The sequence below is a fragment of the Streptomyces sp. NPDC046939 genome, from assembly GCF_040644575.1.
Taxonomy (GTDB): domain Bacteria; phylum Actinomycetota; class Actinomycetes; order Streptomycetales; family Streptomycetaceae; genus Streptomyces.
Map to the genome: position 1 here is coordinate 1 of NZ_JBEYWV010000009.1, position 56,072 is coordinate 56,072.

51 protein-coding genes (1 of these 51 running past the window's edge) are annotated in these 56,072 nt (G+C 72.0%); 18 read left to right on the forward strand and 33 right to left on the reverse strand.

All coding sequences use genetic code 11. From position 1 onward, the window contains the following. Positions 1-397: 397 nt before the first annotated feature. From proC to ABZ877_RS12045, 6 genes are all read right to left on the reverse strand, one after another. Positions 398-1,240, reverse strand: coding sequence for a pyrroline-5-carboxylate reductase (gene proC / locus ABZ877_RS12020; protein ID WP_361068398.1), 843 nt, complete (start codon positions 1,238-1,240; stop codon positions 398-400). A gap of 127 nt (positions 1,241-1,367) precedes the next feature. After that, positions 1,368-2,105, reverse strand: a complete 738-nt coding sequence (locus tag ABZ877_RS12025; protein ID WP_361068401.1) for an ABC transporter permease — start codon at positions 2,103-2,105, stop codon at positions 1,368-1,370. A gap of 41 nt (positions 2,106-2,146) precedes the next feature. Continuing rightward, complete coding sequence (locus ABZ877_RS12030) at positions 2,147-2,956, reverse strand: ABC transporter ATP-binding protein (protein ID WP_361068404.1); 810 nt, start codon at positions 2,954-2,956, stop codon at positions 2,147-2,149. Positions 2,957-3,002: 46 nt separating this feature from the next. Beyond that, the gene (locus tag ABZ877_RS12035; protein ID WP_361068407.1) at positions 3,003-3,926 is read right to left on the reverse strand and encodes a methyltransferase domain-containing protein; all 924 of its coding nucleotides are present in this window, start codon (positions 3,924-3,926) and stop codon (positions 3,003-3,005) included. A 47-nt stretch (positions 3,927-3,973) separates the two neighbouring features. Further along, complete coding sequence (locus ABZ877_RS12040; protein WP_361068410.1) at positions 3,974-4,483, reverse strand: EamA/RhaT family transporter; 510 nt, start codon at positions 4,481-4,483, stop codon at positions 3,974-3,976. 30 nt (positions 4,484-4,513) lie between these two features. Beyond that, positions 4,514-4,843 carry an SH3 domain-containing protein gene (locus ABZ877_RS12045; protein WP_361068413.1) on the reverse strand — a complete coding sequence of 110 codons (330 nt, stop codon included), beginning with the start codon at positions 4,841-4,843 and terminating at the stop codon, positions 4,514-4,516. A gap of 207 nt (positions 4,844-5,050) precedes the next feature. On the opposite strand from ABZ877_RS12045, the gene ABZ877_RS12050 reads away from it, so the two are divergent. After that, positions 5,051-7,210 carry a serine/threonine-protein kinase gene (locus tag ABZ877_RS12050; protein WP_361068416.1) on the forward strand — a complete coding sequence of 720 codons (2,160 nt, stop codon included), beginning with the start codon at positions 5,051-5,053 and terminating at the stop codon, positions 7,208-7,210. A gap of 6 nt (positions 7,211-7,216) precedes the next feature. Here the strand turns inward: ABZ877_RS12050 and ilvD are convergent, their stop codons facing one another. From ilvD to ABZ877_RS12070, 4 genes are all read right to left on the reverse strand, one after another. Next, positions 7,217-9,070: a dihydroxy-acid dehydratase gene (ilvD, locus tag ABZ877_RS12055; protein WP_361068419.1), complete on the reverse strand. Its 1,854-nt coding sequence runs from the start codon at positions 9,068-9,070 to the stop codon at positions 7,217-7,219. 94 nt (positions 9,071-9,164) lie between these two features. Further along, positions 9,165-9,797, reverse strand: a complete 633-nt coding sequence (locus ABZ877_RS12060; RefSeq protein WP_361068422.1) for a TetR family transcriptional regulator — start codon at positions 9,795-9,797, stop codon at positions 9,165-9,167. Then, positions 9,794-10,618, reverse strand: coding sequence for a sugar phosphate isomerase/epimerase (locus tag ABZ877_RS12065; RefSeq protein ID WP_361068425.1), 825 nt, complete (start codon positions 10,616-10,618; stop codon positions 9,794-9,796). Before ABZ877_RS12065 ends, ABZ877_RS12060 begins: the two co-directional genes overlap by 4 nt. Positions 10,619-11,016: 398 nt before the next feature. After that, positions 11,017-11,946, reverse strand: coding sequence for a Ppx/GppA phosphatase family protein (locus ABZ877_RS12070; protein WP_361068428.1), 930 nt, complete (start codon positions 11,944-11,946; stop codon positions 11,017-11,019). An 83-nt stretch (positions 11,947-12,029) separates the two neighbouring features. Between ABZ877_RS12070 and ABZ877_RS12075 the strand changes: the two genes are divergently transcribed. After that, a complete protein-coding gene (locus tag ABZ877_RS12075) occupies positions 12,030-12,944 on the forward strand; it encodes a hypothetical protein (protein WP_361068431.1) in 915 nt (304 codons plus the stop codon). Between the two features lie 18 nt (positions 12,945-12,962). Here the strand turns inward: ABZ877_RS12075 and ABZ877_RS12080 are convergent, their stop codons facing one another. Further along, on the reverse strand, positions 12,963-14,906 hold the full coding sequence (locus ABZ877_RS12080; RefSeq protein ID WP_361068434.1) for a hypothetical protein: 1,944 nt from the start codon (positions 14,904-14,906) through the stop codon (positions 12,963-12,965). A 221-nt stretch (positions 14,907-15,127) separates the two neighbouring features. Here ABZ877_RS12080 and radA point away from each other — a divergent pair, with 221 nt between their 5' ends. Both radA and disA read left to right on the forward strand, forming a co-directional pair. Beyond that, entirely contained in the window at positions 15,128-16,537 is a 1,410-nt protein-coding gene (radA, locus tag ABZ877_RS12085) for a DNA repair protein RadA (protein WP_361068437.1), read from the forward strand. A 99-nt stretch (positions 16,538-16,636) separates the two neighbouring features. After that, positions 16,637-17,761, forward strand: a complete 1,125-nt coding sequence (disA, locus tag ABZ877_RS12090; protein WP_361068440.1) for a DNA integrity scanning diadenylate cyclase DisA — start codon at positions 16,637-16,639, stop codon at positions 17,759-17,761. A 108-nt stretch (positions 17,762-17,869) separates the two neighbouring features. On the opposite strand, the gene ABZ877_RS12095 is transcribed toward disA, so the two are convergent. Further along, positions 17,870-18,727 carry a hypothetical protein gene (locus ABZ877_RS12095; protein ID WP_361068443.1) on the reverse strand — a complete coding sequence of 286 codons (858 nt, stop codon included), beginning with the start codon at positions 18,725-18,727 and terminating at the stop codon, positions 17,870-17,872. 137 nt (positions 18,728-18,864) lie between these two features. Here ABZ877_RS12095 and ABZ877_RS12100 point away from each other — a divergent pair, with 137 nt between their 5' ends. The 6 genes from ABZ877_RS12100 to cseC all read left to right on the forward strand — a co-directional run bounded on the left by ABZ877_RS12100 (position 18,865) and on the right by cseC (position 24,921). Beyond that, a complete protein-coding gene (locus tag ABZ877_RS12100; RefSeq protein WP_361068446.1) occupies positions 18,865-19,521 on the forward strand; it encodes a phosphatase PAP2 family protein in 657 nt (218 codons plus the stop codon). An 848-nt stretch (positions 19,522-20,369) separates the two neighbouring features. Then, positions 20,370-21,281, forward strand: a complete 912-nt coding sequence (locus ABZ877_RS12105; RefSeq protein WP_361068449.1) for an A/G-specific adenine glycosylase — start codon at positions 20,370-20,372, stop codon at positions 21,279-21,281. A gap of 190 nt (positions 21,282-21,471) precedes the next feature. After that, entirely contained in the window at positions 21,472-22,014 is a 543-nt protein-coding gene (locus ABZ877_RS12110; protein WP_361068452.1) for a SigE family RNA polymerase sigma factor, read from the forward strand. Positions 22,015-22,052: 38 nt separating this feature from the next. Next, positions 22,053-22,691 (forward strand): hypothetical protein, encoded by a 639-nt coding sequence (locus tag ABZ877_RS12115; RefSeq protein ID WP_361068455.1) that lies wholly within the window; start codon positions 22,053-22,055, stop codon positions 22,689-22,691. Positions 22,692-22,748: 57 nt separating this feature from the next. Continuing rightward, complete coding sequence (cseB, locus tag ABZ877_RS12120; protein ID WP_361068917.1) at positions 22,749-23,477, forward strand: two-component system response regulator CseB; 729 nt, start codon at positions 22,749-22,751, stop codon at positions 23,475-23,477. Between the two features lie 58 nt (positions 23,478-23,535). Continuing rightward, positions 23,536-24,921: a two-component system sensor histidine kinase CseC gene (gene cseC, locus ABZ877_RS12125; protein WP_361068457.1), complete on the forward strand. Its 1,386-nt coding sequence runs from the start codon at positions 23,536-23,538 to the stop codon at positions 24,919-24,921. A 521-nt stretch (positions 24,922-25,442) separates the two neighbouring features. On the opposite strand, the gene ABZ877_RS12130 is transcribed toward cseC, so the two are convergent. Continuing rightward, a complete protein-coding gene (locus ABZ877_RS12130) occupies positions 25,443-27,107 on the reverse strand; it encodes an MDR family MFS transporter (RefSeq protein ID WP_361068460.1) in 1,665 nt (554 codons plus the stop codon). A 143-nt stretch (positions 27,108-27,250) separates the two neighbouring features. Here ABZ877_RS12130 and ABZ877_RS12135 point away from each other — a divergent pair, with 143 nt between their 5' ends. Next, a complete protein-coding gene (locus tag ABZ877_RS12135) occupies positions 27,251-27,835 on the forward strand; it encodes a TetR/AcrR family transcriptional regulator (protein WP_361068463.1) in 585 nt (194 codons plus the stop codon). Between the two features lie 16 nt (positions 27,836-27,851). Here the strand turns inward: ABZ877_RS12135 and ABZ877_RS12140 are convergent, their stop codons facing one another. After that, positions 27,852-28,547, reverse strand: coding sequence for a M23 family metallopeptidase (locus ABZ877_RS12140; RefSeq protein ID WP_361068466.1), 696 nt, complete (start codon positions 28,545-28,547; stop codon positions 27,852-27,854). 486 nt (positions 28,548-29,033) lie between these two features. Between ABZ877_RS12140 and ABZ877_RS12145 the strand changes: the two genes are divergently transcribed. Next, the gene (locus tag ABZ877_RS12145; protein WP_361068469.1) at positions 29,034-32,042 is read left to right on the forward strand and encodes an NACHT domain-containing protein; all 3,009 of its coding nucleotides are present in this window, start codon (positions 29,034-29,036) and stop codon (positions 32,040-32,042) included. Positions 32,043-32,112: 70 nt separating this feature from the next. On the opposite strand, the gene ABZ877_RS12150 is transcribed toward ABZ877_RS12145, so the two are convergent. Further along, positions 32,113-34,644 carry an ATP-dependent Clp protease ATP-binding subunit gene (locus ABZ877_RS12150; RefSeq protein WP_361068472.1) on the reverse strand — a complete coding sequence of 844 codons (2,532 nt, stop codon included), beginning with the start codon at positions 34,642-34,644 and terminating at the stop codon, positions 32,113-32,115. A gap of 441 nt (positions 34,645-35,085) precedes the next feature. Between ABZ877_RS12150 and ABZ877_RS12155 the strand changes: the two genes are divergently transcribed. Beyond that, entirely contained in the window at positions 35,086-35,736 is a 651-nt protein-coding gene (locus ABZ877_RS12155; protein WP_361068475.1) for an SCO3374 family protein, read from the forward strand. Here the strand turns inward: ABZ877_RS12155 and ABZ877_RS12160 are convergent. From ABZ877_RS12160 to ABZ877_RS12205, 10 genes are all read right to left on the reverse strand, one after another. Continuing rightward, a complete protein-coding gene (locus tag ABZ877_RS12160) occupies positions 35,715-36,050 on the reverse strand; it encodes an Lsr2 family protein (protein WP_361068478.1) in 336 nt (111 codons plus the stop codon). The two genes, ABZ877_RS12155 and ABZ877_RS12160, sit on opposite strands and share 22 nt — an antisense overlap. Before the next feature lie 256 nt (positions 36,051-36,306). After that, positions 36,307-36,867: an amino-acid N-acetyltransferase gene (locus tag ABZ877_RS12165; RefSeq protein WP_361068481.1), complete on the reverse strand. Its 561-nt coding sequence runs from the start codon at positions 36,865-36,867 to the stop codon at positions 36,307-36,309. 9 nt (positions 36,868-36,876) lie between these two features. Further along, positions 36,877-37,317 (reverse strand): BlaI/MecI/CopY family transcriptional regulator, encoded by a 441-nt coding sequence (locus ABZ877_RS12170; protein ID WP_361068920.1) that lies wholly within the window; start codon positions 37,315-37,317, stop codon positions 36,877-36,879. Between the two features lie 128 nt (positions 37,318-37,445). Then, entirely contained in the window at positions 37,446-37,631 is a 186-nt protein-coding gene (locus ABZ877_RS12175; RefSeq protein WP_361068483.1) for a hypothetical protein, read from the reverse strand. 13 nt (positions 37,632-37,644) lie between these two features. Then, positions 37,645-38,238: a hypothetical protein gene (locus tag ABZ877_RS12180; protein ID WP_361068486.1), complete on the reverse strand. Its 594-nt coding sequence runs from the start codon at positions 38,236-38,238 to the stop codon at positions 37,645-37,647. A 107-nt stretch (positions 38,239-38,345) separates the two neighbouring features. Continuing rightward, entirely contained in the window at positions 38,346-39,143 is a 798-nt protein-coding gene (locus tag ABZ877_RS12185) for a type III pantothenate kinase (RefSeq protein ID WP_361068489.1), read from the reverse strand. Continuing rightward, the gene (nadC, locus tag ABZ877_RS12190; protein WP_361068492.1) at positions 39,143-40,150 is read right to left on the reverse strand and encodes a carboxylating nicotinate-nucleotide diphosphorylase; all 1,008 of its coding nucleotides are present in this window, start codon (positions 40,148-40,150) and stop codon (positions 39,143-39,145) included. The genes ABZ877_RS12185 and nadC overlap by 1 nt, the downstream gene beginning before the upstream one ends. Continuing rightward, positions 40,147-41,865: an L-aspartate oxidase gene (locus tag ABZ877_RS12195; RefSeq protein ID WP_361068495.1), complete on the reverse strand. Its 1,719-nt coding sequence runs from the start codon at positions 41,863-41,865 to the stop codon at positions 40,147-40,149. Before ABZ877_RS12195 ends, nadC begins: the two co-directional genes overlap by 4 nt. Beyond that, on the reverse strand, positions 41,862-42,848 hold the full coding sequence (panC, locus tag ABZ877_RS12200; protein WP_361068498.1) for a pantoate--beta-alanine ligase: 987 nt from the start codon (positions 42,846-42,848) through the stop codon (positions 41,862-41,864). The genes ABZ877_RS12195 and panC overlap by 4 nt, the downstream gene beginning before the upstream one ends. Further along, on the reverse strand, positions 42,845-43,780 hold the full coding sequence (locus ABZ877_RS12205) for a DUF2520 domain-containing protein (protein ID WP_361068501.1): 936 nt from the start codon (positions 43,778-43,780) through the stop codon (positions 42,845-42,847). Before ABZ877_RS12205 ends, panC begins: the two co-directional genes overlap by 4 nt. Positions 43,781-43,914: 134 nt before the next feature. Between ABZ877_RS12205 and ABZ877_RS12210 the strand changes: the two genes are divergently transcribed. Continuing rightward, positions 43,915-45,087, forward strand: a complete 1,173-nt coding sequence (locus ABZ877_RS12210) for a beta-eliminating lyase-related protein (protein WP_361068504.1) — start codon at positions 43,915-43,917, stop codon at positions 45,085-45,087. Positions 45,088-45,094: 7 nt separating this feature from the next. On the opposite strand, the gene ABZ877_RS12215 is transcribed toward ABZ877_RS12210, so the two are convergent. Further along, complete coding sequence (locus tag ABZ877_RS12215) at positions 45,095-45,319, reverse strand: hypothetical protein (RefSeq protein ID WP_361068507.1); 225 nt, start codon at positions 45,317-45,319, stop codon at positions 45,095-45,097. Between the two features lie 190 nt (positions 45,320-45,509). On the opposite strand from ABZ877_RS12215, the gene ABZ877_RS12220 reads away from it, so the two are divergent. Continuing rightward, positions 45,510-46,616: a DUF5937 family protein gene (locus ABZ877_RS12220; RefSeq protein WP_361068510.1), complete on the forward strand. Its 1,107-nt coding sequence runs from the start codon at positions 45,510-45,512 to the stop codon at positions 46,614-46,616. Between the two features lie 10 nt (positions 46,617-46,626). On the opposite strand, the gene ABZ877_RS12225 is transcribed toward ABZ877_RS12220, so the two are convergent. Both ABZ877_RS12225 and ABZ877_RS12230 read right to left on the reverse strand, forming a co-directional pair. Then, a complete protein-coding gene (locus tag ABZ877_RS12225) occupies positions 46,627-47,295 on the reverse strand; it encodes a response regulator transcription factor (RefSeq protein WP_361068512.1) in 669 nt (222 codons plus the stop codon). Between the two features lie 55 nt (positions 47,296-47,350). Next, entirely contained in the window at positions 47,351-48,553 is a 1,203-nt protein-coding gene (locus ABZ877_RS12230; RefSeq protein WP_361068515.1) for a sensor histidine kinase, read from the reverse strand. 163 nt (positions 48,554-48,716) lie between these two features. Here ABZ877_RS12230 and ABZ877_RS12235 point away from each other — a divergent pair, with 163 nt between their 5' ends. Next, entirely contained in the window at positions 48,717-49,703 is a 987-nt protein-coding gene (locus tag ABZ877_RS12235; RefSeq protein ID WP_361068923.1) for an SAM-dependent methyltransferase, read from the forward strand. On the opposite strand, the gene ABZ877_RS12240 is transcribed toward ABZ877_RS12235, so the two are convergent. Beyond that, on the reverse strand, positions 49,668-50,819 hold the full coding sequence (locus ABZ877_RS12240) for an NADH-quinone oxidoreductase subunit D (protein WP_361068518.1): 1,152 nt from the start codon (positions 50,817-50,819) through the stop codon (positions 49,668-49,670). The two genes, ABZ877_RS12235 and ABZ877_RS12240, sit on opposite strands and share 36 nt — an antisense overlap. A gap of 31 nt (positions 50,820-50,850) precedes the next feature. Between ABZ877_RS12240 and ABZ877_RS12245 the strand changes: the two genes are divergently transcribed. Then, entirely contained in the window at positions 50,851-51,393 is a 543-nt protein-coding gene (locus tag ABZ877_RS12245) for a PH domain-containing protein (RefSeq protein WP_361068521.1), read from the forward strand. Between the two features lie 23 nt (positions 51,394-51,416). Next, positions 51,417-52,739: a PH domain-containing protein gene (locus ABZ877_RS12250; protein WP_361068524.1), complete on the forward strand. Its 1,323-nt coding sequence runs from the start codon at positions 51,417-51,419 to the stop codon at positions 52,737-52,739. Positions 52,740-52,785: 46 nt separating this feature from the next. Here ABZ877_RS12250 and ABZ877_RS12255 read toward each other — a convergent pair whose 3' ends face one another. From ABZ877_RS12255 to ABZ877_RS12270, 4 genes are all read right to left on the reverse strand, one after another. Continuing rightward, positions 52,786-53,781 (reverse strand): hypothetical protein, encoded by a 996-nt coding sequence (locus tag ABZ877_RS12255; RefSeq protein WP_361068527.1) that lies wholly within the window; start codon positions 53,779-53,781, stop codon positions 52,786-52,788. Between the two features lie 131 nt (positions 53,782-53,912). Then, positions 53,913-54,878 carry an ABC transporter substrate-binding protein gene (locus tag ABZ877_RS12260; protein ID WP_361068530.1) on the reverse strand — a complete coding sequence of 322 codons (966 nt, stop codon included), beginning with the start codon at positions 54,876-54,878 and terminating at the stop codon, positions 53,913-53,915. A 17-nt stretch (positions 54,879-54,895) separates the two neighbouring features. Further along, positions 54,896-55,564, reverse strand: a complete 669-nt coding sequence (locus tag ABZ877_RS12265; RefSeq protein ID WP_361068533.1) for an ABC transporter permease — start codon at positions 55,562-55,564, stop codon at positions 54,896-54,898. After that, positions 55,561-56,072, reverse strand: the 3' portion of a protein-coding gene (locus ABZ877_RS12270) for an ABC transporter permease (RefSeq protein WP_361068536.1). The gene runs 244 nt beyond the window's last position; only the last 512 of its 756 coding nucleotides appear in the window; its start codon lies off the right edge, out of view — the gene reads right to left on this strand; its stop codon occupies positions 55,561-55,563. Before ABZ877_RS12270 ends, ABZ877_RS12265 begins: the two co-directional genes overlap by 4 nt.

Consider the following 56,072-nt stretch of genomic DNA (forward strand, 5'->3'; position numbering starts at 1 on the left):
TCAGATCTTTTCGATCCGATTTCCTCGGGGTCTTGCTCGGTACTTCTTTCGCTTTCCGGCCTTTCGGCCTTCCTGCGGTGTTGACTCTATCAGATGCTTTCGGGCCTGATTCCCTGTCAACCGGGTTTGCCTTCCCGGCCCTTCGGCCGTTCCGACTCGTGAGACTTTAGCGGAATCCCGGTCCCCGACCTAATCGGGGTCCCGCTCTTTCGAACGCGGATTCCTCATTACGCGAAGGCGTGCGCAAACGGCGCGACAAAGAGCGTCGCGCGTTTGAGTAGGTCTTGCGGAATGGTCGTCCGGGGCCGACCAGAGGCGGCGCTCACGTCGGACAACTCGGAGCACAATACGTACCGGGCCGGGGCGTGTCAACTTGCCGCCCCGGCCCGTCGGGCGGTCAGCCGTTGTTGCCGGAGGCCAGGGCGCGGCTGCGGTCGCGGGCCGCTTCGAGCGCGGCGATGAGGGCCGCGCGTACGCCGTGGTTCTCCAGCTCGCGGATGGCGTTGATGGTCGTACCGGCGGGGGACGTGACGTTCTCGCGGAGCTTCACCGGGTGCTCGCCGCTGTCGCGGAGCATCGTGGCGGCGCCGATGGCGGACTGGACGATGAGGTCGTGGGCCTTGTCGCGGGGCAGGCCGAGCAGGATGCCGGCGTCCGTCATCGCTTCGACCAGGTAGAAGAAGTAGGCGGGGCCGGAGCCGGAGAGGGCGGTGCAGGCATCCTGCTGGGACTCCGGGACGCGGAGCGTCTTGCCGACCGAGCCGAAGATTTCCTCGGCATGGGTGAGGTGGGCGGCGGTCGCGTGCGTACCGGCGGAGATGACGGACATGGCCTCGTCGACCAGGGCCGGGGTGTTGGTCATGACGCGGACGACCGGGGTGCCGGATTCCAGGCGCTCTTCGAAGAACGTCGTCGGGATGCCGGCCGCGCCGCTGATGACCAGGCGGTCGGCGGGGAGGTGCGGGGCGAGTTCGGTGAGCAGGGTGCCCATGTCCTGGGGCTTGACCGTGAGGATCAGGGTGTCGGCCCGCTTGGCGGCTTCCTGGTTGGTGACCGGGGTGACGCCGTAGCGGGTGCGGAGTTCCTCGGCGCGTTCGGGGCGGCGGGCCGTGACCATGAGGTCCTCGGGGTTCCAGCCGCCGCGGATCATTCCGCTGAGCAGGGCTTCGCCGATCTTGCCGGTGCCGAGTACGGCGAGCTTGTGGCGCGGGTTCGGGCTCGTCTGGGGCGTCTGGCTCATGTCGGCTCGGGCCTTCCGTGTGCGCGTGTGCGGCTGCGTCGTCCGGTCGCATCCTCGCATCGGGCGGGGCGGGTGGTCGGGGCTTGTCCGGTGGACGGACGGGGCGCCCGGTACACGTAGGTGCGGGTCAGGCCGTGCGGCGGCGGAGGGTTGCCGCGCCCAGCGCCAGGACGAGGACGGCGCAGCCCGCGACGATCAGGGTGTCCCGGACGTAGAGGGCGGTGAGGTCGGTGTGGCGCAGGACCTCGTTCATGCCGTCGACCGCGTAGGACATCGGAAGGACGTTCGAGAGGGCTTCCAGGACCGGCTGCATCTTGTCGCGTGCGGTGAACAGGCCGCACAGGAGGAGCTGGGGGAAGATCACCGCCGGCATGAACTGGACCGCCTGGAACTCCGAGGCCGCGAACGCCGAGACGAACAGGCCGAGCGCCGTGCCGAGCAGGGCGTCGAGGAGGGCCACCAGGAGGAGGAGCCAGGCTGAGCCCGTGACGTGCAGGTCGAGGGCCCAGAGGGCGAGGCCGGTGGCCAGCGCCGACTGGACGATGGCGAGGGCGCCGAACGCGAGCGCGTAACCGGCGATGAGGTCGGCCTTGCCAAGTGGCATGGCGAGCAGGCGTTCGAGGGTGCCGCTGGTGCGTTCGCGGAGGGTGGCGATGGAGGTCACCAGGAACATAGTGATCAGCGGGAAGATGCCGAGGAGCGAGGCGCCGATGGAGTCGAAGGTGCGCGGGCTGCCGTCGAACACGTAGCGGAGGAGGAACAGCATCACGCACGGGACCAGCAGCATCAGCGCGATGGAGCGGGGGTCGTGGCGGAGCTGGCGCAGGACGCGGGCGGCGGTGGCGGTGGTGCGGTACGTGTTCATGGCGGGTCCGTCCCGGGGTGAGCGCGGAGGGGTGTGCGGGGTCAGTGGGTGGTGGCGTTCGCCACGTCGACCAGGTGCAGGAACGCCTCTTCGACCGTGGGTGAGACCGTGCTCGTCCGCAGGGCTTCGGGGGTGTCGTCGGCGAGGAGTTCGCCGTCGCGCATGAGGAGGAGGCGGTGGCAGCGTTCGGCCTCGTCCATGACGTGGGAGGAGACCAGGATCGTCGTGCCGCGGGTGGTGGCCAGGTCGTGGAAGAGGTTCCAGAGGTCGCGGCGCAGGACGGGGTCGAGGCCGACCGTCGGTTCGTCGAGGACGAGGAGTTCGGGGGCGCCGAGGAGGGCGACGGCGAGGGAGACGCGGCCGAGCTGGCCGCCGGAGAGGTTTCCGGCGAGGGCGTCGGCGTGGGTGGTGAGGTCGACGTCGGTCAGGACGCGGTCGACGTCGCGGCGGCGGCGTTCGGTGGCGGCGCGGCCGGGGTCGAGGATCGCGGCGAAGTAGTCCAGGTTCTGCCGCACGGTCAGGTCGAGGTAGACGGACGGGGCCTGGGTGACGTAGCCGACGCGGGCGCGCAGAGACGGGTGGCCCGCGGGTCTGCCGAGGACTTCGAGTGCGCCCGTGACCTTGGCCTGGGTGCCGACCAGGGTGCGCATCAGGGTCGACTTCCCGCAGCCGGAGGGGCCGAGGAGGCCGGTGATCTGGCCGCGCGGGACGGTGAAGTCGAGGCCGTGCAGCACGGTGCGGGGGCCGCGTACGACGGTGAGGCCCGTGGCGCGGACGGCGGGGGTGACGGCTTCCCCGATGCCGGTACCGGTGCCGGTACCGGTCTCGGAGGAGCCCGAGCTTTTATTCATCACGTGATGAATATTGCGCCTGGCGGTACGGCCCGGTCAAGAGGCGTCAGGGGGCAGGCTTGCGGAGCACGGTCAGCTCCAGGACGTACGCGTCGTCGACGATGCCGTCGGGGAAGCGGGCGAGGACGTGGGCGCGTTCGGCCGCCAGGATCGGGGCCGAGCGCTCGGGGCCGAGGACCGCGAAGTAGGAGCGGCTGCTCAGGTGGTCCAGGTGCAGGTCGACCGGGATGCGGCGGGACCAGTGCAGGCGGCGGACGACCGGGGTCGTGGGCAGGCCGAGCGCGGCCATGAGGGCGGGGGCGTCGGTGGAGACGCCGTGGCGGTGGTAGCCGGGGAGCGCTTTCTGGAGCCGGGCCTCCTGGGCGACGGTCCATGCGGCGTCGGGGTCCGGCACGTTCCACCACACGGCCAGCGCGCCGCCCGGCCGCAGCACGCGCAACGCCTCCGGCACCGAGCGGGCCGGGTCGGTCCAGTGCCAGGACTGGGCGTACGTGACCAGGTCCACGGAGGCGTCCGCGAACGGCAGGGCGTCGCCGACGGCGCGGACCAGGGGGACGTCGGGCAGGGAGCGGCGCAGTTCGGCGCCCATGCCGGGGCCCGGTTCGACGGCGACGGTGCGGGCGCCGCGGTCGCGCAGGAGGCGGGTGGCGATGCCGGTGCCCGCGCCGACGTCGAGGACGCGGGCGCCGCGCAGGTCCAGCGCCGCCAGCTCCTGTATCGCGTCGAAGAGCTCGGGGGGATAGCTGGGGCGGGCCGCGGCGTACTGGGCGGCGACGGTGTCGAAGGAGAGGGCGAGGTCGGGGGAGGCCGGTGTGCCGGGGGCGGCCGGCGCGCCTGTGGAGCCCGGTGTGCCTGCGGGGCCGGATGCGACTGCGGCATCCGGCGTGTCTGTGGAGACCGGCGTGTTTGTGGGGTCTGGCGTGTCTGCGGGGTCCGGTGTGGCTGCGGGGCGCGGTGGCGGGTTTGTCATGGGGGCATAGTCGTCGCGCCGGGACCCCTCTGCCAGCTTCCGGGCGGTCAGCGCTCCTTCTTGTTCCGCGGCTTCTTTGCCGGGTTGCCGGCGCGGCGGGCGGTGCGGCGTTCGTACTGCTCGCGGGCGGTCTCGTACTCCTGCCTGCGGAGCTTCTCGCCCGGGGCCTCGGTGAGGCAGCGCAGGGCGTGGGCGACGAGGACGCCGACGAAGCCGATGGTCATGAAGCCGCGCAGGGACGCCTGGCGTTCCGGGTCGGGGCGCTGGGTGAAGCCGCTCCAGGTGCGGGTGAAGGCGAGGGCGCTGCAGATCGCGAACATGACGACGACCAGGACGTTCACGAAGGAGCCGACGTCCGCGATGGCGAGCCCCTGGTAGGCGAGGCGCAGGACGAGGCAGCCGGCCGCGGCGGCGACGAGCGCGCCCACGCCGACGGCGGCGCGGCGCAGGGCGTAACCGCCGCTGTGGTCCACCCAGGTCGTCCCGAAGAAACGGATCTCCTCGGGACGGGGGCCCGGGCTTGTGCTGCTGGTGTCTGTGCCGTTCTCGTCGCTCACGGGTCGATTATCGCCGGGCGACGGGGGAGGTCAGGCGCAGCGGGGGGCCACGTAGCCGTCGCTGCCGGTGTGCACGTAGGAGTCGGAGATGTACTCGCCGACGCCGATGCAGTCCCAGATGTTGGTGGTGCCGTAGGGGCCGGTGACCCACTGGCCGGGCTTCTGGCAGTTGATGGTGACGCGGGCGTTCAGCGGCAGGCGGCGGACGATGCGGTACTGGGTGCCGGGGCCGCTGCGGACGTTCACGGTGTAGCCCGGGGCCACCGGGTAGGAGGCGGCCGCCGTGGCCGTCGCCTCGGTCACCGTGAGTTCTTCCGCCGCCCCCGCTCTCTCCGTCGCAGGCACGTGTTCTGTCGCCATGTCCGTCTCCCCCGTGATCATGGAACGGTCCTCGTTCAGCGTTTGTTGAGGACCCGTTGCGATGGTGTGTGGGCGGAGGCTAGCAAGCCTCTCCGGTCCCGGACGAACCTTCGACTAGGCTCCGTGCGTCGCGCGCACACGGAGATCCGGTAGGACACCGGTTCGGGACCGGGCACGACGATCACGACGACATCCACGGGGGTGGACATGCCGTCACGGCCGAGCATCGGGCCCGACGCGGAAGCGGAACGTCCGGAGTATGCCGGGCACTATCGCCTGGAGGAGCGCCTCGGCGCGGGCGGCATGGGCGTGGTGCATCTGGCGCGTTCGGCGGCGGGGCTGCCGCTCGCGGTGAAGGTGGTGCACGCGGAGTTCGCCGAGGACCCGGAGTTCAGGGGCCGCTTCCGGCAGGAGGTGGCGGCGGCGCGGCGGGTCAGCGGGGCCTTCACGGCTTCTGTCGTGGACGCGGACCCGGATGCCGAGCGGCCCTGGATGGCGACCCTGTACATCCCCGGCCCGACCCTCGCCGAACACGTCAAACGGAACGGGCCGCTGACGCCCGCGGAGTTGCGGCACGTCACCGCGGGCCTCGCGGAGGCGCTGCGCGACATCCACCGGGTGGGTGTGGTGCACCGGGATCTGAAGCCCAGCAATGTGCTGCTCGCCGAGGACAGCCCGAAGGTGATCGACTTCGGGATCTCGCGGCCCAAGGACAGCGAGCTGCGCACCGAGACGGGGAAGCTGATCGGCACGCCGCCGTTCATGGCGCCGGAGCAGTTCCGCAGGCCGCGTGAGGTCGGCCCGGCGGCGGACGTGTTCGCGCTCGGCTCGGTGCTGGTGCACGCGGCGACCGGGCGCGGGCCGTTCGACTCGGACAGCCCGTACCTCGTCGCGTACCAGGTGGTGCACGACGAGCCGGATGTGACGGGTGTGCCCGAGGAGCTGGCGCCGCTGGTGCTGCGCTGCCTGGCGAAGGAGCCGGAGGACCGGCCGACGCCGGACGAGCTGATGGCGGAGATGCGGGCCTTGTCCGCGCGGTACGACACGCAGTCGTTCACGACGGGAGGGTTCGCGGACTCCCTGGCGGACCGGTCGTTGATACCGGCGCAGCGGAAGCCGTCCGAGCCGGTCTCCGCCCCGGAGCCCGAGCCCCGGTCCGAAGCCGAAACCGAAACCGAACCGGAGGGGAAGCAGCCCGCCCGTCTCCGGACCCGGGTGCGTGCCGCCGTCATCGGCGGTCTGGCGCTCTGCGGCGCCCTCGCGGCGGCCCTGACGCTGCTTCCGCACGCCGCCGACGACGCGCCCGCCCCTCGTACGGCGGAGGTCGCGTCTCACGCGTGGAGCCGGCAGGTCGGTTCCGGTCCCGGGACGGCGTGCTCGTACGGGGAGGGGGCCCTGCGGTGCGCCGCGCCCGGGGTGCTGGCCGCGTCCCTCGACCCGCGCGACGGCACGGTCCTGTGGCAGCGCGAGGCGACCGGCCGCGCCGACGGCAACGCGCCCGCACCGGTGCTCGCCGGCGGTCTGCTCCAGGTCGTCACGGCGGACAGCGCCCGACTGCTCGCGCTCGACCCGGCGACCGGAGAAACCCGCTGGTCGAAGGGGATCGCGGCGTACCAGGGCCAGGTCCAACCGGTAGGGAACACGATCCTGCTGGCGGCCCCCGACGGCACGCTGACCGCGCTCGACGCCAGGACCGGCGAGCAGCGCTGGCGGCACACGCTTTCGACGCCGCAGCCCATGCTCTCGTACCCCGGCGGCTCCCTGGCCTACGCCGTCACCCTGGCTCCGGACGGGGTGAACACGCTGGTCAGCGCGGTGGACCCGGCGACGGGAGCGGTGCGCTGGCGGCACCGGTCGCCGGGGGCGGCCATGCCGGTGGGGGTGGCGGACGACGTGGTGTGGTGCGCGCGGCGCGGGACGGACGGCGCGACGACGGCCCTGACGGGCCACCGCGTCTCCGACGGCAAGATCACCCGCCGCGTCACGCTCACCCTCCCCCTGCCCCAGGCGACGGTGTCGGTCGCCGACGGCAAGGCGTATCTGCTCGCGGCGGGCGGGGCACTGGTCGCGCAGGACCTCACGTCCGGCAGGCAACTGTGGCGCTCGGAGACCTCGATGAGCAGGGGCTCGACACCGAGCGTCGACAGCGGGGGCCGCGTGTACGTGTCAGCCCCCGACGGCCGCCTCCTGGCTCTCGCCCCGGACACGGGCCGCCCCGTGGGCCAGACCCGGCCGCGCCCCGGGGCCCGTACCGACCGGCTGGTGACCGAGCTGTCGCCCCCGGTCGTGGCCGGGGACCAGGTCTACGCGACCGCCCCGGACGGCACCGTGTTCGGCGCGGACCGGGGGCGGCCGCAGGACTGGTGAGGGTGGTCAGCCGAGCTTGCTGACGTCGCGGACGGCGCCGCGGTCCGCGCTGGTGGCCATGGCGGCATAGGCGCGGAGGGCGGCGGAGACCTTGCGCTTGCGAGACTTGGGGGCGTAGACGCCGCCCAGGGCCTCGCGGCGGGCCGCCAGCTCCTCGTCGGACACGAGAAGCTCGATGGAGCGGCCCGGGATGTCGATGCGGATGCGGTCGCCGTCCTCGACGAGGGCGATCGCGCCACCGGCGGCGGCCTCGGGCGAGGCGTGGCCGATGGAGAGCCCCGAGGTGCCGCCGGAGAAGCGGCCGTCGGTGACGAGCGCGCACGCCTTCCCCAGACCACGGCCCTTCAGGTACGAGGTCGGGTACAGCATCTCCTGCATACCCGGGCCGCCCTTGGGACCCTCGTAGCGGATGACGACGACGTCACCCTCCTTCACCTGCTTGAGCAGGATCTTCTCGACGGCCTCCTCCTGCGACTCGCAGACGACGGCCGGCCCCTCGAAGGTCCAGATGGACTCGTCGACGCCGGCGGTCTTCACCACGCACCCGTCCTCGGCGATGTTGCCCTTGAGGACGGCGAGGCCGCCGTCCTTCGAGTAGGCGTGGGCGATGTCGCGGATGCAGCCACCGGCGGCGTCCGTGTCGAGGGAGTCCCACCGCTCGGACTGCGAGAAGGCTTCGGCGGAGCGCTTGCAGCCGGGGGCGGCGTGCCACAGCTCGACGGCCTCCTCGGAGGGGGAGCCGCCGCGCACGTCCCACGTGCCGAGCCATTCCTTGATGGACGCGGAGTGGACGGTGTGCACGTCCTCGTGGAGCAGCCCGCCGCGGTACAGCTCGCCGAGGATCGCGGGGATGCCGCCGGCGCGGTGGACGTCCTCCATGTAGTACGTGCCGCCGGGCGCCACGTTCGGGGCGACCTTCGCCAGGCAGGGGACGCGGCGCGAGACGGCGTCCATGTCGGCGAGCGTGTAGTCCAGCTCGGCCTCCTGCGCGGCGGCCAGCAGGTGCAGGATCGTGTTGGTGGAGCCGCCCATGGAGATGTCGAGCGCCATGGCGTTGTCGAAGGCGGCGCGGGTGGCGATGGAGCGCGGGAGCACGGAGTCGTCGTCACCGTCGTAGTACCGCTTGGTGATGTCCACGATGGTCGCGCCCGCCTTCTCGTACAGCGCCTTGCGGGCGGTGTGCGTGGCGAGGACGGAGCCGTTGCCCGGCAGCGACAGGCCGATGGCCTCGGTGAGGCAGTTCATGGAGTTGGCGGTGAACATGCCGGAACAGGAGCCGCACGTGGGACAGGCGTTCTCCTCGATACGGAGGATGTCCTCGTCGGAGACGTTCTCGTCGACGGCGTCGCTGATGGCGTTGACGAGGTCCAACTTGCGCACGGTGCCGTCCACGAGGGTGGCCTTGCCTGCCTCCATGGGCCCGCCGGAGACGAAGACGGTCGGGATGTTGAGGCGCAGGGCGGCGTTGAGCATGCCCGGGGTGATCTTGTCGCAGTTGGAGATGCAGACCAGGGCGTCCGCGCAGTGCGCCTCGACCATGTATTCGACGGAGTCGGCGATGAGGTCGCGCGAGGGCAGGCTGTAGAGCATGCCGCCGTGCCCCATGGCGATGCCGTCGTCGACGGCGATGGTGTTGAACTCGCGGGGGATGCCACCCGCGGCGCGCACGGCGTCGCTGACGATGCGACCCACGGGGGCGAGGTGCGTGTGCCCGGGCACGAACTCGGTGAACGAGTTGGCCACGGCGATGATCGGCTTCCGGCCGATGTCCGCACCGGGTACACCGGAGGCGCGCATAAGGGCGCGGGCGCCCGCCATGTTGCGGCCGTGGGTGACTGTGCGGGACCTCAGCTCGGGCATCGTCGCTCGCTCCTTCAGACAGAAAAGACTGCGTCCGACCCTACGCCGCCGCTCCAAGATCCGGACAGCCTGTCCGCATGCCGGGACGCCCGTCTCACGAGGACCCGGCGCCGAAACCCGTCAGATGCCCCTGCACGACGGGCGCGAGCCGCGCGACGAGCACCTCGGCATCGACCGACGCGAGCGGCTCGACCTTGATCACGTACCGGAGCATGGCGGTCCCCACCAACTGCGCGGCGGCGAGCGAGGCCCGCAGCTCGGCCTCCTGCTCCGGCACGTCGAGACGCCGCCCGATACGCGCCAGCAACTGGGCGGCGACGAGCCGCCGGAAGACCCCGGCGGCGACCTCGTTGTTGACGGCGGACCGTACGACGGCGAGGACGGGCGCCCTGGTCACCGGGTTCTCCCAGACACCGAAGATGAACCGGGTCAACTGTTCGCCGATGCTGTCCAGCGGCCCGTCCGCCAGCCGGTCGGGCGCTTCGAAAGCAGGAGCGAGAGCCGCCTCCACCGAGGCGGCGAACACCTGCTCCTTGGTCCCGAAATAGTGATGCACGAGAGCCGAATCAACCCCAGCGGCTTTGGCGATCCCCCGCACGGAAGCCTTCTCGTACCCCCGCTCGGCGAACTCCTCCCGGGCGGCACCGAGAATCAGCTCACGGGTCCCCGGACCGTCGGCGCCGTCCCTCCGGGAGGGCCGCCCCCTCCGCCGTACGGACTCACTCATGAACGCGGCACTCGCACCGCCGACGCCAACTGCAACCGCGTGAACGCGAGCGCCTCCGCGAGATCGGCCTCACGTTCAGCGCTAGACATGGCCCGCCGGGTATTGACCTCGATCACCACATGCCCGTCGAACCCGCTGACGGCCAACCGCTCCAACAACTCGGCACACGGCTGAGTCCCGCGCCCGGGCACCAGATGCTCATCCTTGTTCGACCCGTTCCCATCGGCCAGATGCACATGACCGAGCCGGTCCCCCATGCGGTCGATCATCTGCATGGCGTCCGTACGGGCGGTGGCGGTGTGGCTCAGATCGACGGTGAAATGCCGGTAGTCGTCCTTCGTGACGTCCCAGTCGGGCGCGTAGGCGAGCATCTCCCGATCCCGATACCGCCACGGATACATGTTCTCGACGGCGAACCGCACATCCGTCTCATCGGCCATGCGCCAGATACCGCTCACAAAGTCCCGGGCGTAATTGCGCTGCCACCGGAACGGCGGATGCACCACGACCGTCGACGCGCCGAGCTTCTCCGCCGCCGTCTTGGCCCGCTGCAGCTTCACCCACGGATCCGTCGACCACACCCGCTGCGTGATCAGCAGACATGGCGCGTGCACGGCCAGTATCGGGATCCGGTGATAGTCGCTGAGCCGGCGCAGCGCCTCGATGTCCTGGCTGACGGGATCGGTCCACACCATGACCTCGACACCGTCGTAGCCCAGGCGCGCGGCGATCTCGAAAGCCGTCGCCGTCGACTCCGGATACACCGAGGCGGTCGACAGGGCGACCTTCGCATCCGGGATGCGCACCACTGGTTCTGCCACGCAAACAGAGTACGGGGCCCTTGCCGGGCGGGGGGATGGTGGTTGGCCCTGGGCCGGGATCTGTGCCGCTCTTCACAGCGCGGCGGCGCTGCATTCCAGCCCCGGGGCTCTGCCCCGGACCCCGCTGCCTCTCGTACAAAGGCGGGGCTTGAACGGGGCGATATGGGTAAGCCGATGGTCGGCGGGAGGGGGCGGTCGGGGTATGTGCGCGCGCAGCACTCGCGCACGCGGTGACGGCGGCCAACGCAACCGGCGATGCCATCAAGATGGCGAGCACGGACATGCCCCGGGCGCCCCCGTACCCACCCCGACACCTGTCGGATCGAGACAGACAGCCGCCAGGAGACCCCAGACGGCCACCCTCCATTCAAGCGAGCAGGCAAGCAACCACCCCCGGCTCAGCCAGGCAGATGGTCGAGCCGCCGCAGGATGACCCCCTCCCGCAGCGCCCAGGGACAGATCTCCAGCGCCTCCACCCCGAACAGATCCATCGCCCCCTCCGCCACCAACGCCCCCGCGAGCAACTGCCCGGCCCGCCCCTCGGACACCCCGGGCAACTCCGCCCGCTCGGCCACGGTCATCGCCCCCAGCCGAGGCACCCAGTCCTCCAACGACTTCCGCTTCAACTCCCGCTGCACATACACCCCCTCCGCGGAGCGAGCCGCCCCGGCCAGCCGAGCCAACTGCTTGAACGTCTTCGACGTAGCCACGACATGATCCGGCGCCCCGAACCGACTGAACTCCCCCACGGTCCGCGCGATCTCCGCCCGCACATGCCGCCGCAACGCCTTCACATCGGCGGGCTCCGGCGGATCCCCGGGCAGCCACGACGCGGTCAGCCGCCCGGCCCCGAGCGGCAGCGACACCGCCGCGTCGGGCTCCTCGTCCATCCCGTACGCGATCTCCAGCGACCCGCCCCCGATGTCGAGGACGAGCAGGGTCCCGGCGGACCACCCGAACCACCGCCGCACGGCGAGGAAGGTGAGCCGGGCCTCCTCCTCCCCGCTGAGGACCCGCAGCTCGACGCCGGTGGCCTCTTTGACCCGCGCGAGGACCTCGTCCGCGTTGGACGCCTCCCGCACGGCCGAGGTCGCGAACGGCAGCAGGTCCTCGACGCCCTTGTCCTCGGCGGCCTCCAGCGCGTCGAGCACCGTACGGACGAGCCGCTCGACGCCCTCCGCCCCGATCGCCCCGCGCTCGTCGAGGAGTTGAGCGAGGCGCAACTCCGCCTTGTGCGAGTGGGCGGGCAGCGGCCGGGCTCCCCCGTGCGCGTCCACCACGAGCAGATGGACCGTATTCGAACCCACGTCGAGGACACCGAGTCTCATATAAGGAACGCTACTGCCCACACGCGCCCGCTCATCGGCCGCAGAGGTCTTCCCGTCCCCCTCGACGCGCTTACTCTGGAACCGTGCCAAAGACGAAAAAGGCCAAGGCCGACAAGAGCGACAAGAGCGAGAAGAAGTCGGCAAAGCAGAAGAAATCCCTTGAGCCGCGCCCGGAGCAGCTCCTCCAGATCCAGCCAGGCCCGGTTCCTCCGGCGACCGAGCCGGACGAGAAGGGGATCGACTTCCCGCGCGCGTGGGTCGAGTTCCCGGACCCGGCCGACGAGGAGCAGGTCTTCCGCTGTGATCTGACATGGCTGACCTCTCGTTGGACCTGCATCTTCGGCAGCGGCTGCCAGGGCATCCAGGCGGGCCGCGCGGACGACGGCTGCTGCACGCTGGGCGCGCACTTCTCGGACGAGGACGACGAGAAGCGGGTGGCGGAGCACGTGGCACGGCTGACGCCGGACATCTGGCAGCACCACGCGGTGGGCACGAAGACGGGCTGGGTGTCGCAGGACGAGGACGGCGAGCGGCAGACCCGCCCGTACAAGGGTTCGTGCATCTTCCAGAACCGTCCGGGCTTCCCGGGCGGCATGGGCTGCTCCCTGCACATCCTGGCGATCAAGGAGGGCCGGGAGCCGCTGGAGACGAAGCCGGACGTGTGCTGGCAGTTGCCGGTCCGCAGGACGTACGAGTGGATCGACCGCCCGGACGACACGCGCGTGCTGCAGGTCTCGATCGGCGAGTACGACCGCAGGGGCTGGGGCCCGGGCGGCCATGACCTGCACTGGTGGTGCACGTCGGCGACGTCGGCGCATGGCGCGGGCGACCCGGTGTACGTCTCGTACCGCCCGGAGCTGATCGAGCTGATGGGCAAGGACGGTTACGACAAGCTGGTGGAGCTCTGCGAGGAGCGCCTGGCGGCGGCGCCGAAGGGCCGCCCGCTGCCGGCGGCGCACCCGGCGGACCCGGCGCAGGTGCCGGGCCCGCGCGCGTAACGTCGTCGCGCCCGGCACTCAGGGGCTGGCGCTGCCGGACCCGGACGGGTCGGAGGGCGCGGGCTCCGATCCCCCCGGGGTGCTGGGGCCGGGGTCGGAGGGCGAGGGATCGCTGGGCGAGGGATCTCCGGTCCCGCCGGACGGATCGGACGGCGAAGGCTCCCCGGTCCCACCGGTCCCACCACCCGACCCACCGGACTCACCACCAGACCCACCGGACCCGCCAGTCCCACCACCAGACCCACCAGACCCACCCCCAGTCCCACTCCCACCACCGGACCCCGACCCAGACCCCGAGCCGGACCCGGACCCAGACCCAGACCCAGAGCCGGACCCAGACCCATGCCCCGCCCCATCCCCAGGCCGCGGCCCATGACTGCTCCCATGCCCGGCCCCGTGCCCCGGATGATGGCTCCCCCACCGCCCGTACCCCTCAATGGAGATGACGGCCCCGGACGGATCGATGCCGACGCGGGCGCTCCAGTGCCCGTACGGCTCCCGGTCCTGGTCGACGTAGACCTGGAGGGTGATGGACTGCCCGGGCTGCAGCGTCCCGGAGGTCCGGCTGAGGTGGAGCCAGGACGCGGGCGTGTGCGCGGCCCAGTGGACGGCGGAGCTGCCGGACGCGGTGAGCGTGATGAGGGTCGTCTCCCCGCTGGGCTGCGCCTCGACGGTGAGCCGCCCGGGCCCGGTGGCACCCGCGCGCGTGGGCGGCGAGATCACCTCGACGGAGACGTCGTCGGGCGAGGAGCGGCCGTCGCGGCTGAAGCGGGGGTCGGGGGTGGTCCTGGCGTTGCCCGCGTTCTCGTAGGTGTCACCGCTGCGCTCGCCGGCCGGCCCGTCCGGGTCGCCGGTGTCGCTGGCGCTGATGGAGCGGCCGTCGGCGCCTTCCCCGGTGAGCGGCGCGCCCCGGTAGGCGGCCCAGAGGGCGATGACGGGGGCGGCGACGACGGTGGCGACGACGGTCGTGGTGACGGCACGCGCGCGGAGCCGGTCGCGGCGGGCGGCGCGGTCCTTGGGGTCCATGGGGAACCCGAGCCGGTCGAAGCGGGGCGCGGCGCTGTGGCGGCGCGGGGCGTGCATGGCGTGGTGGAGGGCGGCGCGCGGGGCGTCGACGAGGGGCAGCGCGGCGGGGGTGACGGAGGTGCCGGGCCAGCTGCCGGGGGTGGCGCGCTCGGCGGTGCGGCGGCAGCGGGGGCAGTCGTCGACGTGCCGGACGAGTTCGCGGCGCAGGGCGGTGGAGAGCAGGAGCTGGTTGTCACCGGTGAGGCGGGCGACGCTGGGGCAGGTGCCGGTCTGGACGACGGCGAGGGCGGTGCGGGTGCGCTCGACCTCGCAGGCGGCGGCCGCGAGCAGTTCGCGGGTGGCGCCGGGGTCGGAGCCGAGGACGGCGGCGACCTCGCGGGGCGAGAGCTGGTGGCGCACGGCGAGTTCGAGGGCCTCGCGCTGCTCGGGGGTGGTGCCGGCGGCCTCGGGCCAGGCGAGGAGGGCGAGCTGTCGGCGCCGCTCCTCCTGAAGAAGCGAGTCCTCACCGCCAGGGCCGGGGGTCGAGCCCGGCCCGGACGCCGCCCAGGACGGGGTCACGGGCGGCGCCGGCTCGGCGGGGCGGTTCTTGCCCGCGCCGTGCGTGGCCTGCCGCCGCCGCTTGGCCTCGGCGAGACGGCGCAGGCAGGACCAGCGGGCGAGCGCGTACAGCCATGCCCTGCGGTCGGTCTCGGAGTCGGCGGCGGGGGCGCGGGAGCCGCGGCGCTCGGCGAGCGCGAGGGCGTCACCGAGGGCGGCGATCGCCTCGTCGTGGTCGCAGAGCACGGAGAGGCAGTACGTGAACAGGCCGTCGAGACAGGGCTCGTAGCGGGCGGGCGGGCGCTGGGGAACGGCGCGCGGCACCGGCCGCCGCGTCCCGGTGCGCTGGGCCCGGTGTGCGCCGGTGGTCTGGGTGGGGGTTTCCGGCCTGCTGCTCATCACCCGTGCGACCGTAGGCGGCGGGCGCGGACCTCTTGCGCCCCCTTGCACACTTTTAATCCTTACGGGTGAAACGATCCCTCGAAAGGGGACAGGAACCCTGTATTCCGTGGCCAGCGCGGCTACGCGGGGCAACGGCCAGGGGCAAGGTCACCCCGGATACCCACCGCCGTCGGCGGCGGCGCGGGGCGCTGTCAGTGGTGCCCGCTACGGTTTCGACCATGGCTGCCCGTACGAAATCCGCGAAGGACCGCCCGTCCTACCGCTGCACCGAGTGCGGCTGGCAGACGGCGAAGTGGCTGGGCCGCTGCGCCGAATGCCAGGCGTGGGGGACGATCGAGGAGTACGGCGCGCCCGCGGTGCGCACGACCGCCCCCGGCCGGGTGACGACGTCCGCGCTGCCCATCGCGCAGGTCGACGGCAAGCAGGCGACGGCCCGCAGCACGGGCGTGCCCGAGCTGGACCGGGTGCTCGGCGGCGGTCTCGTACCGGGCGCGGTGGTCCTGCTGGCGGGCGAGCCGGGCGTCGGCAAGTCCACGCTGCTCCTGGACGTGGCGGCTAAGGCGGCGGACGCGGAGCACAAGACGCTCTATGTGACGGGTGAGGAGTCGGCCTCGCAGGTCAGGATGCGGGCCGACCGCATCAAGGCGATCGACGACCACCTCTATCTGGCGGCGGAGACGGACCTCTCCGCGGTGCTCGGCCATCTGGACGCGGTGAAGCCGTCCCTGCTGATCATGGACTCCGTGCAGACGGTGGCGTCGCCCGAGATCGACGGGGCGCCCGGCGGCATGGCACAGGTCCGCGAGGTCGCGGGCGCGCTGATCCGCGCCTCGAAGGAGCGCGGCATGTCCACGCTGCTCGTCGGCCATGTCACGAAGGACGGCGCGATCGCGGGCCCCCGTCTGCTGGAGCACCTGGTGGACGTGGTCCTCAACTTCGAGGGCGACCGGCACGCGCGCCTGCGTCTGGTCCGCGGCGTGAAGAACCGGTACGGGACGACGGACGAGGTGGGCTGCTTCGAACTGCACGACGAGGGCATCACCGGCCTCGCCGATCCCTCCGGCCTGTTCCTGACCCGGCGCGACGAGCCGGTCCCCGGCACCTGCCTGACCGTCACCCTCGAAGGCCGCCGCCCGTTGGTGGCCGAGGTGCAGGCGCTCACGGTGGACTCGCAGATCCCCTCCCCGCGCCGTACGACGTCCGGCCTGGAGACGTCCCGCGTGTCGATGATGCTCGCGGTGCTCGAACAGCGCGGCCGGATCAGCGCCTTGGGCAAGAGGGACATCTACTCCGCGACGGTCGGCGGCGTGAAGCTGACCGAACCGGCCGCCGACCTCGCCATCGCGCTCGCCCTCGCCTCCGCCGCGAGCGACACCCCGCTGCCGAAGAACCTGGTGGCGATCGGCGAAGTGGGCCTCGCGGGCGAGGTCAGACGGGTCACCGGGGTGCAGCGCAGGCTCGCCGAGGCGCACCGTCTCGGGTTCACCCACGCGCTCGTTCCGGGCGATCCGGGCAAGATCCCCGCCGGTATGAAGGTCCTGGAAGTCGCCGATATAGGGGACGCGCTGCGGGTGCTGCCCAAGAGCCGTCGGCGAGAGGCCCCACGGGAGACGGAGGAGCGCCGGTAGACTTTGCCCTGGTCTCGCCTGTGCGTGCGAACGCGACAACCGTACGAACGCGACAAACCCCAAGGCGGCGCCCAAGAGTCTGCGATCCGGAGGAATGCAGTGGCAGCCAACGACCGGGCGGCAGCTCCCGGCAAGTCCGGAGGGAGCTCCGGCGCGGACGCCTCGATGCGGGCCGCGCTGAGCGCCGTGGCGCCCGGGACGGCCCTGCGGGACGGTCTGGAGCGGATCCTCCGCGGGAACACCGGCGGGCTCATCGTCCTCGGCTCCGACAAGACCGTCGAGGCGATGTGCACGGGCGGTTTCGTCCTCGACGTGGAGTTCACGGCCACCCGCCTGCGCGAGCTGTGCAAGCTCGACGGCGGCATCGTGGTCTCCTCCAACCTCGACAAGATCCTGCGCGCCGGGGTCCAGCTGGTCCCGGACCCGATGATCCCCACCGAGGAGACCGGCACCCGGCACCGCACCGCGGACCGTGTGAGCAAGCAGGTCAACTTCCCCGTCGTCTCGGTCTCCCAGTCGATGCGTCTCATCGCGCTCTACGTCGGCGGGCAGCGCCGCGTCCTGGAGGACTCCGCGGCGATCCTCTCCCGCGCCAACCAGGCGCTCGCCACCCTGGAGCGCTACAAGCTCCGCCTCGACGAGGTCGCGGGCACGCTCTCCGCGCTGGAGATCGAGGATCTCGTCACCGTCCGGGACGTCACGGCCGTCGCCCAGCGCCTGGAGATGGTGCGCCGCATCGCCACCGAGATCGCCGAGTACGTGGTGGAGCTCGGCACCGACGGACGGCTCCTCGCGCTCCAGCTCGACGAGTTGATCGCGGGTGTCGAGCCCGAGCGGGAGCTCGTCGTACGGGACTACGTGCCCGAGCCGACGGCCAAGCGGTCCCGCACCGTCGACGAGGCGCTCGTCGAACTGGACTCGCTGCACCACGGTGAGCTGCTCGAACTTCCGACCGTGGCGCGCGCCCTGGGGTACACCGGCTCGCCCGAGGCGCTCGACTCCGCGGTGTCGCCGCGCGGGTTCCGGCTCCTCGCCAAGGTGCCGCGGCTGCCCGGGGCGATCATCGACCGGCTCGTGGAGCACTTCGGCGGGCTGCAGAAGCTGCTCGCCGCGAGCGTGGACGACCTGCAGACCGTGGACGGGGTCGGGGAGGCGCGGGCGCGGAGCGTTCGGGAGGGGCTGTCCCGGCTGGCGGAGTCGTCGATCCTGGAGCGGTACGTCTGAGAGAGCTGGAGCCAGCCCTCCGGCTGATTCCAGCCCCTCCGGCGCTTGAGGAGCGGGGCCCGGGGCGGAGCCCCGTGGCGGTGGGCCGAGCCCCGATCCAGCTCTACCTCAGTCCGACTTCAGCACGAAGGACGCGCGGGCGGCGGCCAGTTGGGCCCCCTTGACCTCGACCAGGTACGTACCCGGACCCGCGGACCCCGCCGGAGGCGTGGCGCAGTGCGGCGTGCTCGGCTTGCGGTCCCACGTCAGCGTCTGCGTGACCTTGCCGCCCGCCGGGACCCGGAGCAGGATGCCGCCCGTACCGGCCGGGCAGTCCTCCGACGACCAGAACTTCTCGTCGCCGCCCGCCTTCGTGATCGTGACGACCGCCGTCCTCGGGCCCAGATCGACCTTGCAGTCCTTGTCCGTGGTGTTCTTGACGGCCAGTTCGAGCTTCGGCTTGTCGCCCGGCGCGTACGAGTTGTGGAGGCTGCGCACGGCCAGGGTCACACCGCCCGCCGTGCAGTCGGGCAGGCTCGATCCGGCCGGGACGCGGTCGCCTGAGGTCGAAGTGGAGCCGCCGCCATAGCCGTTGCCGCCGCTGTTGTTGGCGGCTGCGCCCGCGCCCGCGCCGCTCCCGCCTGCGGAGCCGCCGGCGCCGTCGTCCGCGCCGGTGCCCGCGCCCGCGTCGTCGCCCGAGCCGCCGCCGGAACCGGAGCCGCTTCCCGAGCCGCCGCCGCCCGACTCGTCGCGTCCGCCCGGATGTTCGGTGATCGCGGGGCCCGTGCCGGACGGGCCCGGTGTGATCACGTCCGTCGGATGCTTGCCCTTGGAGTCGTCGGCGCCATTGCGCCCGCCCCCGCCGCCCAAGTTGACGATCCATACGACGAGCAGCGCGAGGAGCACCACAACGGACGCCAGAACAACCCTCCTTCGCCAGTAGATGGAGGAGGGAAGCGGCCCGATCGGATTGCGCAGAGATCCCACGCCCCAAACCTTACGGCCGAACGGGCGTTGTCCCGTGCTCACCCGCCGTCCCACGCGGCAAGTTTTCCGGATCATCATCACGGACGGCACACCCGGGCGGCTCCACGCGTCCCCGGCATTGCGTACTGTCCGTCACCATGGGAACCATCGACTCCGATCTCTATCGCGGCATCCTCAGATTCGCGCACGACACACCCTCCTGGATCCAGTACTTGATGGAGGTGTGGACGGAACTGGGGCTGCTCGTCTTCGCCGTGCTCTTCGTCGCCGCCTGGGGGCGGGCGCGGCGCGGCGATCCGCGCGCCCTTGCCGTGGCGGTACTTGCGCCGCTCGGCACCGCCGTGGCGTATGTGTGCAGCGAGTTGGCGAAGTCGGGGATCGATGAGGAGCGGCCCTGCCGGGCCGTGTCCGGGGCGTTGCCGTCGCTGATCGACTGTCCTGTGTACGGGGACTGGTCCTTCCCCAGCAACCACGCGACGATCGCTGCCGCGGCGGCGGTGGGGCTGGCGCTGGCGTGGCCGAGACTCGGGTTCTTCACCGTGCCGATGGCGATCCTCATGGCGTTCTCCCGGGTCTTCGTGGGCGTCCACTATCCGCACGACGTGGCGGCGGGTCTGCTTCTCGGCACCCTGATGTCGCTGCTGGTGGTACGCCTCCTCACGCGGCCGGGGGCACGGCTGACGGAAACGATGCGGGGTTCGGGCAACGGCCTGGCCCGCTGGTTCACGGGCCCGGGCCCCATGGCGCCGTCCGGTGGCCGACGACGCTCGGGGGGCGGGGCGCACAGGCGGTAGGGCGCGGGGGCAGCCCGCGCCAGGGGTACATGCAGGGCGCTGTAGGGCGCGGCCTGCCGGATGGTGGGGCGGGGCCGCGCCGGCGTACCTCCTCGGCCGGATCGGTCTGATCGCCCGCTGTCCGCCCAGAGGTCGCGTATCCGGCGCTGGATTCCGGCGGTGTCCTGCGGGGGCACCCCGACACGTCCCCTCCCGTGGCGACGCGGGTGCGGCCCGGTGGTCCATACGGTGACCAATCCCAGCCGCCTCGGGCAGTCCGCCCCCCACCCGGACGCCCACGCTCCGCCTAGGGCAATCTGCCGTCCACCACCCCCACCCTGGGCGCCCCCGCCCCGCCGTGGGCAACCTGCCACTCGCCCCACCTCCCCACCCGGGCCGCCCTCGTCCCGCCGCGGGCAACCTGCCGCCCCCCGCACCTACCCCCGTCCGGGGCGCCCCCGCCCCCGCCTTGGGCAACCTGCCGCCCCCGCACCCCCACCCCGGGCGCCCCCGCCCCCGCCTTGGGCAATCTGCCGCCTGGGGCGGCAGGGTGGGCAAGGCGGCACCCCCAGCGCCGGGCAACCGCAAAAGCAGGGCCCGCTAACACCCCGCCCCCCGGCGGACGCCCCGACCGGCTTGGGCGGTCTGGCTTCATCAGAATCTGCCGGGGGGCCCCAGCGCCGGGGCACCGGTGAAGTAGGCCCGGCTGTGGTCCGGGGCCGTGTGATCCAGCGCGGGGGATCAGTGCGTGTGCCCGTACCGGGGCCCGGGTCCGCCGGAGAAAGTGGCCCCCGCTGTACCCGGGCAGAGCAGTGGGCGCGCGGGTCGGGCCCGGTGAGGCCGGAGGCCGTGGCACCATCGTGGGTGCCATGACTGCGCTGACGAAGACCCCCGAGAACGTCCCAGCCCGCTCCGATCTCCACGACCCCGTCATCGACTGGTTCGGCGAACACGCCCGGGACCTCCCCTGGCGCCACCCCGACGCGGGCCCGTGGGCCGTGATGGTCAGCGAGTTCATGCTGCAGCAGACTCCGGTGAGCCGTGTCCTGCCGGTGTACGAGCAGTGGATCGCCCGCTGGCCCCGCCCGGCGGACCTGGCGAAGGACGCCCCGGGCGAGGCGGTGCGCGCCTGGGGCCGCCTGGGCTACCCACGCCGAGCCCTGCGGCTGCACGGCGCGGCGGTGGCCATAACGGAACGGCACGGCGGCGACGTACCGACCGGGCACGCGCAGCTCCTGGCCCTGCCGGGCATCGGCGAGTACACGGCGGCGGCGGTCGCGTCGTTCGCGTACGGGCAGCGCCACGCCGTCCTGGACACGAATGTGCGGCGCGTCCTCGCGCGGGCCGTGGCCGGTGTGCAGTATCCGCCGAACGCCACGACCGCCGCGGAGCGCAAGCTGGCCCGCGCGCTCCTGCCCGAGCGGGAGGAGACGGCCGCGAAGTGGGCGGCGGCGTCGATGGAGTTGGGCGCGCTGGTGTGCACGGCGAAGAACGAGGAGTGCCACCGGTGTCCGATCGCGGCGATGTGCGCGTGGCGTCTGGCGGGGAAGCCCGCGCATGACGGGCCGCCGCGGCGCGGGCAGACGTACGCGGGGACGGACCGTCAGGTGCGGGGCAAGTTGCTGGCGGTGTTGCGGGACGCCGTTGCCCCCGTACCGCAGGCGGCGCTGGACCGGGTGTGGCACGAGCCGGTGCAGCGGGCCCGCGCTCTGGACGGTCTGGTTGCGGACGGTCTGGTGGAGCCGCTGGGTGGCGGGTTCTACCGTCTTCCGGCCGGCTGAGCCGGAGCGCGGTCTCCGAGTTGGGAGTCCGCACTTGCGTTCGTTACACAACCGACGGACAGCCGTGCGTTCTCCGACGTCTGGAACGGACAACGCCGTGACAACCCCTCCGTAACTTCTTCCTCGTGACCGCACATGACCGGTGCGGGCGACACACACGGGGACTGCGGGAAGCGGGAGGCGGTTGATCATGGCGCACGGTGGCGAGGTGCTCGAGTTCGAGGAGTACGTCAGGACGCGGCAGGACGCCCTGTTGCGCAGCGCCCGGCGCCTGGTGCCGGACCCCGTGGACGCCCAGGACCTGCTCCAGACCGCGCTCGTACGGACGTACGGGCGTTGGGACGGCATAGCCGACAAGCGTCTCGCCGACGCCTATCTGCGCCGCGTCATGATCAACACGCGGACCGAGTGGTGGCGCGCCCGGAAGCTGGAAGAGGTGCCCACCGAGCAGCTTCCCGAGTCCGTGATGGACGACTCCACGGAGCAGCACGCCGACCGCGCGCTCCTGATGGACATCATGAAGGTGCTGGCTCCGAAGCAGCGCAGCGTCGTGGTGCTGCGACACTGGGAGCAGATGTCCACCGAGGAGACGGCCGCCGCGCTCGGAATGTCGGCCGGAACCGTGAAGAGCACGCTGCACCGGGCCCTCGCCCGCCTCCGTGAGGAGCTGGAGAGCCGGGACCTCGATGCACGCGCGCTCGAGCGTGAGGAGCGGGAGCGTTGCGCGGCCTAGGCAGACGTGCCTTCCGGATCCGTAGGGCCCTGAGGGTCTTGAGGGCGGGGAGTTCGGCGATCGCCGGGCTCGCCGCCGTCGGGCTTTTCGTCGGGGTCCTCGCGGCATGTTCGGCCGGTGGTACGGGCGCCCGGGACGAGGGCCCCGCCCGCACGGACCCGGTCGGCTCCACCGACTCGGCGGCCACCGCGAAGGCGACGCCGTCGGCGTCGCCGACCGAGGTGCCGGACACGGTGGACGCGGTGCGGCTGCTCAAGCACGATCCCAAGGTCAGCGCGGACATCAAGAGCGACCTCAAGCCGTGTGTCGCCGACGAGTACCCGGTCGACGTCAGCTACGGGAATCTGACCGGCGGCGCGACGGACGACGTCCTCGTCAATGTCATGACCTGCGGTGACGCCGTGGGGATCGGGACGTACGTGTACCAGGACGACGGCGGTGCCTACCGGAACGTCTTCCAGGCCGAGGAGCCCCCGGTCTACGCCGAGATCGACCGGGGTGATCTGGTGGTCACCAAGCAGGTGTACGAGAAGGGCGACTCGGTCTCCTCCCCCTCGGGCGAGGAGATCCTCACCTACCGCTGGAGCGGGGACGGCTTCAAGCAGGAGGGCCGCACGCACAACGCCTACAGCCATGCCGTGGACGGGGCGTCCCCCGCACCCACGGACGACAGCTGACACTTGCAGAGACACACATACGGACGGACGCAGCGGATGGAGAGGGCAATGAGCGCCATGGGTGAGCGCAAGGGTGAGCAGACCCACGTGCTGTTCGTCGAGGACGACGACGTCATCCGCGAGGCGACGCAGCTCGCTCTGGAGCGCGACGGTTTCGCGGTCACCGCCATGCCCGACGGGCTCGCCGGTCTGGAGGCGTTCCGCAAGGACCAGCCGGACATCGCCCTCCTCGACGTGATGCTGCCGGGGCTGGACGGGGTGTCCCTGTGCCGCCGCATCCGTGACGAGTCCACCGTTCCCGTGATCATGCTGTCCGCGCGCGCGGACTCCATCGACGTCGTACTGGGCCTGGAGGCGGGGGCCGACGACTACGTGACCAAGCCGTTCGACGGGGCCGTGCTCGTGGCCCGTATCCGCGCGGTGCTGCGCCGCTTCGGCCACGCCGGCGGACCGTCAGCGGCGGGCGCAGGCGGTGCGGAGGAGTCGGCGGGCGCCGACGGGGGCGTCCTGCACTTCGGTGACCTGGAGATCGACACGGAGGGCATGGAGGTCAGGAAGGACGGCGTGCCGGTCGCGCTGACGCCGACCGAGATGCGGCTCCTCCTGGAGTTCTCCGCGGCCCCCGGCACCGTCCTGTCCCGCGACAAGCTGCTCGAACGCGTGTGGGACTACGGCTGGGGCGGGGACACCCGCGTCGTCGACGTCCATGTGCAGCGGCTGCGTACGAAGATCGGGCAGGACCGCATCGAGACCGTCCGCGGCTTCGGCTACAAGTTGAAGGCCTGAGCGGGTCGGGCGGATCGATGTCGGTGCTGATGCCTGGGGGGCCTGTGGGGATGCGGAAATGAGCGGGCCGGAGCCGCGGCGGGTCCGGGTGCCTCTGCGCGCCCTTCTCCCCCGCCGTCTGCGGCGCAGTCTGCGGTACGGGGTGCGGTGGAAGATCAGCGTGGCCATCGCGCTGGTCGGGGCGCTGGTCGCCGTCGCGCTGAGCCTCGTCGTGCACAACGCGGCGCGCGTCTCGATGCTGGACAACGCGCGCGACGTGCAGGACGAGCGCATCCAGTTCGTGCAGCGGCAGTACGAGGCGCGCGGCGGCAACCTGCCCGTCGGGTTCAAGGTCAACGACCCCGCCATGCCGCACGACCTGCGGCAGAAGGTGCTGTCCGGGCGCCGGGCCACGTACATCTCCGAGCCGTCCAACGGCGTGCCCGACATCTGGGCCGCCGTGCCGCTCGGCAACGGTGACCTGCTCTCGGTGCACACCCGTTTCACCGACCGCAGCGCCACCGTCATGAAGGACCTCGACCAGGCCCTGCTCATCGGGTCCATCTCCGTCGTCTTCGGCGGCAGCGCGCTCGGCGTGCTCATCGGCGGGCAGCTCTCGCGCCGCCTGCGCAAGGCGGCCGGCGCGGCCCGCGAGGTCGCGCAGGGCAGCACCGAGGTGCGCGTACGGGAGGCGATCGGCGGGGTCGTACGGGACGAGACCGACGATCTCGCGCAGGCCGTCGACGCGATGGCCGACGCGCTCCAGCAGCGGCTCGAGGCCGAGCGGCGGGTCACCGCGGACATCGCGCACGAGCTGCGCACGCCGGTCACCGGTCTGCTCACGGCGGCCGAGCTGCTGCCCGAGGGGCGCCCCAGCGAGCTGGTGAAGGACCGGGCGCAGGCGATGCGGACGCTCGTCGAGGACGTGCTCGAAGTGGCGCGGCTCGACAGCGCCGCCGAGCGGGCCGAGCTGCAGGACATCATGCTGGGCGAGTTCGTGGAGCGCCGGATCGCGGCGCGTGCCGCCGACGGCGTGTCGGTCCAGGTGGTCCACGAGTCCGAGGTGACGACCGACCCGCGCCGCCTGGAGCGCATCCTCATCAACCTGCTGGCGAACGCCTCGAAGCACGCCCGGCCGCCCATCGAGGTCAGCGTCGAGGGCCGTGTCATCCGGGTCCGCGACCACGGGCCCGGCTTCCCCGAGGAGCTCCTTGAGGAGGGCCCGAGCCGCTTCCGTACGGGCGCCGCCGACCGCGCGGGGCACGGGCACGGGCTCGGCCTGACGATCGCGGCGGGTCAGGCCCAGGTTCTGGGCGCCCGGCTCACGTTCCGCAACGTACGCCCGCCGGGAGCCGGCCCCGACACCCCGGCGGAGGGCGCGGTGGCCGTCCTCTGGCTCCCCGAACACGCCCCGACGAACACGGGCAGCTTCCCGATGCTCCGCCTACCGGACACCCGCACCTGACCCCTCACCCACACGCCGCCGGCCCCGGCACCTATTGAGCACCGGGCCCGCCGGCGTGAGGCGGAGGCGGACACGGATGCCCCCCGCTCAGCAGACCCCCAAACCGCGCTTCACGCCCCGGTCAGCCGACCGAGCCGCACCTCACCGCCCGCACGCCGCACCGATCGCCGCGCCTCACCGCCCCAGTCAGCCGCGCCTGACCGCCCCGCTCAGCCGACCCCGCCGCGCCTCACCCCCTACACGGCGCACCGACCCCGCCGCACCTCACCGCCCCGGCCAGCCAACCCAGCCGCGCTTCACCGCCTAACTCAGCCGACCCCGCCGCGCCTTAACCCCCTACGCCGCACCGATCCCGCTCCGGCTCAGCACAGCCGCCGACCCGGCACCGCCCCGAGCAGCCGACGGCCCCCAGTGCCTGCTCAGCGCGCCGGGGTCGTACACAGTTGCGGACAGCCGACGGCCCCGGTGCCTGTTGGCGCCGGGGCCGTCCGCGACCGGGGGCGGGCAAAGGGGCGGTCCGCTCAGACGGACTCTGGCACCGTCTTTCCGCCCCGCGCGGCGTCCCCGGCCGCGCCGCCCTCGGTCTGCTTGTCGTCGACGGCCGACTGACCGTCCGCCGTGCCGCCGTCGGACGGGACGTCCGTCGTGTCGGCCTCCGCCGCCTTCTGCGGGCCCGCCCCGCGCAGCGCGACCTCCTTCACGAACCACGCCGCGACCAGCGCGCCGATCGCCACGATCGATCCGAGCAGGAACGCGGAGTGCGTACCGGAGGAGACCGCGTACTGGTAGGCCTCGCGGGCCTGGACCGGCAGCTTCGCCAGGCTCGCGGCGTCGAGCTGCGCCGACTGCTCGGTGACCTTGCCGCCGAGCGCGCCCGCCTTCTGCGCCATGACGTCCTGCACCTTGTTGTTGAACAGCGCGCCCATGATGGCGACACCGAACGACGAGCCCAGGGTGCGGAACAGCGTGGTGGACGAGGACGCGACGCCCATGTCCTTCATCTCGACGCTGTTCTGCGCGACCAGCATCGTGATCTGCATGAGGCAGCCCATGCCGGCGCCGAGCACGGCCATGTAGAGGCCGGAGGTGAAGCGGGAGGTGCCGGTGTCCATCTGGGCGAGCAGGAACAGGCCCGCCACCATCAGGACGCTGCCGACGATCGGGAAGACCTTGTACTTGCCGGTGTTCGTGGTGACCCGGCCCGCGACCAGCGAGACGACCATCATCGAGAGCAGCATGGGCAGGAGCAGCAGACCGGAGTTGGTCGCGGACGCGCCTTGCACGGCCTGCTGGTACAGCGGCAGGAAGAGCACCGCGCCGAACATCACGAACCCGGTGATGAAGCCGATCAGGGACATCAGGGTGAAGTTGCGGCTGCGGAAGATGTGCAGCGGCAGGATCGGTTCGGCGGCCTTGGTCTGCGAGAAGACGAAGCCGACGAGCGCGGCGACGCCGATCGCGATCAGCTCCATGATCACGGCGGAGTTCCAGGCGTACTCCGACCCGCCCCACGTGGTGACGAGGACGATCGCGGTGATGCCCACGGTGAGCAGCGCCGCGCCGAGATAGTCGATCTTGCCCGAGGAGCGCTTCTTCGGCAGGTGCAGGACCGCGGTGATCATCACGAGCGCGACCGCGCCGATCGGCAGGTTGATGTAGAAGGCCCAGCGCCAGCCGAGGTGGTCGGTGATGGTGCCGCCGACGAGCGGTCCGCCGATCATGGCGAGCGCCATGACGCCGGCCATCATGCCCTGGTACTTGCCGCGCTCCCGGGGCGGGATGAGGTCGCCGATGATCGCCATGACACCGACCATGAGACCGCCGGCGCCGAGGCCCTGGACGGCCCGGAACCCGATGAGCTGGCCCATGTCCTGGGCCATGCCGCTGAGCGCGGAGCCGATCAGGAAGATGACGATGGAGGTCAGGAAGGCGCCCTTCCTGCCGTACATGTCGCCGATCTTGCCCCAGATGGGGGTGGAGGCGGCGGTGGCGAGCGTGTAGGCCGTGACGACCCAGGAGAGGTGGTCGAGTCCGCCCAGCTCACCCACGATCGTCGGCATCGCGGTGCCCACGATCATGTTGTCGAGCATGGCGAGCAGCATGGCGATCATCAGCGCCATCAGCACGACGCGTACGCTGCGCGGCTGTTTTCCCTGCTCTTGTTCTTGTATCGCTGCTGTCGCCATGATCCCCAGCTCCCCCAGAAGTCGATTCCGGGACTTACTTGCCGCCCGGCTAGTTACCTACAATGGGGAAGGTAGAGCGCCAACTAGCCGGGCGTCAAGTAAGTTTCTCCCAAGAGAACTCCAAGGAGCACGAGGGGCACGCGATGGTCACGGGCAGCAGCAGCAAGCCGCAGCAGCGGCGCGGGGACACCCGCCAGCGCATCCAGGACGTGGCCCTCGAACTCATCGCCGAGCAGGGGTACGAGAAGACCTCGCTGCGGGAGATCGCCGAGCGCCTCGGCGTCACGAAGGCGGCACTGTACTACCACTTCAAGACCAAGGAGGACATCGTCGTCAGCCTCTTCGACGACCTGATGAGGCCGATCGACGAGCTGATCGTCTGGGCGGACGGCCAGCCGTCGACCCTGGACACCAAGCGCGAGATCCTCACCCGCTACGGCATCGCGCTCACGAACGCGGCCCCGCTCTTCCGCTTCATGCAGGAGAACCAGGCGACGATGCGCGAGCTGAGCATCGGCGAGAACTTCAAGGAGCGGATGACGACCCTCCTCGACCATCTGCTGCCCGAGGACGTCACCCTGACCAACCGGGTGCGCTGCTTCAGCGCCCTGTTCTCGATGCACGCGGGAATGTTCGTCCTGAAGGACACCGAAGGCGACCCCGAGGAGAAGCGCAAGGCCATCCTCGAGGTCGCCACGGACCTGGTCGTCCAGGCCCACAAGGGCTGAAGCAGCCCTCAGCGGATCAGACCTTCACGCCCTTGGAGTGCATGAAGGCGACCGGGTTCACCGCGGAGCCGTAGTTCGGGGTCGTACGGATCTCGAAGTGCAGGTGCGGGCCGCTGGAGTTGCCGGTGTTGCCGGACCGGGCGATGTGCTGGCCCGTGGACACGCTCTGGCCGACGTGGACGTCGATCCGGGACAGGTGCGCGTACTGGGAGTACGTGCCGTTGGCGTGCTTGATGACGACGGCGTTGCCGTAGGCGGGGCCGTCACCGGCGCCGTTGCCGCCGGTCTTGACGACGGTGCCGCCGTGCACGGCCATGACATTGGTGCCGATCGGCACGGCGAAGTCCTGGCCGGAGTGCTTGCCGGTGGACCACATGCTGCCGCCCTGGTTGTAGCCGGCGGAGAGCTGGTAGTGGGTGACCGGGTCGATCCAGGAGGCGGCCTTCTTCGCGGCGGCCTGCTTGGCCTTCACGGCGGCGGCCTCGGCCTTCGCGGCGGCCTGCTTGGCGGAGGCGGCGGCCTTGGCCTGGGCGTCGGCCTGCGCCTGCACCGACGCGGCGGAGACGGCGGGCAGCGGGCCCTGGGCGGAGTCGGCGGCGAGCGCGACCCCGGCGCCCAGCGCGGCGGACAGACCGAAACCGGCGGCCACGACGGCGGCGCGCTGACGGAGGACCGACGAACCGGGACGGCGGGAGATGGTGCGCTTCGACATACGGGGAGACCTCTTCGAGCTTCGGGGACATTCGGGTCCTGGGGCGCCCTCCTGGAACCCGAAGGGACTCCGGCTGGGCGTGGAGGGACCCGGCTCACGTCCTCGTGTCACCGGGTCGGCCATCCCTTGGTAACCCCCACCCCACCTCCAACTCAATGTCCCGAATTACTACGACACGTCGTACACGGGTGGGGTGACGGCGGTCTCTTGACACCCCCGAGGAACCGCAGGCGAAGTGCCTGATTTATCCACCGATCGATGGTTTAGCCCCACACAGCGCGCCCGGACCCCAGCCGTCAGCGCCCACTCCACCCCTTTGTTCGCAAACAAGACAAAACGGCGGGCTCCCTCGATCGCGCAACCGACACCCCGCGATGCCAACGTTCCACTATTTCGGGTAGTACCGGGCAAATCGCTTGTGCGGCTTGTCACCGGCGCTCAAGATCCAACCCGCGTCGGATGTGATCGGGGCTACGCTCCCGAGCCATGGATCCCGCTGTCCTCGGCACCCGGCTGGCATCGAGCCTGATCGTCCCCGCGCTCCGCAAACTGCTCGTCCAGGAGGGCCCCGGCGCGGGCCTCACCGACCGGCCCGTCCGCATCTCCGGGCTCGTCTCCTTCAAGGGCGAGAAGCGCACGCTGACCGAACAGGACGTCGAACGCCTCGCCAGGAAGCTCGTCACGGCCGCGCTCGACGGGCCCGGCGAGCCCCCGTTCCCGTACGACGAGGGCGAAGCGGTCGTCCTCGCCCTCGCTCGCACCCTGCGCTCCCTCGGCGACCTCGGCATGGACGACGTCCAGGCCGTCCGGCTCGGCCACCGGGAACTGGCCCGGACCCTGCGCGCCGCCGCCCCCGCGCCCGGCCTCTCGACGGACGCCGCCTACTTCCTGGACAACCTCACCGAGTGGGCGTGCCTGCACATCCTGCACTTCTTCACCCAGCGGTCCACCTTCGTGGCCCGCACGCTGGTCGAGCAGAGCCGGGGGCAGGCCGAGACCATCGCCAAGCTGGACGCCCTGCTTGCGCGGGCCCCGGGCAGCGGCGCCGACCGCGCGTTCGAACAGCGCTACCGGAGCTACCTCGCCCTGCGCCACAACCACCTGACGATCTTCGGCCTCGACGCCCGCGACACCACCGACTCCTGGCCGCTCGACCTCGCCTACCTCAGCCTCGAAGCGACCGCCGTCGAGGACGGCCCGCCAGGACCCGGCTCCCCCGAACCCACCCCGGTCACCGTGCGCCTCGCCGTCGCCGACGCCCTCGCCGCCCACGACCGCGTCCTGCTGCGCGGCGGCGCGGGCTCCGGCAAGACCACCCTGATCCAGTGGCTCGCCACCACCACCGAGGACCGCGTCCCCTACGTCCTGCCGCTGCGCACCCTGGCCCGCGCGCCCCGGCTGCCCGCCCCCGCCGACTTCCTCACCGGCACGGACTGCCCGCACACCCCGCCCGAGGGCTGGGCCGAGCGCGTCCTGACCGACGGCCGCGCCCTCGTCATGGTCGACGGGCTCGACGAGGTCCCCGCCGCCGACCGCCTCCGCGTACGGGACTGGCTCCTCGCCCTCGTACGCGGCTACCCGGGCAACCGCTGGCTGCTCACCGCACGGCCCACCGCCGTCCGCCCGGAATGGCTGTCCGACGACGGCTTCACCGAACTGACGCTCGCCCCCATGGACAGCGCCCGCGTCACCGCCTTCGTACGCCGCTGGCACACCGCCGCCCGCGCCCCCGAGCACGAGGAACCCCTCCTCGACGCCCTGCGCACCAAGCCCGACCTCGCCCGGCTCGCCGCCAACCCGCTGATGTGCGGCCTGATCTGCGCCCTGCACCGGGCCCGGCGCGGCTACCTCCCGCCCCGCCGCAAAGCCCTCTACGACGCCGCCCTGCAGATGATCCTGACCGAGCGCGACCGGCAGCGCGGCATGGGCAACCTCGACGGCATCGACCTGGAGACCGAGGACCAGATCGAACTCCTCCAGCGCCTCGCCTACGCCCTCGTCCTCGCGGGCCGCAGCGAAATGGACGAGGACACCGCGCTCTCCCTCCTCGAACGCGCCCTGCCGACCGTCCCCGCAGCTGCCGCCCAGGGCGATGCGCCGGCGATCCTGCGCCACCTCCTCCTGCGCAGCGGCGTCCTGCGCTCCCCGGCCGCCGGGGTCGTCGACTTCGCGCACCGCACGTTCCTCGACCACCTCGCCGCCCGGTACGCCGTCGAGGAGGGCCACTTCGACGTCCTGCTCGGCCGCGCCGACGACACCCAGTGGGAGGACGTCCTGCGCATGGCCGTCGCCCACGCCCGCACCCGCGAACGCGGCCGCCTGCTCCGCGGGCTGCTGGCCCCCGGCACCCCGCGCATGACGCTGCTCGCCCTGGCCTGCCTCCAGGACGCGACCTCGGTGGACCAGGAGGTCGCGGAGGAGGTACGGGGGCGGGCGGGGGGCCTGATCCCGCCCCGTACGGTGACAGAAGCACATCAACTGGCCCAGGCGGGCCGCCTCGTCCTCGAACTCCTGCCCGGCCCCCAGGGCCTGTCGGACGACGAGGCGCACGCGGTGACCGTGACGGCGTCCCTGCTCGGCGAGGAGGGCTCGCTCCCGGTCCTGAAGAAGTACCGCGAGCACCCATCCCTGGAGGTGCGGCGACAGTTGGTGGGCACGTGGCACAGGTTCCCCGCTCAGGAATACGCGGACGACGTCCTGGCCCACGTGGACCGCGAGAAGCTGGACCTGACGGTGCACGGCCGCGAGCAGTGGGAGGCGGCGCGGACGATGGCCTCGTGGCGGCGCCTCGATTTGACGGGTTCGTACACCTGGGAGGAGATCTTCGCGGCGACGGACCCGGAGCGGCTGGAAGCCCTCGCGCTCGCCGACAACGCCGCCGTGGACGACCTGGGCCCGCTACGGGAGCTGCCCGCCCTGCGGACCCTCACGCTGCGGCGCAGCCCGCACACGCTCGACCTCACGCCGCTCGCCGGCACCGGCCTGGAGCACCTGGGCCTCATCGAGGTGCCGGGCACGCGCGGCCTGTCCGCGCTGAAGCGGCTGTCGTCCCTGTTCATCGGCTACGCCCTGCCCGGGGAGGCGCTCATGGACGAGCTGCCGTTCTCGGACCGGCTGCGCTCCCTCTACCTGGCGCGGGGCGCGGCGGCCCACACCGGCCTACGCGCCCTGCCCATCCTGTCCGGGCTCACCTTTCTCAGCGTGAGCGCCAACCCTCTGCAGGCCACCGACTGGGAAGAGCTGGCCGACCACACGGGGCTCAGGGGCCTCTACCTGGAGGGTGAAACCCTTCCCCCACCGCCGCTGCCGGAGCTCCCGCACATCACCCGCCTCGCTCTGCGCCTGTCCGACGGCCTCGCCCAGATCGCCCCATACGCGTCTTGCTTCCCGTCGGTCCAGGCGGTGGAAATCTTCCCGGACCAGGCGGCGCCCCAGGACCCGGCCTCGTACGCCGCACTCTTCCCGACCGCCGAGATCACGGTCCGGGGGCGCTGAAAAAGGGTGGGCCCGAACCGTCCAGCAGGAACGGTTCGGGCCCACCCTTCACAGGCTCACCCCGGAGGGGCTACGCCTCCTTGGACAGGTTCGGGCCACCGGAGCCACCCGCCGCCGCGTCCTCGATCGGAGGAGCGTCCGGCAGCGCCGACTTCTCCTCGCCGCGGAAGGTGAAGGTCTTGTTCTCGCCCTCGCCCTCCGTGTCGACGACCACGATGTGGCCCGGACGCAGCTCGCCGAAGAGGATCTTCTCCGAGAGGGTGTCCTCGACCTCGCGCTGGATCGTGCGACGCAGCGGACGCGCGCCGAGCACCGGGTCGTAGCCCTTCTTGGAGAGGAGCTCCTTCGCGGACTGCGAGAGCTCGATGCCCATGTCGCGGTCCTTGAGGCGCTCGTCCACCTTGCTGACCATCAGGTCGACGATCTTGAGGATGTCGTCCTGCGACAGCTGCGGGAAGACGACGACGTCGTCCACGCGGTTGAGGAACTCGGGGCGGAAGTGCTGCTTGAGCTCGTCCGACACCTTGTTCTTCATGCGCTCGTAGTTGGACTTCGTGTCGCCCTGGGCGGCGAAGCCCAGGTTGAACCCCTTGGAGATGTCACGCGTACCAAGGTTGGTCGTCATGATGATGACCGTGTTCTTGAAGTCCACGACGCGGCCCTGGGAGTCGGTCAGGCGACCGTCCTCCAGGATCTGGAGCAGCGAGTTGAAGATGTCCGGGTGGGCCTTCTCCACCTCGTCGAAGAGGACGACGGAGAACGGCTTGCGGCGCACCTTCTCGGTGAGCTGGCCACCCTCTTCGTAGCCCACGTAGCCGGGGGGCGAACCGAAGAGACGCGAGACCGTGTGCTTCTCGCTGAACTCCGACATGTCGAGGGAGATCAGCGCGTCCTCGTCACCGAAGAGGAACTCGGCGAGCGCCTTGGACAGCTCGGTCTTACCGACACCGGACGGACCGGCGAAGATGAACGAACCACCCGGACGCTTCGGGTCCTTCAGACCGGCGCGCGTACGACGGATCGCCTTCGAGAGCGCCTTGACGGCGTCCTTCTGGCCGATGACCCGCTTGTGGAGCTCGTCCTCCATGCGCAGCAGACGCGAGGACTCCTCCTCGGTCAGCTTGAAGACCGGGATGCCGGTGGCGGTCGCGAGGACCTCGGCGATCAGCTCGCCGTCGACCTCGGCGACGACGTCCATGTCGCCGGCCTTCCACTCCTTCTCGCGCTTGGCCTTCGCGGCGAGGAGCTGCTTCTCCTTGTCGCGGAGGGAAGCCGCCTTCTCGAAGTCCTGGGAGTCGATCGCCGACTCCTTGTCGCGACGGACGCCCGCGATCTTCTCGTCGAACTCGCGGAGGTCCGGCGGCGCGGTCATCCGGCGGATGCGCATCCGGGAACCGGCCTCGTCGATCAGGTCGATCGCCTTGTCCGGCAGGAAGCGGTCCGAGATGTACCGGTCGGCGAGCGTGGCCGCCTGCACGAGGGCCTCGTCCGTGATGGAGACACGGTGGTGGGCCTCGTAGCGGTCGCGCAGACCCTTGAGGATCTCGATGGTGTGCGGCAGCGACGGCTCCGCGACCTGGATGGGCTGGAAGCGGCGCTCGAGCGCGGCGTCCTTCTCCAGGTGCTTGCGGTACTCGTCGAGCGTGGTGGCACCGATGGTCTGGAGCTCACCGCGGGCCAGCATCGGCTTCAGGATCGAGGCGGCGTCGATGGCGCCCTCGGCGGCACCCGCGCCGACGAGCGTGTGCAGCTCGTCGATGAACAGGATGATGTCGCCGCGGGTGCGGATCTCCTTGAGGACCTTCTTCAGCCGCTCCTCGAAGTCACCGCGGTAGCGGGAACCGGCGACGAGCGCGCCGAGGTCGAGGGTGTAGAGGTGCTTGTCCTTGAGGGTCTCGGGCACCTCGCCCTTGACGATGGCCTGGGCGAGGCCCTCGACGACGGCGGTCTTGCCGACGCCGGGCTCACCGATCAGGACCGGGTTGTTCTTGGTACGGCGCGACAGGACCTGCATGACGCGCTCGATCTCCTTCTCGCGCCCGATGACCGGGTCGAGCTTGGACTCACGAGCGGCCTGCGTCAGGTTGCGGCCGAACTGGTCGAGCACCAGGGACGTGGAGGGCGTGCCCTCGGCAGGACCGCCGGCGGTGGCGGTCTCCTTGCCCTGGTAACCGGAGAGCAGCTGGATGACCTGCTGCCGCACCCGGTTGAGGTCGGCGCCCAGCTTGACCAGGACCTGGGCGGCGACGCCCTCGCCCTCGCGGATCAGGCCGAGCAGGATGTGCTCCGTGCCGATGTAGTTGTGGCCCAGCTGAAGGGCCTCGCGGAGCGACAGCTCCAGGACCTTCTTGGCACGGGGGGTGAAGGGGATGTGGCCGGACGGGGCCTGCTGGCCCTGGCCGATGATCTCCTCCACCTGCTGGCGGACCGCCTCGAGCGAAATCCCGAGGCTCTCCAGGGCCTTAGCGGCGACACCCTCGCCCTCGTGGATCAAGCCCAGGAGGATGTGCTCGGTGCCGATGTAGTTGTGGTTGAGCATCCGGGCTTCTTCCTGAGCCAGGACGACAACCCGCCGCGCGCGGTCGGTGAACCTCTCGAACATCGTTAATCGCTCCTCAGAGCGGTCAGGCAGTAAGGGGGCTGTCCCCTCCCTGTCCTTCCGCAGCTTAGTCCCGTAAGCGGGGACCGCTCATTCCATCTGCCGACACCCGGACCCTTCCCTGGACAGTCTCCCGTCCCCGAACGCCGACACCTGCTCCAACCCGATGGTGCGAGACGATGTTCCCGCAGGCCAGGCAGATACCTCCACCATCACTACGCCGATGGCGAACGCGGGCGGCCCGGCCTTTCCGTGTCGCCCCTCCCACTAGGGATGTCTTACCCGCAAGGACTGACACTCCATGCGGCGCGCGCCGGTTCCCTCCGCTATGGGCGAACACCATTGCGCCGCCCAACGCTCCCGTACGCCCCGATTTCGGACACGTGGCGCGTTTGAACCGGCACAGCGCGTAACCCCGGGCGGTTCTCGGGGGTTGCTCCTGGCATGGTCGTTCCTCCGCCCGCCCCGCACCGCCCCGAAGCCGCCCTCCCCAAGCCCCGGCGTCCGCTCGACGCGGGCGCACCGGCCGATACGGCCGGATCCGAGCGCGTCCGTCAGTGGTACGAGGACGAGCTGGGCTGGGCCACGACGTGCGGCCCCGAGGGCGCCAGACTGCGCACGGGGCTCCGCTTCGACGTGCTCGAGGTCCCGGCCGACGCCGGGTTCGCGATGCTGCGCAGGCTCGATCCCCGCTCGCCGGTGGCCGTACGGGGGGAAACGATGCGGCTGCTGCTCGCCGCGGGCAGCGCCGACGAGGTGCCCGGCCTGCTCGACTGGCTGGAGTGGGGGGCGCTCCCCCTGGACCTCGTCACGCTCGGGGCCGGCGCGTCCATCGACGCGCCGACGCCTCCGGGGTGGGCCGGCTCGCAGGAGGCCGCCGTGTGGGTGCGGCCCCCCGAACCCGGGCGCGAGGTGGAACCGGTCCTGCCGGCCCTGACGACCTTGACGGCCGTGTCGACCTGTCCGGTCGTGGGGGGCGGTGGGGGCGCCCCCGATCTCGTGCGTCTCGTGGACACGGCGGCGACGTGCTGCCACCGGGCCCGCCTGCGCCGTGCATCGGCCGCGCCGAGCGCTCAGCCGTTGGCCTTCTCGTAGGCCTCGCGGATGGCGGCGGGGACACGGCCGCGGTCGTTCACCTCGTGGCCGTTCTCCTTCGCCCACGCGCGGATCTGCGCGGTGTCCTGGTTGCCACCGGACGCGGCGCGCGCCTTGCCCCGGCCGCTCGCGGCACGGCCACCGGTGCGCCGGCCGTTCTTCACGTAGGTGTCGAGAAGACCGCGCAGCTTGTCCGCATTGGCGGTGGTGAGGTCGATCTCGTAGGTCTTGCCGTCGAGCGCGAACGTCACGGTCTCGTCCGCCTCGCCACCGTCGAGGTCATCGACAAGAAGGACCTGAACCTTCTGTGCCACCGGATTTCCTTTCATCGATATCCGAGGGGCCGACCACGCGACCACGGCCGCCGATTCGCCGTCCCCTTGTTATATGCACTACTACCCACTACTGCAGTACGCGGAAAGCAAACCGCTTTTCCGTGGAAAACACAAACCCTCGGCTGAGATCGGGAGAGATCCCGGAGTTGTACGCTGCCCACCCGGGCAGTAAACATGCGCGTTTCGGACATAGGGCACCGGGCGCCGCCCGTTGCCGGAATACCGGACGCGACGATCACAGATGCAGAAGCATCCGGCTGTTGCCCAAGGTGTTCGGTTTCACTCGTTCGAGACCGAGGAACTCCGCGACGCCCTCGTCATAGGAACGCAGTAGCTCGCTGTAGACATCGGTGTCGACCGTATCGACCGGCGTCTCGCCGATCTCCACGAAGCCGTGCTTGGCGAAGAACTCGACTTCGAAGGTCAGACAGAAAACCCTGCGAACACCGAGCCAGCGCGCGGTCTGCAGCAGCTTGTCGAGCACCTGGTGGCCCACGCCACCGCCCTTGACCTGCGGGTTCACCGCCAGGGTGCGGACTTCCGCGAGGTCTTCCCACATGACGTGCAGGGCGCCGCAGCCGACGACCTCCGCGTTGTCGTCCCGTTCCGCGACCCAGAACTCCTGGATGTCCTCGTAAAGCGTCACGGTCGCTTTGTCGAGCAGGATCCCCTGTCGGCTGTACGCGTCGAGCAGTCGGCGCACCGCCGGTACATCGGCGGTCCTGGCCCTGCGGACACTGACCGCTTTAGCGGGTGAATCGGAGCGGGGGAAGACTTCGGGGGGCTCTGCTGGCATGTGCGGACGCTATCGCCCGGGGCCCCCGTCCGCTTCCCCGGGTCCTGGGGGCACTTCGGCCGGTACTTCGGGCGCCTCTTCGGACGGCACTTCGGGCTGAACGATGCGCATGGCGTCGCGGAGCGCTTCGCGCTGCTGGGACGACATCATGCCGAAGAAGGCGACGAGCGCGGCGGCGGGGTTGTCGCTGCGCCCCCATGCCTCGTTCATCAGTGCGGCCGAGTACGCGGCGCGGGTGGAGACGGCCTCATATCGATAGGCCCGGCCTTCCGCCTCGCGGCGCACCCAGCCCTTCTGATGGAGATTGTCCAATACGGTCATGACCGTCGTGTACGCGATGGAGCGTTCCTGCTGGAGATCCTCCAGGACTTCCCTCACCGTCACGGGGCGGTTCCACTTCCACACCCGTGTCATCACAGCGTCTTCGAGTTCTCCCAAGGGGCGGGGCACGAACAGCACAATAGTGGGAGAAGACGGTAATTCAACGCCCAACGTGGCGAACATCGGCAATCAACAGCAAAAGGGGCGCCCGGTGGGCGCCCCTCTCCTCGCTGTGGCCACGCGGCGGGCCGGTGGCGTCAGGCCCCGGCCTCGTGCGCGCCGCCGCTCTGCCGGGCGGCCTCGGCGCGGGCGAGGGCGGCGTCGACGGCCGCGTCCTCCTTGGCCTTCTTGTCGCCACCCTGCGACTTCACGATCGTCACGATCAGGCCGATGAAGAACACGGCCATCACCACGGGCGGCACGAGCGCGGAGACGTATTCCATGGCTCCAGAGTAGCTAGCCCGCGACGAGACGCCGCGACGGGGCCTCCGGCCGGGCGGGTCGCCGCTTGGGCGGGAATACCTCGGCCGGGGTCGGCATCGGCTTCGGCGGGGCGGGCTGCGGCTTCGGGGGCTGCTGGTCGCCCGCCGTCAGGCCGCCGGGCAGCGCGAGCAGGTGCGAGCGGGAGGCCGGGACGCGCGGGCGCCTGGGGGCCGCGAGGCGCTCGCGCACGCTCTGTTCGGCGAGGGCCTGGCAGCGGCCGAGCAGGGCGGCGGCGGCCGGGTTGCCGCGCAGGGCGCGCAGCCCGGCGAGGTCGTCGGCGCCGGGCCGGTACCCCGCGGCCAGGGCGTCCGCGAGGAGGCTCAGATAGCCGGTGGCGGAGCCGGGCAGGGCGGCCCGGTAGCGGTCGAGGTCCGCGAGGAGGAAGGCCCGCATACGGGCGCTCTCCCGCACGGCCGCGTCGACCGACTCCGCGAGTCGCAGACACTCCCGGACGTCCGTGTCCGTGGCCGGGCTTGGGTGGAGGGCGAGGGCGAGGGCGCGTCGGAGCACACGCAGCTCTTCTGCGCCGAACGCCAGGCCGCCGCGGTTTCCGTAAGGCGTGGGCATGAAAAGACGATACGTGCCATTACCGACAAAATCGGCTTTACCGGCAATTCACGGCGTGGCTGTTCACGGAGGCGGCGTAAAGCGGAGCCCGTGCGAGGGGGCGAGCGCTAGAGCCGGGAGACATTGCGCTCGTAGACCAGGCGCAGGCCGATCAGGGTGAGCCACGGTTCGTGCTCGTCGATGACCGATGCCTCGCCGAGCACCATGGGCGCGAGGCCACCGGTGGCGATGACCGTGACGTCGTCCGGGTCGGCCGCCAGCTCCTTCGCCATGCGGTGCACGACGCCGTCGACCTGGCCCGCGAAGCCGTAGACGATGCCCGACTGCATGGCCTCGACGGTGTTCTTGCCGATGACGCTGCGCGGCCTGGCCAGCTCGATCTTGCGGAGCTGCGCGCCGCGCACGCCGAGCGCCTCCACGGAGATCTCGATGCCGGGGGCGATGACGCCGCCGGCGTACTCTCCGCGCGCGGAGACCGCGTCGAACGTCGTCGCCGTACCGAAGTCCACGACGATCGCCGGGCCGCCGTAGAGCTCGACGGCGGCGACCGCGTTGATGATGCGGTCGGCGCCGACCTCCTTGGGGTTGTCCATGAGGATCGGGACGCCGGTCTTGATGCCGGGCTCGACCAGGACGGCGGGCACGTCGCCGTAGTAGCGGCGGGTGACCTCGCGCAGCTCGTGCAGGACCGAGGGGACGGTCGAGCAGATGGCGATGCCGTCGATGCCGTCGCCGAGTTCGTCGCCGAGCAGCGGGTGCATGCCCATGAGGCCCTGGAGCAGGACGGCGAGCTCGTCGGCGGTGCGGCGCGCGTCGGTGGAGATGCGCCAGTGCTCGATGATCTCCTCGCCGTCGAAGAGGCCGAGGACGGTGTGGGTGTTGCCCACGTCGATGGTGAGCAGCATCAGGCATCGGCCTCTCGGAGGTCGAGGCCGATGTCCAGGATCGGCGAGGAGTGGGTGAGGGCGCCGACGGCGAGGAAGTCGACGCCGGTCTTGGCGTATGTCTCCGCGTTCTCCAGGGTCAGGCGGCCGGAGGACTCAAGGAGCGCGCGGCCGTCGGTGATCGCCACGGCCTCCTCGGTCTCGAGGGGCGTGAAGTTGTCCAGGAGGATGAGGTCGGCGCCGGCGTCCAGGACCTCGCGGAGCTGGTGCAGTGTGTCGACCTCGACCTCGATCGGCAGGCCGGGGAAGCGGTCCCGTACGGCCTGGAACGCCTGGGCGACGCCGCCCGCGGCGACCACGTGGTTGTCCTTGACGAGCGCCGCGTCGGACAGGGACATGCGGTGGTTGACGCCGCCGCCCGTGCGGACCGCGTACTTCTCCAGGGAGCGCAGTCCGGGCGTGGTCTTGCGGGTGTCGCGGACCTTGGCCTTGGTGCCCTCCAGGGCGTCCGCCCACGCGCGCGTGGCCGTGGCGATGCCGGAGAGGCGGCACAGGAGGTTGAGGGCGCTGCGCTCGGCGGTGAGCAGGTCGCGGGTGCGGGTGGTGACGGACAGGAGCTTCTGGCCCGCGCTCACCCGGTCGCCGTCCTCGGCGTGCCGCTCGACCTCGAACTCGTCGGTGGCCACTACGGAGATGATCGCCTCGGCGACGCGCAGGCCGGCCACGACGCCGTCCTCGCGGGCGGTGAAGTCGGCGGTGGCGACGGCCTCCTCGGGGATCGTCGCGACGGTGGTGACGTCGACGCCGCCGTCGAGGTCCTCGGCGATCGCCATGTGGGCGATGTCCTCGACCTCGACGGGGTGCAGGCCCGCGTCGAGCAGGAGCTGGGCGAGCGACGGGTCGAGGCCGCACTCCATGGCGTCCGTGGCGTCGTCGGAGGCGCCCTGCGCGCAGCCGCAGTGGTCGCCGCAGCCGCCGCTGTCGGCGGCTGCCAGGGGGAGGTCGGGGGTGGCGCTCACGTCGGTCACTGCTCCTGAGGGGTCGTTGCCGGGAAGTTCGCGGTCGGTGTGGTGTGCGTGGCCAGGGTGCGGTCGCTGTTCAGGCCCACGACGATGTGGCGGCGCCAGTGGGTGTCGTCGCGGTCGGCGAAGTCCTCGCGCCAGTGGCAGCCGCGGGTCTCCTCGCGGCGGCGGGCGGCGGCGACCAGGACGCGGGCGACGCACAGGAGGTTGGTGGCCTCCCAGGTGTCGACGCCGGGCTCGGCCGTCTTGCCGTCCTCGGCGAGCGAGTTGACGGCCTCGGCGTGGATGCGGCCGAGGCGGGCGGCGGCCTCGGCGAGGGAGTCGGCGGAGCGGAGCACGCCCGCGCCCTCGGTCATGACCCGCTGGATCGCGAAGCGGGCCTCGGACGGCAGGAGGGGGTGGGTCGGGGTCGGCGGCTGCGGGACGGGCGCGGGCACGCGCGCGTGGAGCCGCTGTCCGTCGTGCTGTCGCTTGATGTCGTCCGCGATGCGCTCGGCGTAGACCAGGCCCTCCAGGAGGGAGTTGGAGGCGAGGCGGTTCGCGCCGTGCACGCCCGTGCAGGCGACCTCGCCGCACGCGTACAGGCCGGGCACGGTGGTGCGGCCGTGGAGGTCGGTGCGGACGCCGCCGGAGGCGTAGTGCGCGGCCGGGGCGATCGGGATGGGCTCGGTGACGGGGTCGATGCCGTGGGCGCGGCAGGCGGCCAGGATCGTCGGGAAGCGGTGCTCCCACATCTCGGCGCCGAAGTGCCGTCCGTCGAGGTACATGTGCTCGGTGCCGCGCTCCTGCATGCGGCGTGTGATGCCCTTGGCGACGATGTCGCGCGGGGCCAGTTCGGCGAGTTCGTGCTGGCCCACCATGAAGCGCACGCCGTCCGCGTCCACGAGGTGCGCGCCCTCTCCCCGTACGGCCTCGGAGACGAGCGGCTGCTGGCCCTCGGCGTCGGCGCCGAGGAAGAGCACGGTGGGGTGAAACTGGACGAACTCCAGGTCGCTGACCTCGGCGCCCGCGCGCAGGGCGAGGGCGACGCCGTCGCCGGTGGAGACGTGCGGGTTGGTCGTCGCGGAGAAGACCTGGCCCATGCCGCCGGTCGCGAGGACGACGGCGGGCGCGAGGACGGCGCCGACGCCGTCGTGCTGGCCCTCGCCCATGACGTGCAGGGTGACACCGGCGGTGCGGCCGTCGGCATCGGTGAGGAGGTCCAGGACGAGCGCGTTCTCGATGGTGTGCAGGGCACGCGCGCGTACGGCCTCGACGAGGGCGCGGGAGATCTCCGCGCCGGACGCGTCGCCGCCCGCGTGCGCGATGCGGCGGCGGTGGTGGCCGCCCTCGCGGGTCAGGTCCAGGGCGCCGTCGGGGGTCTCGTCGAAGCGGGCGCCGGTCTCGATGAGGCGGCGTACGGCGTCGGGGCCCTCGGTGACGAGGGTGCGGACCGCCTCCTCGTCGCACAGGCCCGCGCCCGCGACGAGAGTGTCGTCGAGGTGCTGCTCGGGCGTGTCGCCCTCGCCGAGCGCGGCGGCGATGCCGCCCTGCGCCCAGCGCGTCGAGCCGTCGTCGAGCCGCGCCTTGGTGACGACGACGGTGGTCAGGCCCGCGGCCTCGCAGCGCAGCGCGGCGGTCAGGCCCGCGACGCCCGAGCCGACGACCACGACGTCGGCCTCGATGGACCAGCCCGGGGCGGGGGCGTGCAGTCGTATGCCGGTACCGGCAGAGGCGCTCATGGGCGGGCTCCGAACGTGAGGGGCAGATTGTCGATCAGCCGGGTCGTCCCCACGCGCGCGGCGACGGCGAGGACGGCGTCGCCCTCGAAGCCGTCACGTACGTCGCTGAAGTCGGCCGGGTCGATGAGGGCCACGTAGTCCAGCTCGACCGGCGGCTTGAGGCGGGCCGCCTCGTCCAGGACCAGACGGGCGGCGGCGAGGACGCCCGCCGGGCCGCCCGGGGCGGCGACGGCGTGGGCGTCGGCGGCGGCGCGGGCCTCGCCGAGCGCGCCGAGCGCCTGGGCGCGCGCGAGCGTGGAGGGGTTCTCGGCGCCACGCGCGCGGAGCGCCTCTTGCGCGGCGTGCCGGTCGCGGCCCGCGAACAGGGCGCGGGACAGGGCGAGGGCGCTGCGCCGCTCCTCCGGGGAGAGGTAGCGGTTGCGGGAGGAGAGCGCCAGGCCGTCGGCCTCTCGGACCGTGGGCACGGCGACGATCTCCACGTCGAAGTTCAGGTCGCGCACCATGCGGCGGATCAGGGCGAGCTGCTGGGCGTCCTTCTGGCCGAACAGGGCGACATCCGCGCGCGTGAGGTGCAGCAGCTTGGCGACGACGGTGAGCATGCCGTCGAAGTGGCCGGGGCGTGAGGCGCCCTCGTAGCGCTCGCCCATCGGTCCTGCGGTGATGCGCACCTGCGGCTCGCCGCCGGGGTAGACCTCGTCGGCGGAGGGCGCGAACACGGTGTCGGCGCCCGCCTGCTCGGCGATCTTGAGGTCGGCGTCCAGGGTGCGCGGGTAGCGGTCGAGGTCCTCGCCCGCGCCGAACTGGAGCGGGTTGACGAAGACGGTGACGACCACTTCGCCGTCGGCGCCCGCGCGCTCGCGCGCGGTGCGGATCAAGGTGGCGTGGCCCTCGTGCAGGGCGCCCATCGTCATGACGACGACGCGCTGCCCGGCGCGCGTGCGTGCGCGCAGTTCCTCGCCCTTGTGCAGCAGGGCCGTGGTCATCGGGGGTCCTCCGCTCCGGTCGCGAGGACGCCGAGCAGGTCCTCGGCGAGCTCCGGCTTCAGCAGGCCGTGCGCGAGGGCGCGGTCGGCGGTGGCGCGGGCCATCGCGAGATATCCGGCGACGGTCTGCGGGGCGTGCTTGCGCAACTCGGCGACGTGTGCGGCGACCGTGCCCGCGTCGCCGCGCGCGACCGGGCCCGTGAGCGCCGCGTCGCCGGACCTCAGCGAGTTGTCGAGGGCCGCGCCGAGCAGCGGGCCGAGCATCCGGTCGGGGGCGCCGACGCCCGCGTCCCGGAGCAGGTCCATGGCCTCGGCGACCAGGGTGACCAGGTGGTTCGCGCCGAGCGCGAGGGCCGCGTGGTAGAGCGGGCGCTTCTCCTCGGCGATCCACTCGGGCTCGCCGCCCATCTCGATGACCAGGGCCTCGGCGGCCAGGCGCAGCTCCTCGGGCGCGGTCACGCCGAACGAGCAGCCGGCCAGGCGCTGGACGTCGACGGCGGTGCCGGTGAACGTCATCGCGGGGTGCAGGGCGAGCGGCAGCGCGCCCGCGCGCGTGGCGGGGTCGAGGACCTTGGCCCCGTACCGGCCCGAGGTGTGCACGAGGAGCTGTCCGGGGCGGATCGAGCCCGTCTCGACGAACCCCTCGACCAGTCCCGGCAGGGCGTCGTCGGGGACGGTCAGGAGCACCAGGTCGGCGCGGGCCAGGACCTCGGCGGGCTCGACCAGGGGCACGTCGGGCAGCAGGGCCGCGGCGCGCCGCCGGGAGGCGTCGGAGACTCCGGAGACGGCTACGGGGCGGTGCCCGGCCAGCTGGAGCGACGCGGCGAGCGCGGGGCCCACGCGGCCCGCGCCGACGACGCCCACGGTGAGGCGGGCCGGCCGGTCCCGGGGATCGGTGGGCTCGGAGGGGGCGTTCGGCGGGGGAAGTGACACGGGACGATGGCCTTCCGTTCCAGTCCGCTCGGGGTACCGGACGATTTCTCGTCATGTTAACGCTATCTGGGCGGGCGGGCCTCGGCTGTCCACAGGCTGTGGGCAAGCGCACGCGCGTACGAGATCATCCGTGCATGACCGACAGCAGTGGCGACGACCACGGGACCGACGAGGACAAGCAGGCCGCGCGACGTCTCGCGGCCTGGCGGGGCGCGGAGCGCAGGCTCGCGCGGCGGGCGAAGGAGGCGACGCTGGGCGAGCGACTCGCGCGGCTGACCGAGGACGCGTCTTCGGTGGCCGATCTCGCGGGCGATCTCGACTTCTACGGCGACGGGATCGTCGCCGTCCTGGAGGAGAAGGTCGCAAGGCTGCTCGGCAAGGAGGCGGCCGCGTTCTTCCCCAGCGGCACGATGGCGCAGCAGGTCGCGCTGCGCTGCTGGGCCGGGCGGACCGGGAACGCCACCGTGGCGCTGCACCCGCTGGCCCACCCGGAGGTCCACGAGCGCGACGCCTTCTCTGCGCTGACGGACCTGCGCACGGTGCACCCCACGCGCGAGCCGCGTCAGCCCACCGCCGAGGAGGTGGAGGAGCTGGACGAGCCGTTCGGGGCGCTGATGCTGGAACTGCCGCTCAGGGACGCCGGTTTCGTGCTGCCCACCTGGCAGGAGCTCGTGGACGTGTGCGAGGCGGCACGCGTGCGTGACGCCGTCGTGCACTTCGACGGGGCGCGCCTGTGGGAGTGCACGGAGCACTTCGGGCGCCCGCTGGACGAGATCGCGGCGCTCGCGGACAGCGTCTACGTGTCGTTCTACAAGACGCTCGGCGGGATCAGCGGCGCGGCCCTTGCGGGCCCGCGGTCGTTCATCGACGAGGCGCGGGCCTGGCGGCACCGCTACGGCGGGCAGGTCTTCCGGCAGTTCCCGCAGGTGATCGCGGCGCTCGCGGGCCTGGAGCGGGAGCTGCCGAAGCTGCCGTCGTACGTGCGGCACGCGCGCGTGGTCGCGCGGGCGCTGCGGGAGGGCTTCGCCGGGGCGGGCGTCGCCTGGGCGGGGATCCACCCGGAGACCCCGCACACGCACGAGTTCCGGGTCTGGCTGCCCTATGACGCCGAGGCGCTGACGGAGGCCGGTGTGGCGCAGGCGGAGGAGACGAAGGTGTCCCTCTTCGGCCGCTGGTGGCCGGCGGACAAGGTGCCGGGCATGTCCGTGTGCGAGGTGACAGTGGCGGAACCGGGGCTCAAATGGAGCGCCGATGACGTCCGCGCGGCCGTCGCGGACTTCGTGCGGCGGCTGCCGGGGCGCGCGTAGCCCCGGTTCAGCACCCGGCGGCGGGCCGCCTGCGGCTGCCCGCGAAACGGCGGGCCAGCGCCGCGCGGACCCGGCCGTGGGCCGGGCGCCCGGCGAGGACCGCCTCGAAGCGGCGGTAGTCGCGCACCTCGCGCAGGACGGCCGTGTCGTGCAGGCCGGGGGCGGGCCCCGCGGGTTCGCCGCGCTGGGCGGCTCGGAAGACGTCGAGTGCGTACTGCTGGCTGACGTTCATGGCTGGCACCTCGCTCGGTCGGTGGGTGGGTGTTCGGTGGGTTGGTGAGGTGGCCTCCCCTGACCCCGCCCTGTCGTGCTTCGGGGTCGATGGCACGAGGTTGCGCCGGGTCCGGGGGCGCGGTCACGTCGATTGACGGGAGGCGTCAATCGACGTCCCGTTTGTCAGTGGCGGCGGGCACCATGGGGCCATGAGCGTGCGGATCGACATCACGGGCCTGACGCCCGAGCGCATCGGCGTCGTGCCCTCGCCCCTGGCCGAGCTGGGCATGGCGCTGCACGCGCTGTCCGAGCCCGCGCACCACCCGGGGCTCCAGGGGTGGACGACGAGCGTGGCCACGCGCCTGGACCCGTGCCTCGCCGACCGGTTGTGCGAGGCGGACTTCCTGTGGCGGACGACGTTCTCGGACGTGTTCACGCCGTCGGCGGGGATCGCCGGGCGGCGCACCCGCCCCGGAGCCACGCTCGCCGAGGAGCTGGACCTGCTGGACAAGCTGTCCGACGAACAGTTCGTGGACGCGGCCCTGGAGTTCACCTGCCAGTCCAGTTACGCGATCCGGCCCGTCAGCCGGCTCGACGACCCGCGCACGCGTGAGCGCGCCCTCGACCTCGCCGCGGCGCGCGGCGCCCACCAGGTCCGCTTCACCCAGCGCCTCCTCGACGACCCTCCCGCGGTCCGGACCTGGTTCCGCGAGCTGCTGCGCGACTGCGAGGAGGCGTTCTTCGCGGACGTGTGGGCGCGGGTGCAGCACCAGCTGGCGGCCGACGCCCGGCACAAGACGGAGCTGATCCGCCGCAAGGGTCTCGGGGACGCCCTGAAGGCCACCTCGTCCGCGGTCTCGCTCGACCAGGCGGGCCGCACCCTCGTCGTGGACAAGATCAGCGAAGGGGTCGCGGCGACCGGGGACGGCGATCTCGTCCTCGTCCCGACCAGCCTGGGCTGGCCGCACCTGTGGGTGCTGCACCGCGCGGGCTGGCAGCCGGTGATCACCTATCCGGTCTCGTCACCGGGGCTCACGGCGCCGCCCTCCGTGGAGCAGTTGACGCTGCGCATGTCCGCCCTGGCGCACCCGGTGCGGATGCGCCTGTGCCGCCACCTCGCGCGCGGCTCGTACACGACGAGCGAGCTGGCCGACGCGCACGGCATGTCGGCACCGGAGATATCCCGGCACCTGTCGGTCCTGAAGAAGGCGGGCCTGATCACGACGCGCCGTCAGGGCCGGTACGTGCAGCACCAGTTGGACCTCAGCGTGGTCTCGCGCCTGGGCGGCGACTTCATCGAGGGCGTCCTGCGCTGAGCCCCAGGGTTCAGCGCCCGCCCGCGCGAACCAGCCCCGTCTCATACGCGAGGACGACGACCTGGACGCGGTCGCGCAGGCCCAGCTTGGTGAGGATGCGGCCGACGTGCGTCTTCACCGTGGCCTCGGAGAGCACCAGGTGCGCCGCGATCTCGCCGTTCGACAGACCTTGGGCGACGAGGACCATGACCTCGCGCTCGCGCTCGGTGAGCCGCTGCAGCTCGGCCTGTTGCGGCTCCTTGGTGCCGCTGGGCAGCATCGGCGCGAACCGGTCGAGCAGCCGCCGTGTCGTCGACGGGGCGACGACCGCGTCACCGCTGTGCACCGAGCGGATCGCGGTGAGCAGCTCCCCGGGCGGCACGTCCTTGAGCATGAACCCGGAGGCGCCCGCCTTGAGGCCGGAGAACGCGTACTCGTCGAGGTCGAACGTGGTCAGGATCAGCACCTTCGGCGGGTTGGGGTCCGCGCAGATCCGCCGCGTCGTCTCCACGCCGTCCAGCTTCGGCATGCGTACGTCCATCAGGACCACGTCCACCGCTGTCGCGCGCAGCACCTCCAGCGCCTCGACGCCGTCACCCGCCTCGGCGACGACCTCCATGTCGGGCTGCGCGGCGAGCACCATCCGGAAGCCGGTGCGCAGCAGCACCTGGTCGTCGACGAGCATGACCTTGATCGACATCGGGCGGGTCCTCACATCTCGTGGCGACTTGTGCGGGTCGGGTTGCTGGTACGTGTCAATGAGCGGACTTCAGAGGCAGCAGGGCGCTGATGCGGAAGCCACCGCCGGGGCGCGGTCCCGCGTCCAGCGTGCCGCCGACCATACCGATGCGCTCCCGCATGCCGATGAGGCCGTGGCCCCGGCCGTCCGCCCCGCCGTCCTCGTACAGCTCGTGCGGGGCGCCCTTGCCGTCGTCCTCGACGAGCAGGCCGAGGCCGTCGTCGAAGTAGACGAGGCGGACGCTCGCGCCCGCGTTCGGGCCACCGTGCTTGCGGGTGTTGGTGAGCGCCTCCTGCACGATGCGGTAGGCGGTCAGCTCGACGCCGCTGGGCAGCGGGCGCGGGGTGCCCTCCACCTTGAAGTCGACGGGCAGGCCCGCGGTGCGCACCTGCTCGACGAGGTCCTCGATCTGCTCGACGTCGGGCTGCGGCACGTACTCGCCGCCCTCCTCGTGCTCGCCGGTGCGCAGCACGCCCAGCAGCCTGCGCATCTCGGCGAGCGCCTGGCGGCCCGTGCCGGAGATGGTCTCCAGGGCCTTCTTGGCCTGTTCGGGCGCCTGGTCGAGGACGTAGGCGGCGCCGTCGGCCTGGACCACCATCACCGACACGTTGTGCGCGACGACGTCGTGCAACTCACGCGCGATCCGCGCCCGTTCGGCGGCGACCGCGACCTTCGACTGGGCCTCGCGCTCCTTCTCCAGGCGGGCCGCGCGCTCCTCCAGCTGGGCCAGGTAGGCGCGGCGGGTGCGCAGTGAGTCGCCGAGGACCCAGGCGAGCGCGAAGGGCACCGTCTGGAAGACGGTGACCGCGATGTGCCCGGCGCCGCTGGAGGACATCGAGGGCCAGCGCAGCTCCGCGAGCGGCGCCGCGCACAGGCCGCCGATCAGGGCGAGCCGGGAGGCCCAGCGGGCACCGCTCACGGCGACCGTGTAGATGATCACCAGCATGGCGAAGTCGGCCGGGCCCGGCGGCGCGTCGAGGATCAACTGGGCCAGGCCCGCGACGATCGCGAGCACGAGCATCTTCTCGGGCATGCGCCGGCGCAACGCCACGACCAGGGAGAGCACGACGGCACAGCCGATCACCACCGTCTCGTCGCCACGCGGCGACGAACCGTTCGCGGCGGTGCCGCTGGCCACCGAGATCCCGAGCAGGATCACGGCCCAGAAGCCGTCGACCCAGGTCGGGTGTCTGCGGAGGAAGTCGTAGAGGCGCTGCACGTAACCCAGAGTAGGCAGGCCCGCGGGGTGCCGGGGTCAACCGGAGGGCCGATCCGGGCCCGGCGCGCGTACTCCGCAAGGTGGAGGCGCGTGCGCCCCCTGCGCATAGCCTTCGGGCGTGAGCAACGCAACTGAGGGCGCGGGACGGGGCTGGCGCGCCGCCATGGACGAGGCGCTGTACGGCCCGCACGGCTTCTACCGCAGGCCTGAAGGGCCCGCCGGGCACTTCCGTACGTCGGTCCACGCCTCGCCGTTGTTCGCGGGTGCGGTGGCCGAGCTGCTGTGCCGGGTCGACGCGGCGCTCGGCGAACCGGACGGGCTGGCCTTCGTCGACATGGCGGCCGGGCGCGGCGAACTCGTCTCCGGCGTCCTCGCCGCACTCCCGGCGAAAGTGGCGGCACGCGTGCGTGCCTGCGCGGTGGAGAAGGCCGACCGGCCCGCCGGCCTCGACCCCGGGATCGAGTGGCGCGCCGAGCCACCCGCCGGGATCACCGGCCTCCTCTTCGCGAACGAGTGGCTCGACAATGTGCCCTTGGACGTCGTCGAGACGGACGAGGACGGCACGCCCCGGCTCGTGCTCGTACGGGAGGACGGCACGGAGCGCCTTGACACCGCACCCCTCGGCGACGACGCGCGGCGGTGGCTGGACGCCTGGTGGCCGCTGTCGGCCGAGCCGGGCCTGCGCGCCGAGGTCGGCCGGACGCGGGACGAGGCATGGGCGGCGGCCGTCGCCACTGTGGAGCGCGGTCTGGCGGTCGCCGTGGACTATGCCCACGCGCGCGGGGCGCACCCGCCGTTCGGCACCCTCACGGGTTTCCGGGACGGGCGGGAGACCGTCCCCGTGCCGGACGGCTCCTGCGACATCACGGCCCACGTGGCGCTCGACGCGTGCGCGGTGACGCCGGGGGCGCGGGTCGTGTCGCAGCGGGCCGCCCTGCGGGCCCTGGGCGTCGCCTCAGGGCGCCCGCCGCTGGCCCTGGCGTCCCAGGACCCGGCGGCGTACGTACGGGCCCTCACGCGGGCGGGAGAGGCCGCGGAGCTGACGGCGCGCGGCGGGCTCGGCGACTTCGGCTGGCTCCTCGAACCCGTGGGCGTCCCGGAAGCGGCGGCGGGCCTACTTGTCGATGTCGCCGACGACGAAGAACAGTGACCCGAGGATCGCCACCATGTCGGCGACCAGCGTCCCGGGCAGCAGCTCGGCCAGCGCCTGGATGTTGTTGTACGAGGCGGAGCGCAGCTTGAGCCGGTACGGCGTCTTCTCGCCCTTGCTGACGAGGTAGTAGCCGTTGATGCCGAGCGGGTTCTCCGTCCACGCGTACGTGTGGCCCTCGGGCGCCTTGAGGACCTTGGGGAGGCGCTGGTTGACCGGGCCCGGCGGCAGGTCGGCGAGGCGGTCGAGGCAGGCGTCGGCGAGGTCGAGCGCGTTGTGGGCCTGTTCGAGGAGGCACTCGAAGCGGGCCAGGCAGTCGCCCTCCTGCCGCGTGACGACCTTGAGCGTGTCCTGGAGCTCCCCGTAGGCGAGGTACGGCTCGTCGCGGCGCAGGTCGAAGTCGACGCCCGAGGCGCGGGCGATCGGGCCGCTGACCCCGTAGGCGTGGGCGGCCTCGGCGGTCAGGACGCCGACGCCGCGCGTGCGGCCCCGGAAGATCTCGTTGCCGAGGACGAGACGGTCGTACACGTCCATCCGGGAGCGCACGGCGGCGACCGCCGCACGCGCGCGTGTCGTCCAGCCGAGCGGCAGGTCCTCCTTGAGGCCGCCGACCCGGTTGAACATGTAGTGCATACGGCCGCCGGAGACCTCCTCCATGACGTTCTGCAGCTCCTCGCGCTCGCGGAACGCGTGGAAGACCGGGGTGATGCCGCCCAGTTCGAGCGGGTACGAACCCAGGAACATCAGATGGTTCAGGACCCGGTTCAGCTCGGCGAGCAGGGTCCGCAACCAGACGGCCCGCTCGGGGACCTCCATGCCCAGCATCCGCTCGACGGCGAGCACGACGCCCAGCTCGTTGGAGAACGCGGACAGCCAGTCGTGGCGGTTGGCGAGCATCACGATCTGCCGGTAGTCGCGCGCCTCGAACAGCTTCTCGGCACCGCGGTGCATGTAGCCGATGACCGGCTCCGCGTGCTGGATGCGCTCGCCGTCGAGCACGAGACGCAGGCGCAGCACGCCGTGGGTGGAGGGGTGCTGCGGACCGATGTTGAGCACCATGTCGGTGCTCTCCGCGGCACCACCGATGCCGACCGTGGCCTGAGTCGTGGGCGTCATGCGGACAGTCTCTCCTACGTAGGGTGGACGCATGGAAACGGGGATTACGGGGACCGCGGGCGCCACGGGCCCGGCGGACGGCGCCGGGGCGCGGCCCGCGGCGGCAGGCGACGAACCGGCGTGGAGGGGCCTTCCGCCGGGGCTGCTGAAGCTGCGCAGACTGCTGCTCGCGCTGTGGCTGCTGCCGCCCGCGGTCGCGCTCGGGGTGCTGCTCGGGCTGTTCGCGGGCCCGGTCTGGGCCGCCTTCGCCCTGCTGCCGCTCGCCGTCCTCGCCTGGGGCCGGCTCATGCTCGGCCGCAACTGGCGCTCGTGGCGCTACGCCGAGCGCGCCGACGACCTGCTCATCAGCCGCGGCGTCCTGTGGCGTGAGGAAACGATTGTGCCGTACGGGCGGATGCAGCTCGTCGAGGTGACCTCGGGCCCTCTTGAGCGCAGGTTCGGCCTGGCCAGCCTGCAACTGCACACCGCGGCCGCCGCCACCGACGCGACGATCCCCGGCCTGGCCCCGGCCGAGGCGGAACGCCTCCGCGACCGCCTCACCGAGCTGGGCGAGGCCCGATCGGCGGGGCTGTGACGGCCGGGCCCGGGACGGAGGAGATGGCGAGCGCCCCGCCGGCCGACGCCCTGCGGGAGCGGCGGCTGCACCCCGTCACACCGTTCCGGCGGGCCTGGGCGCCGATAGCCGTGCTGCTCGGCTGGGCCGTGCACGACATGGACCAGGCGCAGCGCCAGCTCGCCCGGCTGACCGGGACCACCCTGACCATCGGGCTCGCCGTCCTGGTCCCGGCCGCCGCCCTGTACGGCTTCCTCACCTGGTGGTTCACGCACTTCGCGGTGACCAACACCGAGCTGCGCATCCGCACGGGCCTGCTGTTCCGCCGCACCGCGCACATCCGCCTCGACCGCCTTCAGGCCGTCGACATCACCCAGCCGCTCGCGGCGCGCCTCCTCGGCGTCGCCAAGCTGAAGCTCGACGTGGTGGGCACCGACAAGAAGGACGAACTCTCCTTCCTGGGCGAGAAGGAGGCACGCGACCTGCGCGCCGAACTGCTCGCAAGGGCGGCCGGTTTCGCCCCCGAGTCGGCGCGCGAAGTGGGCGAGGCGCCCGCGCGTCAGCTCCTGCACACGCCCCCGCGCACGCTCGCGGTGTCGTTGCTCCTGACGGGCGCGCCCTGGGCGATGCTGCTCGCCGCGCTCGCCGTCCCGGCCTTCCTCTGGTTCCTCACCCACAACCTGTGGACAGTGATCGCGGCCGGGGTGCCGCTGGCGGGTGGCGCGTTCACGCACAGCGCGGGCCGCTTCATCAAGGAGTACGACTGGACGGTCGGCGAGTCCCAGGACGGCCTGCGCATCGACCACGGGCTGCTCGACCGGGTGCACGAGACGGTGCCGCCGGGCCGCGTGCAGACCGTCCGCCTCGTCGAACCGCTGCTGTGGCGGCGGCTCGGCTGGGTCCGCGTCGAACTGCACGTCGCCGGTTCCGCCAACTCCGTCCTCGTGCCCGTCGCCCCGCGCGAGCACGCCGAGGACGTCGTCGCGCGGGTCCTGCCGGGCATCGCCGTGCCCAAGCCCGCCGACTTCACGCCCGCGCCCCGGCGCGGGCGCTGGTGCGTGCCGGTGTGGTGGCGGGCGTACGGGGTCGCCGTCACGGAGACGGCGTTCGCGGCGCGCCACGGACTGCTCCGGCGCCATGTCTCGCTCGTCCCGCACGCCAAGGTGCAGAGCGTCCGCCTGACCCAGGGCCCCTGGGAGCGGTGCTTGCGCGTCGCCGACCTGCACCTCGACACCGGCGCCAACAAGACGGTGACGGCCCGCCTGCGCGACGCCCAGGAGGCGGCGGAGCTGCTGCGCGCCCAGGCGGACCGGTCCCGGACGGGGCGCCGGGAGGCGCGGCCCGACCGGTGGATGAGCCAGAAGTAAGGGCGCCCTGCGAGAAGCAGGGCGCCCTTGTGCACACGTGGGGGGATCAGGCCCGCAGCGCGGACCTCAGGCCGCCGACGTCGATCTGCTCGGTCTCGTCGTGAGCGGTCAGGTCGATGACCTCCTGCTCGGCGGCGTCCTCGGTGACCTTCTTGCCGGCAAGGGTCTCGTCGGCGGCGTCGTGCTCGGCGGCCTCGTGCTCGCGCGCCCGCTCCTGCTCCTTCGCCTGTTCCCGCTCCTTCGCCCGCTCCGCGAGCGCCTCGTCCCCGATGACGTCGGCCAGGTCCTCATGCGGGTCCTCGTGCGGGTTTTCGTCCGGCTTCCCGGCGGAGCCGCTCGTGCCGAAGAAGTCGAAGCCGCCCTGCGGGACCTTCCGCGCGGGCGCCGCGGGCATCACGGCCGCGGCGGCCGGCACGGTGTAGTGGCCGGACGCCGCGGAGGACTTCCCCCGCGAATCGGCCTCCGGGGCCGGCTTCGGCTCAGGACGGGCGAGGCGGTCGAGCGCCGCGTTGGCCCGCAGGTACAGGACCGGGGTGGCCGTACCGCCGGGGCTGCCCGCCACCGCCGGGAGTGCCTTGGCGGGGGACGTGGCCTCTATGGCGAGTCGACGGCGGCCCTCCAGGGCGCTGGCCCGCTCGGTCTCGGCGTTGGCGTAGCGGCGCAGCAGCGCCGCGTGCTCGTTGCGCAGCCCCGCCAGCTCGGAGCGCTTCGCGCGGAGCTTGGCCTCGAGCCGGGAGCGCAGCTCGCGGGACTCCTCGAGGTCGCCCTCCAGCTCCGCCACCGCCTCCTCGTGCCGCCAGCGCTCGCTCGCGGCGCCCCGGGTCAGCTCGGCGACCTGCTTGCCCGCGAGGCGGTCCCAGCGCCGCATCACGACGGCGCCGATCACGGCGGCTGCCGCGGCGGCCGCGGTGACGCAGCGCAGCACGAGCGGATCGTCGGACAACCAGACGCCGCCCGCGCAGACGAGCGGCACACCGGCGATCACCGAAGGGGGCAGCAGTCGGTGCAGGGGTGGGGAATGGCGGTGGCGTCCACGTGGCATGGCCAGAAACTTACCGCGCGTAGGCGAATCCCGAAGCCCCGCCCGGCAAAATTCGGGCACAGGCGGCACAGAAAGCACCGGACTCACCGTGGAAGACACCCGGACCGCCTGTTCCGTTCCGGACTTCAAGATCATTTACCGATGAGGCCCTTGGACTCCAGATAGTCCTTCGCGACATCCGCTTCCTTCTGGCGCTCCGCGTCGACCTTGCGGTTCAACTCGATCAGGTCGTCCGTCGTCAGCGTCTTGGTCAGCTTCCCGAGGACATCGGATATCCCCTGGTCCCCGGCGTCCTTCGCGTTCACGACGGGAATGATGTTGTCCGCGTTCTGGAGCTTCTTGTCGTCCTCCAGGAGAACGAGGCCGAAGTTCTTCAGCGTCGCGTCGGTCGTGGTCGTCAGGACCAGCTGGTCCGTCCCGTTCTTCACGGCCTGCTTGGACTGCGTGGTACCGACGCCCTTGGGGTCGATTCCCGTGACGTCGATGCCGTACGTCTTCTCCAGGCCCGGCGCGCAGAACGGCCGCTTCTCGCATTCGTCACCGGCCGCGATCCTGACCTTCTCGCCCGACTTGCCGAGATCGGAAAGCGTCTTCAGGCCGTGCTTCTTCGCGAAGCTCTCGCTCACCGCGAACGCGTTCTGGTCGACCGCCTCACCCGGGTCGAGCACCTTCAGCCCCTCCGGCTCGGCGAGCTTGCGCAGCGCCGCGACCGTGGCGTCGACATCGCTGGAGGCGACCGGCTTCGCGCTGGAGCCGTTCTTCTTCAGGTTGAGGAATTCGGCGAGCGTCGCCGCGTATTCGGGCACCACGTCAATGGCGCCCTTCGCGAGCTGCGGCTCGTAGATCTCCCGGTTCTCGACCGTCTTCACCGACGCGTCGTACCCGGCGTCGTCCAATGCCTGCCGGTACAGCTCACCGAGCACCTTGGCCTCGGTGAAGCTCGCGGCGCCGATGACGACCTTGCCCTTCTTGCCGCCGCCCGCGCTCCCGGAGTCGTCCTTGCCCTCCAGGCTGTCGCCGCCGCACGCGGTGACGCCCGCGGTCAGCGCCGCGACCGCCACAGCGGCCAGGGCCATTCGACGCGTCCTGCTGTTCATCGCTCTCCTCATTGCCTTCACGCCCGACCCCGCATGGGGTCGAGCACCCGTCCCACCACCACGAAAACGCCCTCCACGAGCAGGGCGAGCGCGGCCACCAGCACGGCTCCGGCGACCACCTGGGGCGTGTCCTGGAGGTTGAACCCGGCCGTGATGATCCGCCCGAGCCCTCCCTCACCGGCCATCGCCGCCAGCGTCGCCGTCGCGATCACCTGCACCGCCGCCGACCGCAGCCCGGTCATCACCAGCGGGTACGCCAGCGGCAGCTCCACCCGGGCGAAGACCTGGCGGCCGCTCATGCCCATGCCGCGCGCCGCCTCCACCACCGAGCGGTCGACCTCGCGCATACCCACGTACGCGTTGGTCAGCAGCGGCGGCACCGCGAACAGGACCAGGGCGATCAGCGTCGGCACGTCACCGTGGCGGCCCAGCGGGGTGAGGGTCAGCAGGACGAGGACGGCCAGGGTCGGCACCGCGCGCCCCACGTTCGACACGTTGATCGCGAGGGCGCCGCCCTTGCCGATGTGTCCGAGCCACAGGGCGAGCGGCAGCGCGACGAGGCAGGCGACGCCGAGCGCGACACCGCTGAAGTACAGGTGCTCGGCGAGGCGGTGCCACACCCCCTTCTCGCCCTGCCAGTTGGCGCCCGTGCTCAGCCAGTCCCACGCCCCCGATATCGCGTTCATGCCACCTTCTCCGGCTCCACCGGGGCCGAGGCCGAGGCCGCGTCGCCCTTGCGTATGCGGGTGCCGCGCGCGGAGCGTCCGGCCGCCGCCACCCGCGTCCACGGCGTCAGCCACCGCTGCACGCCGAGCAGCAGCAGGTCCGCGAGGATCGCGAGCACCACGCAGAGGACCGAGGCGGTCAGCACCTGCGCCTTGAAGTCGCTGTCGAGGCCGTCGAGGATCAGCGTGCCGAGGCCGCCGTAGTCGACGATCGCGCCGACCGTCGTCAGCGCCACCGTGGAGACCGTCGCGATCCGGACGCCCGCGAGGAGCGCGGGCAGCGCCAGCGGCAGTTCGACCTCCCACAGCAGCCGCAGCGGCCCGTACCCCATGCAGCGCGCGGCCTCCCTGGCCTCCTCGGGCACGGCCTGGAGCCCCGCCAATATGTTGCGCACGAGAATCGTCAGCGAATACAGGACGAGTCCGGTGACGACGAGCGAGACCGAGAGCCCGAAAAGGGGCAGCAGGA

Coding starts and splice junctions, on each gene's coding strand:
- ABZ877_RS12135 (WP_361068463.1), top strand. CDS start 27,251: ATGGTCACGGGCAGCAGCAGCAAGCCGCAGCAGCGGCGCGGGGACACC.
- ABZ877_RS12100 (WP_361068446.1), top strand. CDS start 18,865: ATGGGAACCATCGACTCCGATCTCTATCGCGGCATCCTCAGATTCGCG.
- ABZ877_RS12240 (WP_361068518.1), bottom strand. CDS start 50,819: ATGACGCCCACGACTCAGGCCACGGTCGGCATCGGTGGTGCCGCGGAG.
- ABZ877_RS12050 (WP_361068416.1), top strand. CDS start 5,051: ATGCCGTCACGGCCGAGCATCGGGCCCGACGCGGAAGCGGAACGTCCG.
- ABZ877_RS12245 (WP_361068521.1), top strand. CDS start 50,851: ATGGAAACGGGGATTACGGGGACCGCGGGCGCCACGGGCCCGGCGGAC.
- ABZ877_RS12195 (WP_361068495.1), bottom strand. CDS start 41,865: ATGAGCGCCTCTGCCGGTACCGGCATACGACTGCACGCCCCCGCCCCG.
- ABZ877_RS12210 (WP_361068504.1), top strand. CDS start 43,915: ATGACCGACAGCAGTGGCGACGACCACGGGACCGACGAGGACAAGCAG.
- ABZ877_RS12215 (WP_361068507.1), bottom strand. CDS start 45,319: ATGAACGTCAGCCAGCAGTACGCACTCGACGTCTTCCGAGCCGCCCAG.
- ABZ877_RS12150 (WP_361068472.1), bottom strand. CDS start 34,644: ATGTTCGAGAGGTTCACCGACCGCGCGCGGCGGGTTGTCGTCCTGGCT.
- ABZ877_RS12110 (WP_361068452.1), top strand. CDS start 21,472: ATGGCGCACGGTGGCGAGGTGCTCGAGTTCGAGGAGTACGTCAGGACG.
- ABZ877_RS12225 (WP_361068512.1), bottom strand. CDS start 47,295: ATGTCGATCAAGGTCATGCTCGTCGACGACCAGGTGCTGCTGCGCACC.
- ABZ877_RS12070 (WP_361068428.1), bottom strand. CDS start 11,946: ATGAGACTCGGTGTCCTCGACGTGGGTTCGAATACGGTCCATCTGCTC.
- ABZ877_RS12080 (WP_361068434.1), bottom strand. CDS start 14,906: ATGAGCAGCAGGCCGGAAACCCCCACCCAGACCACCGGCGCACACCGG.
- ABZ877_RS12235 (WP_361068923.1), top strand. CDS start 48,717: ATGGACGAGGCGCTGTACGGCCCGCACGGCTTCTACCGCAGGCCTGAA.
- ABZ877_RS12030 (WP_361068404.1), bottom strand. CDS start 2,956: ATGAATAAAAGCTCGGGCTCCTCCGAGACCGGTACCGGCACCGGTACC.
- ABZ877_RS12165 (WP_361068481.1), bottom strand. CDS start 36,867: ATGCCAGCAGAGCCCCCCGAAGTCTTCCCCCGCTCCGATTCACCCGCT.
- ABZ877_RS12145 (WP_361068469.1), top strand. CDS start 29,034: ATGGATCCCGCTGTCCTCGGCACCCGGCTGGCATCGAGCCTGATCGTC.
- ABZ877_RS12180 (WP_361068486.1), bottom strand. CDS start 38,238: ATGCCCACGCCTTACGGAAACCGCGGCGGCCTGGCGTTCGGCGCAGAA.
- ABZ877_RS12105 (WP_361068449.1), top strand. CDS start 20,370: ATGACTGCGCTGACGAAGACCCCCGAGAACGTCCCAGCCCGCTCCGAT.
- ABZ877_RS12045 (WP_361068413.1), bottom strand. CDS start 4,843: ATGGCGACAGAACACGTGCCTGCGACGGAGAGAGCGGGGGCGGCGGAA.
- ABZ877_RS12025 (WP_361068401.1), bottom strand. CDS start 2,105: ATGAACACGTACCGCACCACCGCCACCGCCGCCCGCGTCCTGCGCCAG.
- ABZ877_RS12155 (WP_361068475.1), top strand. CDS start 35,086: ATGGTCGTTCCTCCGCCCGCCCCGCACCGCCCCGAAGCCGCCCTCCCC.
- ABZ877_RS12140 (WP_361068466.1), bottom strand. CDS start 28,547: ATGTCGAAGCGCACCATCTCCCGCCGTCCCGGTTCGTCGGTCCTCCGT.
- ABZ877_RS12265 (WP_361068533.1), bottom strand. CDS start 55,564: ATGAACGCGATATCGGGGGCGTGGGACTGGCTGAGCACGGGCGCCAAC.
- ABZ877_RS12185 (WP_361068489.1), bottom strand. CDS start 39,143: ATGCTGCTCACCATCGACGTGGGCAACACCCACACCGTCCTCGGCCTC.
- ABZ877_RS12250 (WP_361068524.1), top strand. CDS start 51,417: ATGGCGAGCGCCCCGCCGGCCGACGCCCTGCGGGAGCGGCGGCTGCAC.
- proC (WP_361068398.1), bottom strand. CDS start 1,240: ATGAGCCAGACGCCCCAGACGAGCCCGAACCCGCGCCACAAGCTCGCC.
- cseB (WP_361068917.1), top strand. CDS start 22,749: ATGGGTGAGCGCAAGGGTGAGCAGACCCACGTGCTGTTCGTCGAGGAC.
- ilvD (WP_361068419.1), bottom strand. CDS start 9,070: ATGCCCGAGCTGAGGTCCCGCACAGTCACCCACGGCCGCAACATGGCG.
- ABZ877_RS12255 (WP_361068527.1), bottom strand. CDS start 53,781: ATGCCACGTGGACGCCACCGCCATTCCCCACCCCTGCACCGACTGCTG.
- ABZ877_RS12130 (WP_361068460.1), bottom strand. CDS start 27,107: ATGGCGACAGCAGCGATACAAGAACAAGAGCAGGGAAAACAGCCGCGC.
- panC (WP_361068498.1), bottom strand. CDS start 42,848: ATGACCACGGCCCTGCTGCACAAGGGCGAGGAACTGCGCGCACGCACG.
- ABZ877_RS12175 (WP_361068483.1), bottom strand. CDS start 37,631: ATGGAATACGTCTCCGCGCTCGTGCCGCCCGTGGTGATGGCCGTGTTC.
- ABZ877_RS12220 (WP_361068510.1), top strand. CDS start 45,510: ATGAGCGTGCGGATCGACATCACGGGCCTGACGCCCGAGCGCATCGGC.
- cseC (WP_361068457.1), top strand. CDS start 23,536: ATGAGCGGGCCGGAGCCGCGGCGGGTCCGGGTGCCTCTGCGCGCCCTT.
- ABZ877_RS12260 (WP_361068530.1), bottom strand. CDS start 54,878: ATGAACAGCAGGACGCGTCGAATGGCCCTGGCCGCTGTGGCGGTCGCG.
- ABZ877_RS12035 (WP_361068407.1), bottom strand. CDS start 3,926: ATGACAAACCCGCCACCGCGCCCCGCAGCCACACCGGACCCCGCAGAC.
- radA (WP_361068437.1), top strand. CDS start 15,128: ATGGCTGCCCGTACGAAATCCGCGAAGGACCGCCCGTCCTACCGCTGC.
- ABZ877_RS12060 (WP_361068422.1), bottom strand. CDS start 9,797: ATGAGTGAGTCCGTACGGCGGAGGGGGCGGCCCTCCCGGAGGGACGGC.